This is a genomic window from Hallella mizrahii (assembly GCF_009695775.1).
GTDB classification, from domain to species: Bacteria; Bacteroidota; Bacteroidia; order Bacteroidales; family Bacteroidaceae; genus Prevotella; species Prevotella mizrahii.
In genome coordinates this window covers 57,672-115,342 of record NZ_VUNG01000003.1, presented here as the reverse complement: position 1 = coordinate 115,342, position 57,671 = coordinate 57,672, and the positions used below count along the sequence as shown (strand labels likewise).

Below are 57,671 nucleotides of genomic sequence, written 5' to 3'. Positions count from 1 at the left end.
CGTCATCAGCCACCCATAAGGGCAAGGAGGTCATATACTCCCAGTTGAAGAGATGACCGAGATAGACGGCAATGCTCTGATTGTTGTCCAAACACTGCCAGAAACTTTCCGGTGCGGAAATATGCATGCGTCGCTTGAGTTCTTCCTTGCTGATGGTCATCATCTTGATGGTTTCCATCAGATAGTCGCAGAACTGACGGTAGAAAGCCTGCTCGATCTGCCGCAATTCCCGCTCGCTTTTCTCGGGAAAACTTTCGCGGAGATTCTTCCAAATCACTCGGTGCCGGTAATGCACCAACCGCCCCGCAAGGAGATAGAGCAGGTCGGAGAACACATACAGCACGCAGAAAGGCAGCAGCGACAGCAGATACCACAGTCCCGCCACGATGAGGTAAGCAATATAGCTAAAGAACTTTTTCATGGGTGCAGTCTGTCATGAACCATACGATACATATACTGATAGATGATCGCCTTGAGCTCACGCTCCATCTGTGCCTGTTGGGGCACGCGACCGACAAGGTTGTGCTGCATCAGCAGGTCGGTGAGCTTATACATGCCCACGACTTTGTTGCCGTCGAACTGCATGGTATAGCCGTGCTTGACATACTGATAGATGCCGTTGAGATAGTTGACGGCATAGGTGTCATCGTCGGGCGTGGTGAGCAGGTTGCAGCCAAAGCTGAGGAAGGGTTTGTCATAGCCCAAGGCACCGAGCACCGTCGGCAGGATGTCGATCTGCTGGGCTATGGCATTGCGCATACCGGGCTTGACGAGCTTGGCCGTTGGATCATAGACAATGATCGGTGAGCAGAAACCGCCAATGTCGGTCTGGTATTGCGCGTGGTCGCTGAGATTGGTATGGTCACTGGTCAGCACAAAGATGGTATTCTTGAACCACGGCTGCTTCTCGGCCTCACGGAAGAACTTGCCGATAGCCATGTCGGTATAGCGGATGCACTTGTGGATGACAATGCCCTCCTCGGGATACACCTTTTTATATTTGTCGGGAATGACATAAGGCGTATGCGAGCTCACCGTGAAGCAAGCCGACATAAAGGGCTGCTTCATCGTTCCGAGCTTGGCACACCAGTATTGCAGGAAAGGCTCGTCCCAAATGCCCCAGTGACCGTCGTACTGCTTGTCACCGCCAAAACGGCTGTCCTGGTCGAAGTCCTGACGGCCATAGTATTGCTGGAAGCCCACCTTCTTAGAGAAAGCCAGGAAACCCATCGAACCACGGTTGGCACCATGGAAGAAAGAAGTGGTGTAGCCCTCCTTGTCCAACAATCCTGCCATGCTCGTGTAGCTGTTCATTGATGACGGCGTGAGCACAAAGGGCTCCTTGAACATAGGTATGCCGCAGAGCACGGAAGGCATGCCATCGATGCTCTTGCGACCGTTGCAGAAAGAGTAATACCACACGGCGCTCTTCTCGATGAGCTTGTCGACATTGGGCGTGTAGCCCTTGTACTTACCGCCAAAATACATCTTGTTGAGTCCGCCGATATACTCCCGGCCAAAGCTCTCAACAATGAGCACTACCACATTCTTGCGCTTCATGGTGTCCGGGGCATTGACGGTTTGAAGATTGTGAATCGGCGTGAAGACCTTGCCGGCCTCATCGAGACTGGAATAATAATTGGGCACTTCAAACACGTTTTTGTTGATGGTGCGGATAAGAGAGAAAGGCGTATTGAGCACCAAAGCACATTCGGTAGGACGGTCTACGTACTCGTTGGCATTGTTGATGGTGATCGGACGGGTGCCTGAAGCCCATCCTCCACGACAAGCCCCCACGGTCATATAGCCCGTGAAGACCAACAGCACGGTGTAGACACCCGTATAGGTCAACCGCTGCTTCACGGTGAGCAGCTGCCTGGCATCGGTTCGCGGCATGACATAGAGCTTCCAAGCAAGCCATACCACCACGACAGCCAACAAAAGCAGATACCAATGACCCAACAGCTCGCCCCAAAAGACATCTCCCAAATTGGTTTCGTTGCGGAACTCATGGAAGACACTCGTCGTGGTGCGGCGCAGGGTATAGGGAAAATAAACCGAGTCGCACAGATTGATAACCAGTGCTATCGTGTTCACCACGATGAACAGCCACTTGCACACGCGGTGATAGACAGGTGTCTCTTTCAACCATAAAGGGAAGAGCATCATCAGAATATAGAGCGAATTGGTGTAGGCTATGGCAGACTTGTCAAAAGGCAGGGAACCTGCAAACAGGCTACACAAATGGCTGAACGTCAGATTTTCTGAAAAATAGCTGTAGTTTTCCAACAGAAACTCCACACGGGCGATGAAGTACATGCCCAAGGCAATGAGCAGATTGAGCAGTAAGGCTACAAACGGACCTATCCATCTGCATGATCTTGTCTTTGAATTGTAAACTCTTACCATTTGACTTATATCTTATACTTTAATCTTTTGTCTGCAACTTAAAACTTATTCCCATTTCTTATCGGTCTCATGCAGAGACGCACTGCCGTGCTGTCTTCTCCCTGGGAAATCGCGTGATCAGCTCTGCATGTCGTGGAGTTTATGATAATAGCCATCCTTTTCCATGAGTTCATCATGGGTACCGCTTTCTACGATCTGCCCCTCATGGATGACATAGATCATGTCGGCGTTCTTGATGGTGGACAGACGGTGGGCAATGGCAACAGTGGTTCGGGTCTTCATCAGTTTGAAAAGCGCATCCTGCACAAGACGCTCGCTCTCGGTGTCGAGAGCGGAAGTGGCCTCATCAAGAATGAGGATGGGAGGATTTTTCAATATGGCACGGGCTATGCTGATACGCTGCCGCTGACCACCGGACAGACGTCCGCCACGGTCACCGATGTTGGTATCAAAGCCATGCTCCGACTCCATGATGAAGTCATAGGCGTTGGCGATCTTCGCCGCACGGATGACATCTTCCTTACTGGCGTTGTCTACACCGAAGGTGATGTTATTATAGAAGGTGTCATTAAACAGAATGGCTTCCTGGTTGACATTGCCGATGAGCTCACGAAGATCGTGGATGCCGAGATCCTTGACATTGATGCCGTCGATAAGCACTTCGCCTTCCTGTACATCGTAATAGCGCGGAATGAGGTCGACCAGCGTTGACTTTCCGCCACCGCTCTGCCCCACGAGGGCAATGGTCTTGCCTTTTGGAATGGTCAGATTGATGTGGCGGAGCACCCAGTGTTGGTTTCCGTTATCATCGTGATTGTAGGCAAACCCTACGTTTCTGAACTCAATATCGTGCTCAAAGCTATGAATGTGTACCGGATGCTTGCTTTCCTTGATCTCTACCTCTGCCTTCAGAATCTTGTCGACCCGCTCCATGGAAGCCAGACCTTTGGGAATGTTATATCCGGCCTTGGAAAACTCTTTCAGCGGATTGATAATGGAGTAGAGCATCACCAGGTAATAGATGAACTTGGGGCCGCTGAGCGTATGGTTGTTGAGAACAAGGATGCCACCGACCCAAAGCACGATGATGATCATCACCGTGCCGAGAAACTCGCTCATCGGGTGGGCAAGCTGCTGTCGGATGTTCACGCGCATGATGTCGTCGCGGTAGCTGCTGTTGATGCGGTCAAAGCGTTGGTTCATCTTTTCTTCCGCACAGAAGGCTTTAATAATGCGCAATCCGCCCAGTGTCTCCTCGACCTGGCTCATGGTGTCGCTCCACAGTCCCTGTGCCGTCATGCTGCGCGCCTTGAGCTTACGGCCGACAAAGCCCATGAACCAGCCAAAGATCGGAACAAAGACAATGGTGAACAACGTGAGCTGCCACGATACGACAAGCAGTGCCGTGAAATAGGCAATGATCAAGATAGGATTTTTGAACAGCATATCCAGACTGGCCATGATGCTGTTCTCGATCTCCTGCACGTCACCACTCATGCGGGCGATGATGTCACCCTTACGCTCCTCTGAGAAGAAACCAAGGTGGAGGGAAGTGATCTTACGGTAAAGCTGGTTGCGGATATCCCGCACCACACCCGTACGGATGGGAATGACGGTGGCTGAGGAAAGGAAATAGGCCCCTGTCTTCAACGCCGTCATGAACGCAAGCAGCAAGCCGATGGCCAGCAACGTATTGGCAGAACCATACTCAGCAATGAAGCGCTCTATATAATAATAGGCGTTGTTGGTGAGCATGTTGGTGAGCTCACCAACCGAGTGCACACTGTCCCAGCCGATAAGGCTCGTGACCTGCTTGACATCCGATGTCTTGAACAGGATTTGCAAGATGGGGATGAGCGTCATAAACGAGAAGATGTTCAATATCGCGGAAAGGATATTGAACACGATGCTCAGCACCAGAAACTTTTTGTAAGGCGGCACAAAGCGCCGCAATACTTGCAGAAATTCTTTCATAAACAGTTTTTTGCTTGTTTGTCCCTGCCTTGCTTACAAGACCGAAAGCCTTGACACTTGCTCCGACAGTCCTTTACTGGCTGATGACTTCTCCCATGAGTGTGGCTGACGATGAGCCTGTGATGCGCACCATAACGCGCTCGCCGGGATGATGAGTGCCGCGTGCGATGACGACAGCCTTGTTTTGCGGTGTGCGGCCCATGAGCTGATCGTGGGAACGCTTGGCATAGCGCTCGAGGAGCACCTCGAAGGTCTTACCCTCGTCGAGCTTGTTGCGCTCGGCCGAAATCTCGGTTTGCAAGCGGATGAGTTCGTTGAGACGGCGAATCTTCTCTTCCTCGGGCACGTTGTCGGGCAGGTGCTTGGCAGCATAGGTGCCGGGACGCTCACTGTACTTGAACATGAAGGCGGCATCATAGCCCACTTCACGCACAAGACTCATCGTCTGCTGGAAATCTTCCTCGCTCTCGTCGTGATAGCCAACAAAGATGTCGGTCGTCAGACCACAGTCAGGAATGATACGGCGAATGGCAGCCACCTTGTCGAGATACTGCTGCCGTGTGTACTTGCGGTTCATCAAGCGCAGTACCTTATCGCTGCCGCTCTGTGCCGGAAAATGGATATGGTTACAGAGGTTGGGCTCGTCGGCGATGGCATGCAGAATATCCTCGGTCATGTCCTCAGGATTGGACGTGGTGAAGCGCACACGCATGTCGGGTACGCTCTCGGCGACGCGCCGCAGAAGTTCGGCAAAGGAGCAAACGTGGAGCTCGGTGCCGTCGGCCTCGTTGATGATGATGCCGTTGTCGGGTCGCTGCCCGTTGGGCAGCAGCCCATAGCTGTTGACGTTTTGTCCCAAAAGGGTGACCTCCTTGAATCCTTTGTCGTGGAGGTCACGCACTTCGCGCAAGATACTCTCCACGTCGCGCGAACGCTCACGGCCACGGGTATAGGGTACGATACAATAGTGGCAGAAGTTGTTGCAACCGCGCATGATGCTGACAAAACCACTCACATGGGCAGGCCCCACACGCAAGGGCATGACGTCGCGATAGGTCTCAGTGGTGGACAACTGTACATCCACGGCTGGCTGACCGACCTCTACGGCTGCCACCATCTCGGGCAAATGGAGATAGCTGTCAGGACCACACACGAGATTGGCATGATGGTTCTCTATCAAGTCGTTCTTCACGCGCTCGGCCATACAGCCCAACACGCCGAGGATCGGCTTGGGATACCGGGCTTCGGGATTGTCGTGGGCGTGGCGACGCTGCTGGGCGAAAAGAGTGTCGAGACGATGATAGATCTTGTTCTCGGCGTTCTCACGCACTGAGCAGGTATTGAGAAACACCGCGTCGGCATCTTCTTCATTGTCAGTGGGTTCGTAACCCGCCATCTGCATGACGGAGGCAACGACTTCGGAGTCGGCTACATTCATCTGGCAGCCATAGGTCTCGATATAGAGTTTCTTGCTCATTCTGTATATGCGTATGTTATAAGACTGCAAAGTTACGAATAATTCCGCTGATATACAAAACTTTAGTTGTTCTTAAGCGAGCTTTATCAAGAAATGTCAGCGAAAAGATGTACCTTTATGTAAAGACATTGCTTTCGTTGAAAAGCAGAAATAATCTCAAGAGGATAACATTCCCTACACCAAATGGTCTTGATAACAATTGACGCGCCATACATAATAATAAGGAGTTCCTGACGTTTTAATAAGGCTATGTCAAAGAAAGAACGTTTCGACAGTTATTCCCATATCCTTAAGTACATCGGCCTCTTTGGTGGTGTGCAGGCATTAAGTATTGGCGTAGCATTGGTACGCAACAAGTTGGTGGCCCTCCTTCTCGGCCCTGGCGGTATGGGACTTGTCTCGCTGTTCAATTCTACCGTGAGCTTGGTTGCCGACCTCTCCAGCTTTGGTATCGGGCTCAGTGCCGTACAGAGCATTTCCAGGGCTTACGATCAGGGCGACACAGAGCGCATATCGCGGTCGGTCAACGTTGTGCGCTATTGGAGTGCCGTGCTGGCATTGATAGGCACCGCTCTCTGTATTGTGCTCAGTCCGTTTCTCAGTTGGTTCACCTTCTCATGGAATGGGCACACCCTCCACTTCATCTGTCTCTCTCCCATCGTAGGACTCACCATCATCACCGCTTGCGAGACGGCCATCATCAAAGCCGTCCGCGAATTGCGTCACTTGGCTTGGGTGACCTTCTACAACATTTTGGGCGCGCTCGTCGTCTCCGTGCCCATCTATTATTTCTGGGGAATGAAAGGCATCGTGCCCTCGTTAGTGCTCATGGCCTTTATACAGTTTCTGCTTACCATCCGTGTGTCTTACCATCTCTATCCCCTTCGCCTGCATTTCTCCAAAGCTCTCTTCCACGACGGACTGGGGATGATCCGGCTCGGAACAGCTTTTGTCGTCGCCGGACTGTTCACGTCCGGTACCGACTTCTTCATCCGCAGTTATCTCAACAACGTCGCCGGACTGGATATCGTAGGCCTCTACAATGCTGGCATCATGATGACGCTGACTTATGTGGGCATGGTTTTCTCTGCCATGGATACCGACTATTTCCCCCGGCTGTCGGGCATCAAAGACTTAGGAGTGACCTTCAACACCACCGTCAACCGCCAGATTGAGATGATCTTCCTGATGGTCTCCCCCCTCCTCGTTGCCTTTATCATCTTTCTGCCCATCATTCTGCCACTCCTCTATAGTGGGAAGTTTATGCCAGTACTCGGCATGGCGCAGGTCGTGGTCCTGGCGATGTATTTCCGCGCCGTGGAAGTCCCGATAGAATATATCACCCTTGCTCGTGGCGACTCGCTGTCCTATCTGCTCATCCAAGCCGTCTATGCCGTTCTCTTTGTCGGTCTCGTCATCGTGGGCTATAGCTATTTCGGACTGGTCGGTGCCGGTATTGGCGTCACGCTGACCACCTTTGTCTATCTTGCCTTCATCCTCCCCTTCTCCAAGTCAAGGTATGGCTTCCATCTCTCTCCCAGCGTCATCGGGTATGTCGCGGCCCAGTTGCCAATCGGTCTTCTGGCTTACACCGTTACATTTGTCGACCGTCCGATTGTCTACTGGCCGTCGGGCATTGCTCTCTGCGCGGTCAGCACACTCATCAGCCTGCATTTCGTCCGCAAGAAAACCCACCTATGGGAGAAGGTGGCTGGAAAATTTAAAGTGATGATCAAGCTTTGGTAATCATCAGAAAACAGCAACGGCCCATCCTCAGAAAGGATGGGCCGTTGATTAGTTACTGTTGTTTACTTACTATCACGTCAGAACGTCACGCCGACATTGAGGTTGAAGCAACCCGTGCGGGTGTCCTCGAAATCGTAGTGGCCAATGTTTGCCAAACCGATATCATAGCTCACGCCGAGGTAGAGCATTTGGAAACTCACGCCACACCCCAGGCGCAGTCCACCATCGAAACGCTTGAAGCTCGCCTGGTCGTCACTGAAACTGGAGTAAGCCTCGCGGTGGCCATAGTCCTTGATCTTGCCGCCTACACCTACCGCCAGATAGCCGCCGGCAAACGGTTCCACCGAGATGTCGGGCGTAGCCAAGTATTTATATTTCAGCAACAGCGGCAGTTCGAGGTATTCCAGCCGGTAGGTGAACTTATTGCCGTCGTAGTTGCCTTTACCGCCTTTTTCCACGTAGGAGAGTCCGGTTTCAAAGAACAGTGGAGCAGCACTGGTGAGCTGTGTGCCGACCACGGCACCCACGTCCAGTCCCGTGCGCGCGTCGCTACCGTCAAGCACGGCGGCGTCAGAGTTGACCGTGGCTACCGCCATGCCCAAGCGAAAGCCGAAGTAGACATTGTTGCCATAGCCGTAGACTGTGCGGCCATTGTTGTAACGTCCATGCTGGCGGTAGTACTCAGCACGCTTACTGGGCGGTATAGGACGCCCGTCGGGATAATATTGTGCTGCGGCAGGCAGCGTCAGCAACACGGCAAAAGCCAGAAACAGAATCTTTTTCATCTTTTCCATATTACAATACGATTGATACAGACCACCCCGTAAGAGGTCTATGTAATAAACATCACAAAGTTAGTCTGTTTCTGATAATGCCCCTACGGGGAAAAACCTATTTGTCGATAGGCTTTTCCCTCTTTTTTCTCTCTTTGGCAACCTTATTTCTTGAAGCCCAGCTTCTCGCAGAGCTCCTTCATACCCTCTGACGCACCTTTCTGAATGTGCGTGAACTTACCATTAGGCGCATTGAAGACCGGATCAGGATCGATCAGATAGACCGGACATCCCTGTGGCGCATACTGCACGAGTCCGGCAGCGGGATATACATTGAGCGACGTGCCGATGATGACAAAGATGTCGGCTTTCATCGCCTCGCGCGCTGCCGGTTCAAGCATCGGCACGCTTTCGCCAAAGAAAACGATGAACGGACGGAGCAGCGAACCGTCACCGGCTTTGGTGCCGGGCTCCACGTCGCTATGCTCGGGCGTGAGTTGCTGGATATAGCGTTCGTCGTAGGGATCGATACTCGAGCACACTTTGGTCAACTCGCCGTGCAGGTGGATGACATGCGTGGAGCCTGCCTTCTCATGAAGATTGTCCACGTTTTGTGTCAAGACGCTGACATCGTAGTCCCTCTCCAGGGCCGCGATGAGCCGGTGTCCCTCGTTGGGCTCAGCCTGCCAAAGCTTCCGGCGCAGCATGTTATAGAAGTTTGTCACCAATGTGGGATCAGCCTCCCACCCTTCGTGCGAGGCTACCTGCTCCACCGGATAGTTCTCCCACAGTCCGTCATTACCACGGAATGTCTTAAAACCACTCTCTACCGACATACCGGCACCAGTAAGGAAAACAATTTTCTTCTTCATCTTCTTATTGCCTTTAGAACTGTTATTATACCACAAAAATAATATTTTTTTCGCAATATGCCGCTTGTTCACAATTAAAAATAGTATCTTTGCATATTATTTATAATTAGCTTCAAACAACAGAAATGGACAAAACAAGTTACGCGCTGGGTATGAGCATTGGTCATCAGCTCCAGCAGATGAACGCAACCGAACTGAATATCGACGATTTTTCAAAGGCTATCCGTGACATCTTTGCGGGCAAGGCTGCCATGAGCGACATGGACGCTCAGGCTGCCGTTCAGGCTTTCTTCCAGCAGAAAGAAGAGGAGCAGGCCAAGGCCGCACAGGCTGAGGGTGAGAAGTTCCTTAAGGAAAACGCTAAAAAGCCAGGCGTGGTTACCCTGCCCAGCGGACTGCAATATGAAGTGCTGCGCGAGGGCGACGGCAAAAAGCCTAAGGCTACCGACCAGGTGGAGTGCCACTACGAGGGTACGCTCATCAACGGTCAGGTCTTTGACAGCAGCTATCGTCGTGGCGAGACAGCTACTTTCCCCCTCAACCAGGTCATCAAGGGCTGGACAGAAGGCTTGCAGCTCATGCAGGAGGGTGCCAAGTACCGCTTCTATATCCCTTACACGCTCGGCTACGGAGCCAACGGTGCCGGTCAGGCCATTCCGCCTTATGCAACACTGATCTTCGACGTGGAACTCATCAAAGTGAAATAACAAAAGATACAGAATAAATCATTAACCAATGAAAAGTTTGAAAGTATTGGCTGCTTTAGCCATCGCCGCTGCCACATTCTCAGCCTGCGGCAATTCCACTCCCAAAGCCAACCTCAAGACTGATGTCGACTCGCTGAGCTACGCCATCGGTCTCGCACAGTCGCAGTACGTGCGCCAGGCCATCCAGCAGGGTCAGGTTATCGACACAACCTACATGGACGAGTTTGTGAAAGGTATCAACGAAGGTGCCAACGCCGGCGACGACAAGAAGCGCGCCGCATATATCATGGGTCTGCAGATCGGCCAGCAGATCGCCACACAGCTGGTCAAGGGTGTCAACCACGAAGTCTATGGCAACGACACCACCAAGACCATCTCTCTTAAAAACCTCCTTGCCGGCTTCGTCACAGGCGCCACTGGCAAGAAAGGCCTCATGACTCCGGAGATGGCCAACCAGGTTGCTCAGACCAAAATGGAGATCATCAAGAGCAAGACCATGATGAAGGAATACGGTGCCAACAAGGTCGCCGGTGAGAAATTCCTCGCTGCCAACAAGAAAAAACCGGGAGTTGTCACTTTGCCCTCCGGCCTGCAGTACAAGGTCATCAAGGAAGGACACGGCGCTATCCCGACAGACACTACTACCGTAAAGGTCAACTACGAGGGCCGCACCATCGACGGTAAGGTCTTCGAAAGCTCCTACACCAACGGCCAAGGCCCTGTCACCATCCAGCCCAAGCAGTTCATCCCCGGCTGGACACAGGCTCTGACCCATATGCCCGAAGGTTCTGTATGGGAGGTCTACATTCCGCAGAGCTTAGCCTACGGTGCACGCGAGGCCGGACAGATCAAGCCTTTCTCTACCCTTATCTTCAAGATTGAGCTGATCAAGGTAGGCGGCAAGTAATCAGCCTGCCGTTCCAGTCACGACAAAAATATCACCCCCCTCCAGGCTGCGCTCCCCAAGGAGACAGTCAGAAGGGGGATTTTTAAACCATAACTCAACAATGAAAAAGATTCTAACCATAGCCACGCTGATCGTCTCAGCACTTGCCATCCTCCCCGCTCAGGCCGGCAACAACAAGAAAAACAAAAACAAGGACAAGAAGGCAGCCGCCTGTACAGAAGCCTGCTGCGCTCCCGTGAAGCTCACTTCCACCTCCGACTCCGTCAGCTACGCCGCCGGATATGCGGCCACACGCGGTCTGATGCCCTATCTGCAGCAGCGCTTGCATGTCGACACAGCCTATATCAACGAGTTTGTACGCGGTTTCCGTGAGGCTGTCTCCAAAGCCAAAGATCCAGCCTACGTCGCTTACCAGGCAGGAACAACCATCGCACAGCAAGCCACAGAAAGCATTCTCCCAGGCATGGGACGCGAGTTCAAGGACACCAAAGACTCTCTGCAAAGCAAACTCTTCTACGATGGCTTCCTCGCTGCCGTCAAGGGCGACACCACTATATATAAGGAGGCTACAGCCGCTAAATATTTCGAACAGAAAGCCGAAGCTGTCCGCAACGCCAAAAACGCTGCATGGAAAGCCGATAACGAGAAATGGCTCACCGACAACGCTGCCAAGCCGGGTGTAGTAACTTTGCCCGACGGACTGCAGTATAAAGTGCTCAAGGCCGGCAACGGTCCCAAACCGACAGCAGACCAGACCGTAGAAGTGAAATACGAGGGCAAAACCATCGACGGCAATGTCTTCGACGCTACCGAGAAGCACGGCGGAAAAGGCACCGACAGCTTCCGTTGCGACCAGGTCATCAAAGGCTGGACAGAGGCACTGACCCAAATGCCCGTGGGTAGCAAATGGGAAGTGTATATCCCGCAGAACCTCGCCTATGGCGAAAGAGAAGCCGGACAGATCAAACCCTACTCCACACTGATCTTCACCATCGAACTGGTAGGTATCGAGCAGCCCAAGGCCAATGACACGAAAGCCGACAGCACGAAAAAAAGCACTACAGCCAAGAGCGCACCTGCTAAAAAGACCGGCAAGAAAGGACGGAAATAATATGCCGTTTTTATCCAAACGGCTATAACAGAGAGGATAACGAACAGCTAAAAAGATTAATATCCTTTACTAAATGCACGAATATTGCAAAATATTCGTGCATTTTGTTGTCTATCTCGTTTTATTTACCTACTTTTGCTTATTGGAAACAAGTTATACATTATATAATTACCTATGCAGATGGACAAAATCGACAACTTGGATAAGAAAATCCTTTCTATCCTCTCAAAGAATGCACGTATTCCTTTCAAGGACGTTGCAGCCGAATGCGGTGTCTCGCGTGCCGCCATTCACCAGCGTGTACAGCGCCTTATCGACAACGGTGTGATCCTCGGAAGCGGATTCGACATCAATCCCAAGAGCCTGGGATACAGCACCTGCACCTACGTGGGACTGAATCTGGAGCGCGGATCGATGTACAAAGACGTTGTCAAGCGGCTCGTCAACATCCCCGAAATCGTGGAGTGCCACTTCACCACAGGCCCCTATACCATGCTCATCAAAGCCTATGCGCGCGACAATGAGGAGCTAATGGATCTGCTCAACAACAAGTTGCAGACCATCCCCGGCGTTGTCTCCACCGAGACGCTCATCTCTCTCGAGCAGAGCATCAAGCGGGAAATGCCGGTCAACCATGACTAATTAGCAACAAACGTTTCTGATTTGCCAATGAGCATAGCCTACGCAGAAGAGACTATGCCATGGCGAGATTAGGTCGAATGAAATTCAAAAGCTTTTCTCTGGCGCAAAACCTCAACGAGGTCTACGCCTCCTTCCCCGAAGCGCAACAGAAGCCGCTCATCGGTCTGACGACCAATTTCAATGACGGCGACGCTACGATTCGGGACAAATATTATATGCAGGTGGTCAAAGCCGGCGGCACGCCGGTACTCATTCCACCCGTCGACGACAACGACACTCTCGTCAACACACTCGAGCATCTCGACGGACTGCTGCTCACCGGTGGCGCTGACTTCAACCCGCTGTGGTGCGGTGAGGAACCGGCACCACAACTCCACCATATCAACGCACAGCGCGACCGCGCCGAACTCATGCTCACCCGCCTGGCCTACAACCGTCAGATACCTATGCTCGGCATTTGCCGTGGCATACAGACGCTGGCGATGGCACTCGGGGGAAAGGTACGTCAGGACATCGCCCTGACCAATACCGACCGCATGAACAGTCCCGTGAAGCACTCACAGGACGCTGACCGCCAGGAGCCGACACACTCGGTAGACCTCGTCGAGGGTTCTGTCCTCGCCAGTCTCTACGGTTGCCAGCACATCTACGTCAACTCGTTCCACCACCAGGCAGTAGGAGAGCCGGGCGAGAAGTTCCGCGTGACCGCAAAAGCCCCCGATGGTGTCATCGAAGCCATTGAGAGCACTGAGTTTAAAGGCATCATGGGCGTGCAGTGGCATCCCGAATGGCTCGGCGAGGAAGGACTGCCCGTCTTCCAATGGCTCGTCAGAGAGGCTGAGCTGTTCCACAAAGCCAAAGAGCTCCACAATCGCATCCTGACGCTCGACACCCATTGCGACACACCGATGTTCTTCCCGCAAGGCGTACGCTTCGACCAACGCGACCCACGCATTCTCTACGATCTGCACAAAATGACCGACGGACGGCAGGATGCCGTCATCATGGCGGCTTACCTGCCCCAGCCAAAACTCGGACAGCAATTCTCGCAGACTGTCGACATCGCCGGCATTCTCAAACACAACCCCGACCTGCAGGGCATCAGCAGCCAACTCTCGCCGATGGCCTACGCCGACCTGATCTTCGACAAACTCGAGCGCATCGTCGACGAGCAAAGCCAGTATATCAGCGTGGCCCGCACACCCGCTGACCTCTATGAGGACAAGCGACAAGGACGCAAGAGCATTATGTTTGGCATCGAAAACGGACTGGCTCTCAACCACGATGTCGCCAACGTGCGCCACTTCGCGCAGCGCGGTGTGGTATACATCACGCTCTGCCACAACGGCGACAACGACATCTGTGACTCGGCCCGCGGCTGCAACACCCACAACGGCGTGTCGCAGTTTGGCGAGAAAGTCATTCAGGCTATGAACGACGAAGGCATCATGGTAGACCTCAGCCACGCTGCTGAGAAGTCGTTCTACGACGCCCTTGACATCAGCCGCACGCCGATCGTTTGCTCCCACAGCAATTCACGCGCACTCTGCGACGTGCCCCGCAACCTCACCGACGACCAGTTGCGCGCCCTCGCCCGCAAAGGCGGTGTAGCCCACATCACGCTCTACCATGGCTTCCTGCGCAAGGACGGCGAGGCCACCGTGCTCGATGCTATCGAGCATCTCGAGCACGCTATCGACATCATGGGCATTGATCACGTGGGCATTGGCACCGATTTCGACGGCGACGGCACCGTACGCGGATGCGCCGACGCATCGGAACTGATCAACTTCACCATGCAGCTGCTCCGCCGCAAATACAGCGAGCGTGATCTCGTGAAGATTTGGGGAGGCAACTGGCTGCGCGTCATGGCGCAGGTGCAGGCCGTCCGCAACCAATAAAACATGTTTGTAGAATCGTAAACAACGATGACCCGAAAAAATAGATCCATCCTTATCGTGACAAGTTGCTTATGTGTGGTCGCTGCCCTGGCAGTGGCCTTTTGGCCGGCAAAGACGGCATCGGTCGACGACACCGAGGATACAGAAGAAACAGAAAAGGTAGCCCCCGTAGGACCCGCCTTCAACGCTGACTCAGCCTACGCCTATACTCAGGCACAATGCAACTTCGGACCCCGCGACATGAACTCCAAGGGCCACGACGCCTGCGGCGAGTGGATCGTAGCACAGTTTGGGCGGCTCGGCTGCAAGGTGACACGACAGAAAGCCGATCTCAAAGGCTACGACGGCACCATCCTCCACAGCATGAACATCATGGCCAGCTACAATCCAGCAGCAACCACGCGCATCATGCTCTGCGCTCACTGGGATTCGCGTCCCTGGGCCGACAATGATCCCGACTCCGCCAATTGGCACAAACCTATCTTGGCCGCCAACGACGCTGCCAGCGGCGTGGCGGTGATGCTGGAACTGGCAAGACTGCTCGCCCAAAAAGGCGTTGCTGCCCAACTGCCGCAAAACCTTGGCGTAGACTTCGTGTGCTTCGATGCCGAAGACTGGGGCACGCCACAGTGGAGCGACAAACAAGATGACGGAAGCTCGTGGGCACTCGGCGCGCAATATTTCTCCGCCAACCTGCCGCAAGGCTACGCTCCACGATACGCCATCCTGCTGGATATGGTCGGCGGACAGGGCGCGCAGTTCTATCAGGAAGGTATGTCGAAACAGTATGCGCCCGAAATCGTGAAGAAAGTGTGGCGCGCTGCCCGCCAGGCCGGATTTGGCAGTTTCTTCCCGAAAAGCGACGGTGGCATGATCACCGACGACCATATACCCGTCAACCAAACGGCAAAGATTCCGTGTATCGACATCATCCCCTATTACCCCAACTGTCAGCAGAGTTCCTTCGGACCAACGTGGCATACGCTTGCCGACGACATGGAGCATATCGACAAAAACACGCTGAAGGCTGTCGGGCAAACGCTCGTGCAGGTGATCTTCAGCGAGAAATAAAAAAGAATATTGTTGGATAAACTGACAATTTTCCGCCCGCGTGGCTGCGTTTTTTTCAACGAAGCTGTCTCTCGGCCCTAATTTCGCGATTTTCAGGCAGTTTTTCGTAAGTATGTTATAATCAGCGAGTTATGATTACTACGACATGATAACTACTTTAAAAAGGTACTTTTGCGGTAGCATTTCTATATGTAATGCCCGTAAAAGTACCTTTTTCTTGTTGTCATCTCAGTTGTTTCACCCGGTCATCTCACTTGTTTCTCATGGTCATCTCAGTTGTTTCTCTTGGTAAAACAACTGTTTTCTATCTCACCAATCTCAAATTTGAGCTTCACCCCCTCCTTTTTTCCCTATTTCTCCACAAAAATTTCTCTAGAATGCACGCCTAAACAGCACGTGTTTTGTCAAAAAGTTGGTAAGCAAAGGCGGTCAAAAACACACTCCCTAAAAAACAAGATGAAAGGCAAAAAAAAAGCGCCACCAAAAGGTGCGCTTTTTTTTGTATTGCGACGATAATTGTTTACATTATTTGTTCACGGCATTCTCGAATTCAGATCCTGCGTTGAACTTAACGACCTTTTTGGCAGCGATCTGGATCTTCTCACCTGATGCGGGGTTGACACCCTGGCGAGCAGGACGCTCCTTGACGGCGAATGTACCGAAGCCAACCAACTGTACCTTGTCACCAGCGACCAGCGCTTCCTTTACGGCAGCGATTGTAGCATCCAAAGCTTTTTTTGCACTCTCAGCGTTCAGGCCTGCGCCCTCTGCAACCTTTCTTACTAATTCTGACTTGTTCATAATTTTATTCTATTTGGTGATTATTTAGTCTGAGTGAAACAAACACGCTGACAAATATAGGGCATTCCTTTCACAAAACAAACAAAAAAATAAAAAAAATGAGATGGAGGTTGAAAAAAAGCCCTTATTCGCTGTGTTTATAGCTATATCAGAGACTTTTTTCGTAATTTTGCAGCAGTTTTCATGCATTTCCATATAACAACAACGAAATCACCGTATCATGTTCAGAATACCAACAGTTACAAAGAATCTGCTTATCATCAACGTCCTGGCATTCCTTGCCATGAAGCTGCTTCTGCCTGTCACTGGCGTTGACCTCAATGACCTCTTTGGCTTGCACTTCTTCATGGCCTCCAATTTCCAGGTCTACCAGCTCGTCACCTACATGTTCATGCATGGCGGATGGGAGCATATCATCCTCAACATGTTCATGCTATGGATGTTCGGTGCCGTCGTCGAGCAGGTGTGGGGTGGAAAGAAGTTTCTTTTTTATTACATTTTCTGTGGCGTCGGTGCCGGTGTGATGCAAGAGATCGCACAGTTTTTCTGGGTCTATTTCATGCTCGACGGACAGCAGGCTCTCAGTCTGGGAGACTCGATAGGGGTCATGCATCAACTGTCCACACAGCTCAACGGGCTGACCACCGTGGGTGCCTCGGGCGGCATCTATGCACTGCTGCTCGCCTTCGGCATGATGTTTCCCGACGAGAAGATGTTTATCATCCCTATTCCCATTCCCATCAAGGCCAAGTGGATGGTTCTCGGTTCCATAGCCATCGAGTTCTTCTCCGCACTGTCCATGCCCGGCAGCAACGTGGCTCATCTGGCCCATCTCGGCGGCATGATCTTCGGATATTTCCTCATCCGCTATTGGAGAAATCATCCCGGACAGTCTTACCGACCCGGCAACACGCAGTTTTTCTCCAATCTCAAAGCCAAATGGGACGCACGCTCGCAGCAGCACAGCCACAATGAGCACAGCGGAAACCCCGACTGGGACTACAACGCCAACAAGAGAGCCAACCAGGAAGAGGTGGACCGCATCCTCGACAAGATACGCAAGAGCGGGTACGACAGCCTCTCTCACGAAGAAAAGCAAAAGCTCTTCGACCAAAGCAAGAAGTGATGAGGAAGATCAAACAGGTCACGCTTCAGATCATTGCAGGGGGCAACATAGCCACCATCATCATATTGCTGATGACAGGATATTCGGGATGGCTGCGTCCCGAGACCTTCCCCATGCTCAGCAACATAGGCTTGCTGTTGCCTGTGCTCATCGTCATCAATCTCGGCTTTCTGGTCTTTTGGGTGCTCATCAAGTCGCGCGGCATGCTCATCCCCATCGTCGGTTTTCTGATCAGCTATGTTCCCGTCAGACAATACTGCCCGGTCAACATCCCTCAGAGTGCGCCGGCCGGCAGCTTCAAAGTGCTGTCATACAACGTCTGGCAGTTCGGCGATGCCAGTCATCCCAACCCGATTCTAGAGTATATCAAAGCGCAGAAGGCCGACATCGTGTGCCTGCAAGAGGCCAACATCAACGCCCTCGGCGGACAATATGTCGACTCAGTGATGCAGAGCGACTATCCCTTTCGCGATACCATCATGCACGGCGGCGATGTCGTGGCAATGTTCAGCAAGTTTCCCATCCATGGCAAGGAGCGCATACAGTTTGAGTCCAAGGGCAACGTGAGCGCGGCTTTTCGCGTGCAGATACAAGGGCGCACCGTCATCGTTATCAACAACCATTTGGAGAGTACCGGCCTCAGTCCCGAAGAGAAAAGTGACTTCAAACTCATGGTCAAGGGCGACCTGTCCTCCGACACGGCACGCCATGTCTCGAAAATGCTCATCAAGCAACTCGGAACAGCCACGAAGAAACGCGCACCGCAAGCCGAGGCCGTGGCACGCTATATCGCTTATCACCGCGGCACACCGATCATCGTCTGCGGCGACTTCAACGACAGCCCCGTGTCATACGTCCACCGCACCATCGCCAAAGGCCTTACCGACTGCTATGTCGCCACCGGCAACGGACCCGGCATCAGCTATCATGTCAACGGATTTTTCGTGCGCATCGACAACATCCTCTGTTCCGACGACTTCACGCCCTACGATTGCCATATCGACCGCTCCATCAAGGCTTCGGACCATTATCCTATCGCTTGTTGGCTGAAAATGAGCAACAAACACTAAAAACATTCGCTAAAATTTTCTAAAGCGTGAAAAAATAACTATCTTTGCACATCTTATATGCGAAAACAATCGCAGAACACGCTCGACGAAAAAACAAAAAGAGAAAAATAAAATAATAAACTAACAAAATGCAAAACAAAGGAATTGTCATTGCAACCGGCGTCCTCCTGACGCTCGTCTGCATCTTCTACTTGTCATTCCCTATCGCCACGCATTACTACGACGAGCAGGCTGCCAAGTTGAAGGATCCCATCGCCCAGCAGGACTACAAGGATTCTGTGAAGTATTTGGGCGTCTACAGCTACCAAAAATGTCTTGAGACTCAGATCGGTCTCGGTCTGGACTTGAAAGGCGGTATGAACGTTATCCTCGAGGTCAGCGTGCCTGATGTCGTTGAAAACCTTGCCGACCACAAAACCGACATGGCTTTTGTCAAGTCCATGAAAGACGCACGTGCCGAGCAGGAGCGTACGCAGGGCGACTTCGTCAGCCTCTTTATCGACGCTTATCATAAAAATGCCCCCGGACATCACCTCGCTGAGGTCTTCGCTACACAGGAACTCCAGGGCAAGGTCTCACCGACCAGCTCCGATGCTGACGTGGAGAAGGTCATCCGCGAAGAGGTAAACTCTGCCATCGACAACTCCTTCAATGTCGTCAGAACACGTATCGACCAGTTCGGTGTCGTACAGCCCAACATCCAGAAAGTACAGGGTGCTGAAGGGCGTATCATGGTTGAGATGCCAGGTATCCGCGAGCCCGAGCGTATGCGCAAACTCTTGCAGGGTAGCGCCAACCTGGAGTTCTGGGAGACCTACAACGCACAGGAGATCGCTCCTTACCTCCAGCAGCTCGACAGCCGCCTGGCCAATGGTGGCAACGAGAGCGACACTGCCAAGGCTGAAAAGAGCGACAACACCAAGAAAGCCGTGGCCAAGAAACCCGCTACCACACAGGCTAAGCCTAAGTTCAAACTCAACAACGCCAAGAAGACCAGCGTACAGACCACTCCCGACGCTCAGCTCGCCGAGGCTAAGAAGCTCCATCCACTGCTCGCCATGCTGCAGACTACCAACCAGGGTCTGAGCGTCGTCGGCTATGCAAGCGTTCGCGATACCGCTGCCATCAACCGCATCATCTACGGTGCTGTGGCCAAGCAGGTACTCCCCACCGACTTGAAACTGCTCTGGAGTGCTAAGCCTGCTGACGTAGGCGCCAAGAATATCTTCGAGCTCCACGCCCTGAAGGTCACAACGACCAATGGACGCGCTCCACTGGAAGGTGATGTCGTGACCGACGCTTCCGATCAGTTCAACAACATCACCGGTCAGCCTGAGGTCAGTATGACCATGAACTCTGACGGTGCACGCCGCTGGGCTGAGCTCACCAAAGCTAATGTGGGCAAGGCTATCGCCATCGTGCTCGATGGCGTCGTCTATTCTGCTCCTCGTGTCAACGGTGAGATCGACGGCGGACAGAGCTCTATCTCTGGTAACTTCACCATTGAGGATACTAAAGACCTGGCCAACACGTTGAAGTCAGGACGTATGCCTGCTCCTGCTCACATCGTGCAGGAAGAGGTCGTCGGTCCTACTTTGGGTGCACAGTCCATCCAGCAGGGTCTCATCTCCTTCGTCATTGCCTTCGTGCTGCTGATTGTCTTTATGCTGGCAATGTATAACATCATTCCCGGAAGCATCGCTGTTGGTGCTCTGCTCATCAACGTATTCTTCACACTGGGAATCCTCACCTCGTTCCAGGCAGCCTTGACAATGTCCGGTATCGCCGGTATGGTATTGTCACTCGGTACCGCAGTCGACGCCAATGTGCTGATCTATGAGCGTATCAAGGAAGAGCTGCGTGCCGGAAAGGGCATGAAGCAGGCCGTCAACGCCGGATACAGCAACGCCTTCTCCGCTATCTTCGACTCCAACCTTACTTCATTGATCACCGGTGTGATCCTCCTCCTTGTGGGTACAGGTCCTATCCGCGGCTTCGCAACAACTTGGATCATCGGTATCTGCTGCTCGTTCTTCAGTGCCGTGTACTTGACACGTCTGCTCTATGACTACAAGCTCAACCACGACAAGTGGATGCACTTGAAGTTCGACACCAAAGTCTCCAAGAACCTCATGCAGGGCACGAACTACAAGTTCATGCATATGTTTAAGGCCAGCTTCTCTGTTTACGCAGTGTTCATCATCATCAGCATCATCAGCTTCGCAGTACGCGGACTGAGCCTGGGCATTGACTTCACGGGTGGCCGCAACTATGTCGTCACACTCGACAAGTCTGTTCCTGTAGAGGATGTGCGCAACGTACTGAACAACGCTTTCGTCAACACCAGCGGTCCTAACGCCGGCAAGCCTGCTACGACAAACGTCATCGCTATCGGCACCGACGGCAAGACGATCCGTGTATCCACCAACTGGAACATCGACAGCAACAAGCCTACCGAGGACGACAAGGCTGAGACGATCCTCTACAACGCCTTGAAGAAGGGCGGCTTCGTCAGCCAGGCTAACGTCAACGCCTTCAAGAATCCTGATATCCGCCAGGGCGGCTCTATCATCAGTTCTTCTAAGGTCGGTCCGTCAGTCGCTAAGGACATCACGCGCAACGCCTTCATCAGTGTGGGTCTCGCCCTGTTCTTCATCTTCCTCTACATCTTGCTGCGCTTCCGCAACCTCGGCTTCTCCGTGGGTTCTATCGCCGCTCTTGCCATCGATACGACAATGGTTATCGGCCTCTACTCACTGTGCTACGGTTGGATTGGCTTCTCACTGGAAATCGACCAGACGTTTATCGGTGCCATCCTGACGGTGATCGGTTATGATATCAACGACTCTGTGGTGGTCTTCGACCGTATCCGTGAGAACCTGCGCAAGCATCCGAAGGGCAACAAGTACGATCTCTTCAACCTGAGTATCAACGAGACCTTGGCTCGTACCATCAACACCTCGGCCAGTACGCTCATCGTGCTGCTCGCCATCTTCATCCTTGGTGGTGAGTCCACACGCAGCTTCTCGTTCGCTATGATCATCGGTGTGTTTGTCGGTACGCTGAGCTCTATCTTCCTCGCATCGCCGATCGCTTACCTCATCCTCGGTAAGAAGGGCGAGAAAGACGCGAAAGAGGCTCTCGCCGAAGTACAGGCACAAGCATAACATCACAGGCACATGGCAAAGCCTTGAAGGCTTTGCCTCGTCCTGCCAACCATAAAAAATCCCCGCCAGGCAGTAGCTTGGCGGGGATTTTTTTTATTTTGTCAGTCGTTTATTGCTATTTCGTCAGTCGTTCATTGTTATTTTTCCATTCACTCTTTACAGGTCTTCCTGCATTCGTTGGTAGTATTGTTGTACGATGTCAAGCATGTCGGGCTCCAGATAAGAGCAGGCCTGCTCATAGAGCGTGTCGGGCACTTCATAGAAGGCCTCAGCGATGGATCCGGTAATCGCGGCCTTGGTGTCGGTGTCGCCACGCGTCATGACAGCATTGCGGATGGCTCCTTCAAAGCTGTTGCTGTCGAGGAAGCAACGGATCGCCCAAGGCACGGTCTCTTGACATGAGGAGTCGAAATGTCCCTCGGCACCAATCTTCATGATGTCGCTGAGCGGCGGCAGCACATAGCCAAAGTTATGCTTTACGGCACTCTCTATCTCTTCCTTGGTGATACGGCAGGTACGCAGCCAATAGATGAGCGTAGCCACGCACTGAGCGCCCCGTATGGCCTCCTTATGCAAATGGCTGCACTGTGCGCTTTTCTTGGCCTCGTCCATCACCTCGTGGTAATCGTCAAAGAGCCAGCCCACGGGACTCACACGCATGGCAGCACCGTTGCCCCATGAGTTATGGGGCTTGGGCTCGTCACTTCTCAGCCATTCGGCAAACATATTGCCGTATCCGCCTTTGGGATTGGGATAGCGGCGCCCCCAGTCGTGCAGGGCTTCGCTGTAGCTACGATGGTTGAGAATAGCGTCGGCCACGGCAACCGTCATGATCGAGTCGTCGGTATAGTCGCAGCAGGGCTTATCGAGAAACAGTTCAAAATTGTCTGTGGGTATCTCGTCAAATTCAAACCGCGACCCCACAATGTCACCAATGATTGCTCCCAGCATAGTCGTGTGTTTTAGTTATATAGTGGCAAAGATAACATAAAAAGCCAAAACAAGCAAAGAAACCCTTTGAATATTTCGGTTATCTGTTTGGATTCTCACACTTTTTACTTAAATTTGTGACAAAAATGAAATGATGGAATCTGAGCAAGACAAAGAAGCGCGGAAGACTGAGTTTGCTGTATTTGGTATAGAGAACTTGGCGGAGCGATTAAGGATGAGCGGCAGAGACATTGTAGCCGAACTCAACAAGACGGATGGGATAGAGCATTTTCTGTATCCCAGCTACGAGGCTTTGCACACGCAAGGCAAAGAATATATCGTCGACGAATTGCTCACTTATATCCGTCGTCATAACCCCAATTTTGGAAAGGAGGGAGGATTATGATCGTTTATCACGGCTCTACTGATGTCATCTCCAATCCTTTAGCGCATATAGGCCGCAACCATTTAGACTTTGGAAAAGGATTCTATGTCACAAACTTGCAACAGCAAGCGGTCTCCTGGGCAATGCGACCTGCCAACGATGGGAAAAAGAAATACCTCAATATTTACGATTTCAATTTAGATCAGGCCTTGCTTAGCGGTAAGTCCATTCTTACTTTCCAACAATACAATCGTGCCTGGCTGGACTTTGTCGTTTCCAATCGCAAAGGAGGAACAGAGTGGCAGAAATACGACATTATACAAGGAGGAATCGCTAATGACAGGGTCTTCAATACCGTAGAGCTCTATGCTGCTGACTTGATAACGGCGGAAGAAGCCTTGAAAAGACTCAGCTATCACCGGCCCAACAATCAGATTTGCATCACCAGCCAATCCGTCATTGACCAGTATCTCACCTATAAAGAATCCACAGAAATCAGTTCATTATGATCAAAGACAATCCCTATATCAACAAAACCATCCTGGAGATGAAGTTCGCACGTATCATCTCTTTACTTGCCCAGCGGCTGAACGTACCGGAAAGCAAGGCCCTGCGCATCTTTTACGAGACGCATGTCTACCAATATATGTGCGATTTGGAATATCATCTCCACAATATGAGCGATGCCTATTGTGTGGATGAGATCATGTTGGAACTTGAAAACGCATAAAACGAAAAAGTACTCTCACTGGGAATCGAACCCAGATCAAAGGTTTAGGAAACCTACGTTCTATCCATTGAACTATGAGAGCGACACGGTCCTATACACCTTTTATATATAGGGCTCTACCTTAACTATATATAGAACCACACCTTATTATATATAGTGCTCTGTTTCTGCACCGTCATCCGCTCATTGGGTGACTGGTGTATAAGACATTTGCAAAGATACGGGATTTCTTTCAGACCACCAAACGTTTGTGACGTCTTGTCGCTGTTTGGTGGTCTAAAAGCAGTCTCTTATTTTGTGCTGTTGAATTTCTCCTGCTGCTGACGGATCAGTTCAGCGTCTTCGAAATAGTCGATGCGCATGGCGCGGCGTACCTCGTCCATTGTTTTTGCAGCCACCTCACGGGCATCGTCAGAACCCTTCTTCAGGATGTCGAAGATAGCAGGGATGTCTTTCTCCAGCTCCATGCGGCGCTGACGGATCGGGTCGAGAATGCGGTTGAGTACATTGTTGAGCAGTTTCTTGCACTTCATGTCACCGATGCCGCCAGCCGTATAGGCAGCCTTCAGCTCATCAAGGTTCTTGAACTCTGGCCAGAAGTCGGCGAAGTCCTGATCTGTAGAGAAGGCATCGAGATAAGTGAAGACGGCATTGCCCTCCACATGACCGGGATCAGAGACATTGAGGTGGGTAGGATCGGTGTACATGCCCTTGACTTTCTTCCACACTGTGTCGGCGTCGTCGGAGAGATAGATACAGTTGCCGAGGCTCTTGCTCATCTTTTCCTTACCATCTGTACCGGGTAGACGGCGTGCGGTAGCGTTCTCAGGCAGCATGATCTGCGGCTCTACGAGCACGGGCGCATAGATCTGGTTGAAGCGGTTGACCAGTTCACGGGTGAGCTCCAACATTGGTTCCTGATCTTCGCCGGCCGGTACGGTGGTAGCCTTAAAGGCAGCAATGTCGGCAGCTTGTGAGACAGGATAGCAGAAGAAGCCAAGCGGGATGTTGGTATCGAAGTTGCGCATCTTGATCTCTGTCTTCACCGTTGGGTTGCGCTGCACGCGGCTCACGGTGACAATGTTCATCAGATAAGTGGTGAGCTCGGCGAGTTCAGGGATACGGCTCTGGATATAGAGCGTGCACTTCTTCGGATCGAGTCCCACAGAGAGATAGTCGAGAGCCACCTCTACGATGTTTTGCCGGATCTTCTCCGGGTTGTCGGCATTGTCGGTGAGTGCCTGCACGTCAGCCATAAAGACAAACATGCGGTCATAATCTCCTTCGTTTTGCAGCTGCACGCGACGGCGCAGGCTGCCCACATAGTGTCCCAGGTGGAGTTTGCCCGTTGGGCGGTCACCTGTCAGAATAATTTTTCCCATGTATGTAGTATTGTATGCTTACGTTATTGTTGTTGATTATTGATGCAAAGATAACAAAAAAGCTTCAGAAAGGTGCAGGGCTTTCACGTTTTTCACTTCCCCAAGCCCTTGAAAGTAGCATAGGGATGTTCAAAATCGAGGTAATAGAACAGATGCTGTCTTTGCTGCTCTTTAGGCGGTATGGTCATGTAGTCGCCATATTTGTTGCTCAGATAGTGGTCGTAGTCCTCTACCCCTTTGACAGTAGCATCCTCAAAATCATAGTCCGTGGGCTTGCCGAGGACTTCCTTTCTCATAGTGCCTTTGGAGCCATCGTCGTAGTCAGCCACGAGGTTGCAGGAGGCGAAAGGATATTGCCTCAGCAACTGTCTTATCTTGGCTTGGACGCCACCGAGCGTATAGAGCTTTCGGCAGAGCAACGGCACCCACGAGTTGGGACCATGTCCATGCTTATAAGGATCGCGGAAGAGAAGATACAGCACCCGCTTGTAGTATTCATAGCGTGCGAAGTGCAGCATGCGCCGGCACCATCCATTGGGCACGCCGTCGATGGGGAACACATCGATATAGATGCCACCCACGTAATCCATGTGCTTACGCTCAATGAGCGTTGTGGAGGCATCCTGAATCTTGGCGAAGGGCAGCGGATAGGAGCTGTCGTCTTCAGCGCAAATCATCTCCAGCGGTTCAGGGAGCCATTCCCGGCAGTGTGCAATCAGCCGGTCGTAGTCCTCGCGTGGCATCGCTATGTCGATGTCATCATCCCAAGGGATGAAGCCGTGGTGTCTCACGGCTCCAATCATCGTTCCCGCCCAAATATAATAGGTCAGTCCATGGGTCTGGCAGGTCTTGTCTACCAGTTCCAGCACCTTCAGGATACGCTTGTGCAATATCTTTATGTCATAGTTTGCCATTGTCTTCCTTAGCCTTGTCAAAGTCTTCTATGGTGTCGAGCTCGGTGGAATAGATGTCTGTGGTGTCGACCATGCGGAAAGCATGTCCCTGCGGTATGAGCCGTTCAAAGGCTTTTTCATAGAACACATTGCTGAGCCCTTCATCGACAATCATCTTGCGGAGTTCCCGAAACAGCGCTGTCGAGTACTCAGCAGAGAACTTCTCCACGCCCACCGACTCACCGTAGGCCTCAGCGGGGTTGCAGGTTTTGTTGATGGCCACGATGGTATGGTCGTTGTCCACAACCACCTTCATCTCCTCCTCGCCCAATGGATGCCGGTTGACGGAGAGCGCGGCGCCAGGCTGCGAGAGCATCACTGTGATGAGCTTGCTGTCGTAGAGCAGGTCGCTGTCGAGAAGCAGAAACTCACGCCCGTCGACCTCCGGCCGTGCGAGCCAAAGCGAATAGATATTGTTCGTGGTGGCGTAGTCCTTATTGTCGATGAATCTGAAAGCAGCGTCACCGCGTGCTATCTGTTCCTGATAATGGTCACGGATAAACCCTTCAATCATCTCACCTTTATAGCCCGTAACGACCACAAACATCCTGATGCCGTTTTCCATCAAGGCATCGAGCGACCTTTGTAGCAGGCTTTTCCCGCCCACTTCCAGCAGGCACTTCGGGCATCTGTCGGTGAGCGGTCTGAGGCGTGTGGCCATGCCGGCGGCTAAAATGACGGCAATCATAGCTGTTTGGCGATTTTAAGGATGGTGTCGCATACGGTGCGGTTCTGCTCTTTTCTTCCGAGCGTGATGCGCATGTGCTCGTTGATGTCGGGCTCGTTCATAAACTTCACCTTATAGCTTTCCTGGGCGAAAGCCTCCTGCAGACGTTCCTTGAGCACGATAGGATACTTGATGAGCACAAAGTTGGCTCCACTCTTGTAGACCTTGAAACCAGGCAGCGCGCCGAGCTCGGTCTCGTACATCGTGCGGGCCTCCTGCATCACCTGTGCTATTTGGCGGTAGTGCGCATCGCTCTTCAGTGCGGCAATGGCGAGTTCCTCTGACAGTCGGTCGTATCCCAGATACATATTGGCATATTTGCAGAAGCGCTCCATCTCCTTGCCCTTGCCCACAAAACCGAAGCCCATGCGCAGTCCGGGCAGGCCGTAGAACTTGGAGAGTGTGCGGCAGATGACAATATTATCGTGCTTTTCTGTCAGCGATTTGATATAGGACGAGTCAGTAGAGACAAAGGCTGCGTAAGCCTCATCGACCAGAATGACCGTATCCTCGGGCACCATCTCCACGAGGCGCTCCATCTCTTCGGCGGTCAGCGTGTTGCCCGTAGGATTGTTGGGCGATGCCACCAGGAGGATCTTAGGCTGATAACACTCTACCATTTCCTTGAGTCCGTCGAAGTCATACTTGAAGGTGTTGCCCTCCTCATAGACCGGATACTGGATTGTAGTGCCACAGACCTCAGATGCGATATTCTTGTAGTACCACCACGAGAACTTAGGAATGAGCATCGTCTTTGAGCCTCCTTCAGTAAGGAAAAAGTGCACAGCCTTCTTCAGCAGGTCTTCAGCGCCATATCCCAGTACGATTTGCTTCTCATCTATGTCATAAAGATGAGATAGAAATTCCGAGAAGATACTTTTCTTACCTTCGTCATAGATACGTGTGTAGAAGCAGAACTTCTTCAAATCAAAGTTCTTAAAGGTTTCCTTTACTGCGTCAGAAGGTTCAAAGTTAAACTCGTTTCTATCGAGATAATTCATACTATTGTTCATCTCTACTTGATTATATGATTTCTACAAATGATAATTATGCAAAATTACAAAATCTTTTTGACTTGCATTGTCGGTTGTATGACTTTCTTTTAAAAAAGGTACGATGCTATGGCACAAGCAACAAAGGCGATTCCGCACATTTGTCGGGTAAACTGACAAAAAACGGGCGCTGAGAATCGATCCTTTGCGAACAACATGCCTCTTGCTCCGATTTTCGCGAAAATAGCGCGGTTCTGTAATCATCTGATTAACAAAGACTTCCGAAAAACGAACATTTTCCGAGATTGTCAGAAAGCCTTTTTGATGAAAAATTCTCTAGAGAATTTTTGCTCAGAGTGCCTTTCTGACCTTGTCAAATCACCGTTTTCATCGCATGAAAGTACCGTTTTCTACCTTACATCTCACTGAAATGACGTTTTCACGACGGTTTTCCGTGTCTTCGAGCACCGCTTTTGCTTTTCAGCAGTCTTCTTCGCTCTCTGGAATGCAACAGAAAGTTGAAGGTATTTTGTCACAAAAAATAATATTTCACTTCCACTCCGTGAGTCGGCCTGCCGGCTGTTGGGTAACTCAGTCGGCATCTCCGTCTACCCAGGAAATATCTCTGCCCATCTCACTATTTATACTCGAGCATTTGGCAGTCTCACTGAAAATGTCTAATTTTGCAAGCATAATAATTTCTCGTTCTTGTTGGTAGTCAAATGCAAATGGAAGCGGAGCAGTCGTTCAGCTTCTTTGCAGGTATGCTTGTTTCAGACAACATAGAGAAAGTGCATCATCTTAGCTACAAAAAAGTGTCAAATATCTTCTTCTACAGTTTCGCTATAGGTCTATTCTTCTATTTGTCCAAAGCCATCCCCGTCATACACCAATATAAGGGAACTCTACCCTATCAGTACATATTACTGTTTATAAAGCTGCCCTTAGCCATCTGCTGTATACTTTTACCCTACTACTTTACGCAATTATCCCATTCTGGCATTTTGCACAAAGTAGGCAAATGTTCATTAGAACTATATTTGGTGCACATGGCCTTTTTGCCATACTTAAGTCAAGGCTTAAAAGGAATGTTATGGTTCACCCTTCTTACAGCACTGTTTACCATCATCTTTTATCTTCTCGACACCCGTGTCATACCTAAGTTGGTCCCTATCTCTGATCATTCTGCCAGCTGAGGATAAGAATGATCGCGGTACATAGAAATACCCAAGCAAAGAAAAGGTAAGGCCATATCAAAATAACTTATATCATACCTTGACTGGAAAAGCTCTGTCCATGTATGCGTAGTAAACATATTATATATGAACGTGACAGCTACTAACCCGAAAAGCACTATTGCAATATTGCGCTCCATCTTATAGTAACTGTTTTTCCATGTCAGTGATAAGTAGATAAGCAGACAGGCGATAATTACGACGACCATCAAACTACCTTGCCGTGTCTGTAACACAAAAGGATTGTATTGGAAAAAGAAAAGCATGCGTCCATTCCAAAAAACAAATGGCAGAAAAGTCACAACAAAGGTGACGAACACAACGACAGGCATCATCACTTTGATGTATGCTGGCTGCCGGAGATAGCTGTATAAAAAGTATACGGCAAAAGGTATTGCGGCAGACAATCGTGTACTTAGCATCAAACCAATTACCATACTTATTGGAAGCCAATGCTGTAGCAAGTATATTCTATGATAATAAATATAGTTGATGATAGCAGCTACCAACAGAAAATTACTCAAAAGATCACTCCTTACCATCACTTCATAGACAAAAGCCGGTGAGGAGAATAGTAGGGCTATCAGTTGAAGCAACTTTGCGGATGCAACATACCGATACACTGACGCAATATATAGAAAGAGACAGAAAAAAATGGATAGCCCCACATTACCCAACAAATAAAAAGGTATGTGAAAGCATTGCCAGAAAGGAAAGGGAGAACCATAGCCGCCTAAATGCGTACGGGCTGCATAAGGATAAATCCCATGAAAGAGGTTATTAAGAAAGTTGTGGATAGCTGACCATCTGTCTACTTGCAACTTATATGGATCGATGCTGCTTTGAGCGATCAATAGGATGGCACCTGCTATCACAGTAATGCACATGATCGTCTTCCTTGACGGATTGCGCCATTTCTTAAGGAAAACGATAAGTGCCATTACACCAACCATATAAACAGCAGTAGCCACTATCCCCATACCAACAGATATTCTACTGATATACTTCAATACAAATAGACTGTTGATCGCTAAATAAAGAAGCCACAGTGGCCAGCAACCTGTTATTTTGGAAAAAACTAATTGACGATAGCTATTTTGCATACTACTCCTTTCTGACCTTCGCTCGTTGCGACTTCCACCATATAGACGCCGCTGGCCACACGCTTGCCATCTCGGTTGATGCCATACCATTTATATTCTCCATTGCTGGCAGTGCCCTCGTTGACCAGCACGCCGTTGCTCGTGACGATCTTCACGCTGGCTCCATTCTCCAGTCCGGTGATGGTGATGGCACCGGTATAATCAGGCTTCACGGGATTGGGGTAAGCCCAGACGTTGTCTTTGGTCATGCCATTGCTGGAATCGCTGATGTTGCCAGTGTAAGAGCATAATCCCTGATCCGTGCCGATGAAGAGTTCGCCCGTAGCGTCGTTGATCGCCAAAGAGAGAATATTGTCAGACAGCAGCTGGCTGTTGGCTTTGGTGAAGTGAGCCAATGTCGTGATGTTGTCAGCAGCAATCAGATATAAGCCATTGCCGTTGGTACCGAACCACTTACGATTGTTCTTGTCCACCAATATAGCTCTGATGTCCACACCAGAGAGCAAATAGTCGGCGAAGTTAGTACCATCGTTGCGTGGTACCTTCACCTGATTGAGAATAGGATGAGCGGCAGTGATTTGATCAGGTTCCAACATAAACGGTCCTATGTTGGTGCCTATCCATATATTATTATCATCATCCTCTGTAATACAGTGGAAATAGCTGATGTTCAATGATGTTCCATCCTCATTAACAAAAGATCTATACGAGGTGAGAGTATTGTTACGTATATTATAATTGTAGAAACTCGGAGTCAAATAGCTGTCATTAATAAACCATAGCAATCCTCTTCTATCAAAAAAAGGATGACTTAAAAGAGCAAGCCCCTTTAAAGGAGCTTGAAAATATGAAGTCCATTTATTATCCGAATTGAGCTCTAAAATGTTTTGCTCATTGTTTAAGCAATTGATAACCCATAGATTATTATCGTTATCATATTGTAAAGCCTGAACTGAAACATAGTTTTTGTTATTGCCGAATGTGGATACTAAAGGACTATTATCATAAGTGTAGAGGTGCACAAACTTACCATTTCTAAATTCATATAATCCAGTTCTTGCTCCAGCAAATACATGATTAGGATCTTTTGGATCTATTTCAAGGCAACCTACATCTACATAAGCCACTCCAGTCTCTTGGCTTATATCGTCTTGATAGGCCATCCACTCTTTTCCATCATAAACTTGTATACAACCTTTCAAGTTCCTATCTTCCTCTACTCTATAGGCATCATTGCAGCTGTACAGTTTCCCGCCATACATCTTCAAAAATCCAAAGTAATTGTATTTCGGTCCACCGGGTTGCAGTGTCTTGACGAGAGCCTTGAGATCTTCCGATACCGTGCCGGGCTTAGCCGTGTATTCCCCCACGCGCGTCCAGTTGGCTTGGTCGAGGAGATTGTCGGACAGCCTGCCGCGGTAGAGTCCACGGGCAGCACTGGCGGCATAGAGATACCCGTCCTTGACATAGGCGTAGTTGACCGAGAAGCCCAGTCTGTAGGTGTTGGTGACCTCAGCATCGGCCACGTTGAGTGCCACGATGCCGAAGGCTGTAGAGAGATACGCCATGCTGCCGTTGACATCCACGCCGTTGACCGTCTTGGTGTCTGTGGTGGAATAGTTCTGATAGTCGGCTATGTTCACCACCTCACCGTTGGGCGCAAGCAAGTCGATGTTATAGTCGTCGTAGACGATAACCAGCCTTTTAGCCTTCTGCGACCATCCGATGTGAGTGATGCCACAGTCGCTGAGTCCCAAAGTTTTGTCGTATGTTGTCAGGCTTTGGTCGCTTCGGTCGTAGCGATAAAGGCCTCCCGAGGCCAGCACATAGATGGTCTTTCCCTCGCCCTCCACGATTTCGGTAGGGTCGTAGTAGCTCAGATAGGCTTTCCACTGAGCATGGAGCAGGAGTGGAAAGAACAGGATGAAAAGAAGCAGGCGATACTTGCTCATGGTGGAATCGATTGAAGGGCGTTAAAGACAGACTCTATAGAAGCTATAGAGACTATAGAAGCTATAGAAACTATAGCCTCTATCTCTTCTATAAAAAACTATTATAGCATCTCGCTTTTCAGATGCACGGCGAGCTGCTCGACGGCTTTAGCGCGATGCGAGATGGTGTTTTTGATCTCCTCGCCCAGCTCGGCGAAGCTCTTGTCATAGCCGTCGGGGATGAAGAGCGGGTCATAGCCAAAGCCCTCGGTGCCGTGTTTCTCGGTAGCGATGCGTCCGCGCACCTCACCCTCGAACTGATATTCGCGGCTGCACACCGGGTTGTCGCCCTCCATGGTGATCAGCGAGATGACCGTGCGGAAGCGCGCTTGGCGGTTGTCCTTACCGTCGAGCTCTCGCAGGAGTTTCGCCATGTTGGCCTCACTGTCGTGGTCTGTGCCTTCGGCATAGCGGGCAGAGTGCACGCCCGGCGCACCGCCGAGAGCCTCCACTTCCAGTCCCGTGTCGTCGGCGAAGCAGTTGAGATGATAGTGGTCAAAGATATACTCAGCCTTCTGATGGGCATTTTCCTCAAGTGTGTTGCCAGTCTCGGGAATGTCCTCATGGCATCCAATGTCACTGAGAGAGACGATCTCAAAGTCAGGACCGAGGATTTCACGTATCTCGCGCAGCTTATGCTGGTTGTTGGTAGCAAAAACGATTTTCATGCTTTATCTGTTTGGTTGTTATCCGTCTGGCCATTTTCGGCAGGCGGAATGTCGAAAAGATTCTGTTTATTCTTGAGTTTCTTAGGCACATTGACCTTGATTCTGTCGAAGCCCTCACCATACACACCGATGACCGAGCTCTGGCTGACGAAAGCCTGCGGGTCGATCATCTTGATGAGTCGGAAGATGGCGACGCTCTCGTTTTTCTTGGCAAGGATACAGAGCACCTTCATGTCCTGCCCCGTGTACCATCCGTGTCCGTCGAGGATCGTCACGCCGTGCTCCATCTGCGTGCCGATGGCGTTGGCGATCTCCTGATATTTCTTTGAGAAGATCATGAACTGTACACTCTGCCGCTGGATGTTCATCACATGATCGAGCATGAAGTTCTCCACCACCATGGTACAGAAACCAAACACCACCTTGTGGGCGCGGTCGAGAAAGTCGCCGAATTGCGGGAAGAAGAAGCAGGAGCCGATGATACAGAAGTCCACTGCCATGAGCACCTGGCCCAGCGACACGTCGCGATATTTATTGACGCAGGCGGCAATGATGTCTGTTCCGCCCGTCGACCCGTTATTGAGGAAGACGATTGCCAAGGCCGATCCTGTGAAGCAGCAACCGATGAGCAGCGACATGAAATCCTGTCCCGGTCCGAGAATCTTGACATAGTGCCCCGCAGCATCCATCGGCATGAGCACCTGTGCGAACTTCAAGAGGAAGTACAGCGTGAAGATAGCATAGATCGTCTTCATCAGAAACTTCCATCCAAGAATCTTCAGCGCCACGACAAGCAGGGCGAGGTTGATGATCATGTAGGTGTTCTCAATCTTAAACCCCGTAGCGTAGTAGATGATAGCCGACATACCAGTCACGCCGCCCGTGACGATCTCGTAGGGCAGGAGAAAGATGGTGAAGGCGGCAGCATACAAGACGAGGCCAAGGGTTATGCCTACATAATCCTTAGCCTCGTTGTATATGATACGATGATCAATGGTCATAGACTATTTGATAACGATATTGATAATCTTCTTGGGCACGACGATGACCTTGACGATCTGCTTGCCATCGAGATACTTCTTGCTGCGCTCGTCGTCGAGGGTAGCCTGCTGGATATCGTCTTTAGAGGCATCGGCGGGGAACATCTTCTGATAGCGTGCCTTGCCGTTGAAGCTGACCGTCATCTGCAACTCATTGTCCTGCAGGTAAGCCTCGTTCCATTTGGGCCACTGTGCGTCGCATACCGAACCCTTCTCGCCCAGCTGATGCCACAGTTCCTCAGCGATATGGGGAGCGAAGGGAGCGATGAGGATGACCACGTCGCGAAGCATTTCACGGTTGTGACACTTCTGCTGACCGAGCTCGCTAACACAGATCATGAAGGCAGAGATGCTCGTGTTGTAGGAGAAAGCCTCGATGTCGCCGGTCACCTTCTTGATGAGCTTGTGCACACTCTTCAAGCTGTCCTTCGAAGGCTCGGCGTCGTCGATGAGCCATTTGTCGGTGCGGTTCTCCCAGAACAGGCTCCAAAGCTTCTTCAGGAAACGGAAGCAGCCGTCGATGCCATTGGTGTCCCAAGGCTTGCTGGCCTCAACCGGACCGAGGAACATCTCGTAGAGACGGAGCGTATCGGCACCGTAGTCACGCACAATGTCGTCGGGGTTTACCACATTATACATTGACTTGGACATCTTCTCAATGGCCCAGCCGCAGACATATTTACCGTCTTCAAGGATGAACTCGGCATTTTTGTACTCAGGGCTCCACTGCTTGAAGGCCTCTATGTCGAGGATATCGTTCTTCACGAGGTTGACCCATACGTGGATCGGGGTTACTTCCTTGTAGTTCTTGCGCAGGTTGTAGCTGACGAACACCGGTTTGTCGGCGGTGCTAAGCTCGCCCACACGATAGACAAAGTTGCTTCGTCCCTGGATCATGCCTTGGTTGATGAGCTTCTGGAACGGCTCTTCCTCACAGCTCACGCCGTAGTCATGGAGGAACTTATTCCAGAAACGGCTGTAGATCAAGTGGCCGGTGGCGTGCTCCGTGCCGCCCACATAGAGGTCGACATGGCGCCAGTATTCGTCAGCCTTCTTCGAGACGAGCTCCTCATCGTTGTGGGGATCCATGTAGCGGAGGTAGTAAGCGCTGCTGCCGGCAAAGCCCGGCATGGTGTAGAGGTCAAGCGGGAAGACAGTCTTCTGGTCGATCTTGGCATTCTCCACCACCTGTTTGTTTACGGTATCCCATGCCCATTTCTTAGCACGGCCCAAAGGTGGCTCACCGCTCTCGGTAGGTTTATACTCTGAGATCTCGGGCAACTCGATAGGCAGGCACTCTTCGGGCACCATGCGAGGGATGCCATTGTCGTAATAGACAGGGAAAGGCTCACCCCAATAGCGCTGGCGAGAGAAGATGGCGTCACGCAGACGGTAGTTGACCTTCACGCGTCCGATACCCTTCTCGGTGACGAATTTCTTCGTAGCGGCAATGGCTTCCTTCACGGTCAGACCGTTGAGCGAGAAGCCGTCGAGGCCCTGCTTGCCCTGTTGCGGCGAGTTGGTGACGATGCCCTCCTTGGCGTCGAAGCTCTCCTCCGACACGTCGGCACCCTCGATGAGCGGGATGATGGGCAAATTGAAGTGCTTGGCGAAGGCATAGTCGCGGCTGTCGTGAGCCGGCACGGCCATGATGGCACCCGTACCATATCCGGCAAGCACATACTCCGAGACCCAGATAGGAATGGCATCGCCCGTAAGCGGGTTGATGGCGTAAGAGCCTGTAAACACACCCGTGACCTTGCGGTCGGACATACGCTCCAGCTCGGTGCGCTTCTTGACATAGTCGATATATTTGTCCACCTCGGCTTTCTGCTCCTCAGTAGTCACCTGGCTGACATAGTCAGACTCGGGGGCGAGTACCATAAACGTCACGCCGAACATGGTGTCGGCACGGGTGGTGAAGATCGTGAACTTCACGTCGGAGTCCTTCACCCGGAACTCTACCTCAGTACCTTCCGAGCGTCCGATCCAGTTTTTCTGCGTTTCCTTGATAGAGTCGCTCCACTGGATGGTATCAAGACCGTCGAGCAAACGCTGGGCGTAAGCGGAGACACGCAGGCACCACTGGCTCATCTTCTTCTGCACCACGGGGAAGCCACCGCGCACGCTGACGCCCTCTACTACCTCGTCGTTGGCCAGTACGGTGCCCAGTCCGGCGCACCAGTTGACCATGGTCTCACCCTTGTAGGCGATACGGTAGTTCATCAGTGCGTCGCTCTTCTGCTTGTCGTCCATGGCATTCCACTCTTCAGCGGTGAAGCTGACGGTGTCGTCGCCCTGCGCCACGTTGAGTCCTTCCGTACCCTGCTTCTCGAGATGCGCGATAAGCTTGTCGATGGGCTGTGCCTTTTTCAGGTCGTTGTCGTAGTAAGAGTTGAACATCTTCTCGAAAGCCCACTGTGTCCAGTGATAGTAATGCGGATCGCAGGTGCGCACCTCACGGTCCCAGTCAAAGCAGAAGCCGATCTTGTCGAGCTGCTCGCGGTAGCGGTTGATGTTCTGCTCGGTGGTGATGGCTGGGTGCTGACCGGTTTTGATGGCATACTGCTCGGCGGGCAGTCCGTAAGCGTCATATCCCATAGGATTGAGAACATTGAAGCCGTTGAGCCGCTTATAGCGGGCGTAGATGTCGCTGGCAATGTATCCCAACGGATGACCTACATGCAGTCCCGCGCCGGAAGGGTAAGGGAACATGTTGAGCACGTAGTATTTCGGACGGTTAGGGTCCTCTGTGACTTTGTAGGTCTGATGGTCGACCCACTCTTTCTGCCACTTTTTCTCAATCTCTCTGAAATTGTAGTCCATGTGTATATTATATCTTGTTTATTGTTTCTTTGGCTTACACCTTATTATAAATAGGGCATACTACATGCAAAGTTACACAAATCAATCCACAAAACAAAATCAAAGGTGCAAAATGTGAGGCAGGAGCAAGAAATGAGAAAAACCGCAGGTTGTCTATGACAAAATAGGATACTGATAAACAACCACTTATCCTTTGGTATAGATTTTATCTATGATGCGATAGACGTTGTCTGTTGCCATCATCAAGGAATATCCATAACTTTGCATCAGAAAACAAGAAAACACTTCACAACATCACAAACAAAAGAGTTTTTTCTCACAACAACACAACACAAAATAAATAAAAAACAAGAGATTATGGAAACGATCATCAATCAGCACGCACCCGAGTTCACCGTTCAGGCCTTCCAAAACGGCAGTTTCAAAACCGTCAGCAACAAGGACATCGAAGGCAAGTGGGCTCTGTTCTTCTTCTATCCTGCCGACTTCACCTTTGTATGCCCTACCGAGCTGGAGGACCTTCAGAGCAAATACGATGAGCTCAAGGCCATGGGCGTAGAAGTCTTCTCGGTGAGCACCGACAGCCATTTCGTCCACAAGGCATGGCACGACACCTCTGACCGCATTGCCAAATTGCAGTATGCCATGCTCGCTGACCCGCTCGCTGTGCTCTCCCGTGGCTTCGGCGTATACAAGGAGGATGAGGGCGTGGCTTACCGTGGCACCTTCCTCGTCAACCCAGAAGGACTGATCAAACTGGCTGAGATTCAGGACAACAGCATCGGCCGCAACGCCGACGAACTCGTCCGCAAGGTGCAGGCCGCACAGTATGTAGCTTCGCACAACGGTGAGGTTTGCCCCGCCAAGTGGCACGAGGGTGCTGAGACGCTCAAGCCCAGCATCGACCTCGTAGGCAAGCTCTAAGGAGCACCACTGCTTTTTAGCAAAACATTACGACTGCACGAAGTGCACAACTCTCTAATTCCTACAATTTCAACTTATGCTCGATCTTAATGTTATCACTCAAGTGAAAAGCGTACTGGCTCATCTCAGTGCTCATTTCACATTTGTCGTAGAGCGCGACGACAGCGATGCCGACGCCACTCATTTCAGTCAATTTGTAGAGGATGTGGCTTCGTGCAGTTCACATATCACTGTAGAATACCGCAGCGGCAAGGCGTTTCGCTTCTACATTCTTCGCGACGGCCAGGAAACGGGCATCGCGTTCCGGGGCATCCCCAACGGACATGAGTTCACCTCGCTGTTGCTGGCACTGCTCAACGCTGACGGACAGGGGCGCAATCTGCCCGACGACCGTCTGCGCCAACGCATCGCGTCGCTGCGAGGCAACATCCGACTGACAACCTACGTATCGCTGACGTGTACCAACTGTCCCGACGTGGTGCAAGCTCTCAACGTCATGGCACTGCTCAATCCGAATGTCTCTCACGAGATGGTCGACGGGGCACTTGCGCAGCAGGAAGTCAACGAGCTCAACATCCAGGCGGTGCCCGCAGTGTATGTCAACGGTGATTTGCTACATGTGGGTCGCGGTGAGCTCGGCACACTGCTCGACGAACTGGAGGACCATCTCGGCACCGACAGCAGCGCAGCACACGAGGCTGTGGAGCGTCGCTACGATATTGTGGTACTCGGCGGTGGTCCGGCAGGAGCAGCCGCAGCCATCTATGCTGCCCGAAAAGGGCAGAGAGTCGCCGTCGTGGCCCAGCGCATTGGCGGTCAGGTCAACGACACGACGGGCATCGAGAACATCATCTCTGTGCCAAAGACTACCGGCGCGCAGTTGGCCGCCGACCTCTCCAAACACTTGGAGGCTTATCCCATAGACACATACACCAACCGCAGGATCACACGTGTGGACTTTTCAGAAAAGGACAAACGGGTAGAGGTGAGAGGAGGAGAATCATTCATCGCCCCGCGTGTGATCATTGCCACGGGTGCCGGATGGCGCCGTTTGGGACTGACAGGTGAGGACAAACTCATTGGTCACGGCATTCATTTCTGCCCTCACTGCGACGGGCCTTTCTACAAAGGCAAGCACGTGGCAGTCATCGGCGGCGGAAACAGTGGCGTGGAAGCGGCCATCGACCTGGCCGGAATCTGCGATCATGTGACTGTGCTGGAGTTTGGCTCTCAGATGCGCGCCGACAAGGTGTTGCAGCAAAAGCTGCGCGCACTGCACAATGTCGACATCCATTTCCGCAGTCAGACCGTCGGCCTCTCGGAGCAGAACGGACGCCTCAACGGCATCGACGTGCGTGATCTCGACAAGGACGAGATGCGGCACATCAGTCTCGACGGCGTATTTGTGCAGATAGGCCTACAGCCCAACAGCGACATCTTTAAAGGTCATGTCAATCTCACCCCGCGCGGTGAGATCATCATCGACGACCGCAACCGCACGTCGGCGGCAGGCGTATATGCGGCAGGCGACGTGTCGACCGTGCCATTCAAGCAGATCATGATTGCCATGGGCGAAGGAGCCAAGGCTGCCCTCGCCGCCTTTGAGGACAGCCTCTATCAGAATTAAAGGGGACACCCCCCTACAACGAGGACTGCCTCTATCAGAAAGTGTAGTTTTTAGTTCGGTTTTATAACGCAGAAGGACGGAGTCGCCTGACCGTGATTCCGTCCTTTTTTCCTGCCACATAGACAAAAGGACCATTGCCGTCGTGCATGAGTTTGTCGACAAAGAGCGGCTCGTGGCTCAGAAACAAAGAGCAAAAGAAGGTGTCACCCACGCTGAGCTTGGTGTTCTGAGCCTCCACGACGCGGAAGCGTCCGCCGCCAAGATGCTCTATCCGACAAAGGCGGTTGGGCAGCCAGCTGAGCTCCAGCAGGTCGCCGACAGCGAGATCCTCACACGAGACTTTGTCGCAGAGGGTGATGTCGCTCTGCACATCGGCATGCTCATTATCGACTTTGAAGGCCTCGTAGTCGCGGTAGCCCAGAAAGCGCGCAAGTACGTCAAGGGTGTAGGAGCGTGGCGAGGAAGCACTGTCGATATATCCCCACAAGCGCTTCAAGGTAGAAGGGCTGACCATTTCCTCGGTTTTGAAAAAGATCTGCTGGCTGAGCTTGTCGAAATCCTTGGGCGAGTCATAGTGCTGGCCCGTGACTTCTTCGATGCGTTGGATGAGTATTTTTTCTTTCATATTAGGGCTGTGTTGTTGTTTCGTAAGCTTGTTTTCTATTCCGCCCCATGGTCCTTCATGCACAGACTTGCTATTCCACAGACCGATGGAGCTATACAAAAATACAAATATTGCCCGAAATAAACCCTATATTTCCTATTTTTTTTATTTCTGATAATGCATTATCAGACAGCCATCGACTTTTATTAACATCAAAGCTTATTACAAAACTTGTTCATCTCGGACTTGCAATCTAGAGAAACCATCAAGAGAGGATGAAGAAAAAAATGGGGAAAAACACTCAGATTTGAAGCCTCTCACTATCATCTCACTGATTTCACCTTGTCATCTCACTGATTTTACCTTGTCATCTCACTGATTTTACCATGAGAAATCAGTGAGATGACAGCATGAAAAAGGTACTTTGACAGAGATTTCCATCATTTTTTCAATGCCAAAATTGCACTAAGAATTCATCAAAAACCGTCTATGAGTGTAGTTCGTTAATTATCAGACAGTTACAAAAATATTCCAAAATTCGCGTTTTTCTGGGCAAAGTATGGTTTGCTTCAGAAAATCGCCTGTATGAGGGCGGAAAATTGTCAGTTTATCCAACAAAAAATTGCTTTCAAACTTCGACGAACTTTCTTGGTCGTGTAGTGTGCAAGGCATCGAACATAGCTGGCTTCAAATCACTCTACCTTTTCGACAAGTTGGTATCTCTCGTATTTCTTATCGAGTACCACCAGCTTCATGGGCTGTATGGAATAAGCCAGTGAAGTGTCATTAACAGCAATATGCCATACCCAAATAAGGCACTTATCGCTGCTGCGCTTGATACGTCGGAGCGAGATATTGGTAAGATGGTTGGTGACGGGCAGTACTTTCGCTACGACAAAATGCTTGCTGAAGTCAATCTTTGTCGGCTCACCGCCCTTACCCATAAAGGCGGCCTCACCAAAATATTGCTCCAACTCTGCCTGGCTGCGGATGATCAGCAGGTCAGCGGGTTGCTTGGCATCGTTGCGAAAGAAATAGTTGCGGGCTTCACTATAGTTGACGGCACGGTTGCCGGTAGCACAGGACGCCGTGAACAAGCCTGAGGCAAGGAGAAGCATCAATGGACAGTGTCTCATGTCATTTCTGCTGCAAGAGCAGGTGTTTGGCAAATTCCCACACTACAATGCCCGCCGTGACGCTGACATTCAAACTGTGCTTGGTGCCGAACTGTGGTATTTCCAGACAGCCGTCGCTCATGTCCACCACACTTTGCAACACGCCTTTGACTTCATTGCCAAAGACGACAGCATAGCGCTGAGCTACGCCTTTCTCACGCTGTGTGGCCAGGGATTCTCTGAGATGCTGTAGCTTGGTACTGCCCTCCACCTGCTCGATGCTGTAGACAAAATAGCCCTCACGCTGGAGTTCGGCCACGGCATCCTCAGTGTTTTTGAAGTATTTCCAGTCGACACTATCCTCTCCGCCGAGTGCCGTCTTATGGATCTCGGCATTAGGCGGACAGGCGGTGATGCCGCAAAGATAGACGGCTTCCACACGAAAGGCGTCGCACGAGCGGAAGACAGAACCTACATTATAGAGCGACCGCACGTTGTCGAGCACAACCACCAGCGGCAGCTTCTTGGCTTCCTTAAACTCTTCCACCGTGAGGCGGTGCATCTCTATGGTTCTGAGCTTATGCATTTTCCTTCATGTTATACGCCAGCGCATACGCCTTGATCTGCTTCACCATAGCCAACAGACCATTGGAGCGGGTGGGAGAAAGATGATCGCGCAGACCGATCTTGTCGATGAAATAAAGGTCGGCGTCGAGAATCTCTTTCGGCGTGTGGCCGCTGATCACCTGAATGAGCAGGGCGATGATGCCCTTGACGATGAGCGCATCGCTGTCAGCGGTGAACACCAGCTTGCCGTCGACAAAGTCGCATTGCAGCCACACACGGCTCTGGCAACCGTCGATGAGGTTTTGCTCAGTCTTGTATTTCTCATCGAGCGGCTTGAGCTCATTGCCCAGGTCGATGAGCATCTGATATTTATCCATCCAGTCGTCGAAGTCGCTGAACTCCTCCACGACTTCGTCCTGCAGTTCATTAATCGTCTTCATATTCTACTTTCTCCAACTTAAAGAATTTATCGTTTGGTCTGACCTTTCCCTTCACGGGGATGGAGACCAGCCATCCCTGCTCGGCCCGTCTGACAGGCTTGAGGTCGTAGCGGATCTCGGTACAGTCAAGATACATCGCGCCGGTGGTGTTGCCGGTGATGAGCAACTTGTCGCCTACTTCAAAGGGAGCAGCCTCAACGGCAATCTCCGCCACGTTGAGTTTCGAGAAATATTTCGTCACCTTGCCCACGAGACGCTTGCGCTCCGTGGCGAGCGAGCCGTAGTGCTTGTTCCACTCGCCCATCGTCTGTCCTTGGTAATAGCCGTCCCAGAATCCGCGGTTGAAGACAGTGGCGAGCCGCTCGTCCCATGCGTCCTTCTTCTCTTCGGTAAACGTGCCGTCGAGCACCGCTTTCAGAGCCTCTTTATAGCAGGTCACCACGGTATAGACATATTCTGGTCCACGCGCACGTCCCTCGATTTTGAAGACACGCACACCGGCCTTCATCATCTTGTCGAGGAAGCGGATGGTCTTCAGATCCTTGGGACTCATCACGTATTTGTTGTCGATCTCAAGCTGATTGCCCGTCTCGGCATCGGTGACGATATAAGAGCGACGGCAGATCTGCACGCACTGGCCACGGTTGGCGGAGCGGTCGGCAGCGGCCAGACTCATGTAGCACTTGCCCGAGACAGCCATGCACAAGGCACCATGGCAGAACATCTCTATGCGCACCGGCTTGCCGGCAGGGCCGCAGATCTGTTGCCGCTCTATCTCATCGTGGATGTGGCTCACCTGCTTCATGTTCAGCTCTCGGGCGAGCACGCTGACGTCGGCAAACTGAGCATAGAACTTCAGTGCCTCCACATTGCTGATGTTGAGCTGAGTGGAGAGGTGCACCTCCATGCCTACTTGGCGGCAATAGACCATCACGGCGACATCGGAGGCGATGACAGCCGAAATGCCGGCCTCACGGGCTGCGTCGATGATGGTGTGCATCGTGGCCATGTCCTCGTCATAGATGATGGTGTTGACGGTGAGATAGGTCTTCACGCCATGCTCGTTGCAGATGCGCGCGATGTCGTGAAGATCGCTGATGTCGAAATGATTGGCACTGTGCGACCGCATGTTCAGCTGTCCGATACCAAAGTATACGGAGTCGGCGCCGGCCTGCAAAGCCGCAGCGAGTGACTCACGTGAGCCCACGGGGGCCATGATCTCAAAATCCTCTATTTTAGCATTCATAGTGCAAAGGTAATCAAATAATTGCTTATCTTTGCACTTGAAATGAAGAAAATAGTCTTTGGCCTGCTTGGCCTCGTGATGATCATCAGCTGCGGACGACCTCAAAAACGTCAGCCGGTGAAGAGTGAGTTCAGAAATGATGTGGTCATCAAGACCACACCGGTTCTCGACCAGGGGCGCAGCCCGCTCTGCTGGGCCTATGCCATGCTGGCTACCATCGAGTCGGAGCATCTCATGCAAGGCGACTCGGTGCACCTCTCGGTGGACTATATGGCCAGAATGCTGCTCAAGGACGAGGCCACCAACTACTATTTCAACCGCAACGACGGCAAGGTGACGATGCGAGGCATGGCGTCGATGGTCTTTGATCTCATGGCAATGTATGGTATGTTGCCCTACGACAGCTATTATAATAATGTGTCGGTCGACTATCCCGTCGTTGCCCGCACAGTGCAGCAGATTGCGCGGGCAAGCTCTTCGCTCAGCATGCTCAACGAGCGGATAGACAAAACACTCGATGAGCAGATCGGTTACTTGCCCGGTACCATCATGATGTTGGGTGCCCGGTACACGCCCATGGAGTTTGCCCACAGCGTATGTCGACCCGAGGAATACTTGTCGCTGACGAGTTTCTCCCATCATCCTTTCGGCAAGCCGTTTATCTTGGAGGTGCCCGACAATCAGATGCGCGACTACTTTCTCAATGTGCCTGTCGACACGCTCATGCATACCATCGTCCATGCTCTCAAGCAGGGGCATCCCGTCTGCTGGGAAGGCGACATCAGCGAGCCGGGCTTTGACTTTAAGCGAGGCGTCGCCGTGCTGCAAAACGACAAGGCTGACTATGACCAGCTCGACCGGCAGCGCGCCTTTGAAACCTTCCGCACCACCGACGACCACTGCATGGAACTATGCGGACTCGCCCACGACCGCCGGGGCCATCGCTTTTTTATTGCAAAGAACTCATGGGGACCGAACAACCGATTCGGCGGATTCATGTATCTGAGCTATCAGTATGTGAAACTTAAAACCATTGCCGTGTATCTCAGTAAAGACACCATGCAATATTGAAGTGCATTAAAATATATTTTTGTCAATAAATTTGGTATACAATCACGACTTAGCACTATATGCCAAATAGTGCTACAGAGGGGAAAACTACCAACCTGATGTTTACATTTAAAATCATTTGTACTCGACAAGATTACATTTTTTCGTCATTTTACCAAAATAATGATTACATTATTTGCTTTATTCCCAATAATTTACTAACTTTGGGGTCAACGTAGAGCCTACGCACTGCGCCTAACAATAAGAACAATCATCAATAATAATATAATAACCTTAATTGCGAACTATGAGCTATCTAAAATTTGAAAAAGCCCTGATGACCAATTTACAGGAGAGCCTGCCCAAGGAAATCCTGCGAACCAATCGCTCAGGAGCCTACTCATGCTCATCAATAGTAGACTGCAACACGCGCAAATACCACGGTCTGTTTGTGATTCCCGTGCCGGAACTCGACGACGAAAACCATGTGTTGCTCTCTTCGCTCGACTGTAGTGTCATACAGCATGGGGCCGCTTTCAACCTGGGTCTGCACAAATACCAGGGCAACAACTACAGCCCGATGGGTCACAAGTATATCCAATCGTTTGATTGCGACAAAGTACCCACCACCACCTACCGTGTCGGTGGCGTGATCCTCAGGAAAGAAGTAGTCTTTCAACACCATGAAAACCGACTTCTCATCCGCTATACCCTCGACGACGCACACTCGGCCACTACACTACAATTCCGTCCCTTCCTCGCCTTCCGCAGCGTCAGACAGTTCACACATGAGAACAGTGTGGCCAACAAAGACTATACAGAGGTGGAAAACGGCATCAGAACCTGCATGTATCCGGGCTATCCCGACCTCTACATGCAGTTCTCGCGTAAGGTGAAGTTTGTCTTCCAACCCGACTGGTACCGCGGCATCGAGTATCCCAAAGAGCAAGAGCGAGGCTACGCCAGCAACGAGGATCTCTATGTGCCCGGTTACTTCGAAGTGCCCATACGCAAGGGCGAGAGCATCGTCTTTGCCGCCTCCACCACGGAAAACAAAGTGCGCACACTGAAACCGCTCTTCCAGCAAGAGCTCGACGAGAGAGCCCCACGCGACAATTTCTTCCACTGCCTGATCAACGCCGCACACCAGTTCCACGTCGAAGACAAAAACGGCGAGAAATATATCCTGGCCGGATACCCGTGGTTCAAAGCACGCGCGCGCGACACGTTCATCGCTTTGCCTGGTCTGACGCTGAGCATCGAGGAGACAGAGTTTTTCGAAGCCGTGATGAAAACAGCTGAGAAAGGTCTCCGCGAATTCATGGAGGAGAAACCACTCACCGTCAAACTCTATGAGCTCAATCAGCCCGACGTGCCCTTGTGGGCCATCTGGTGCATCCAGCAATACGCCAAAGAAGAGGGTGAAGAGCGGTGCGCTAAAAAATACGGACAGCTCGTCTGGGACATTCTCTCATATATCTCTGACGGCAAACATCCCAACCTGCTCGTTGCCGACAACGGCCTCGTGAAAACCGACGGCTCGGAGCGTGCTGTCACCTGGATGAACTCTACGGCCAACGGACGCCCCGTGGTGCCGCGAACAGGATATATCGTGGAGTTCAACGCACTGTGGTACAACGCACTCTGCTTCGGTGCCAAACTCGCACAAGAAGCTCACCACGACGACATCGCCGACATTCTGAACCAAAAAGCCGGCAAGGCCAAAGACGCTTTCCTCGCTACCTTCGTCAACAAGTTCGGCTATCTCTTCGATTATGTCGACGGCGACAAACAAGACTGGAGCGTCAGACCCAACATGATCTTCCCCGCTGCCTTTGACTATTCTCCACTCTCGCAGGAACAGAAAAAAAATATCATCGACATCTGCACCAAGGAACTGCTCACGCCAAAAGGACTCCGCTCGCTGTCGCCAAAGAGCAGCGGATACAACCCCATGTATGTAGGACCACAGGCACAGCGCGACTACGCCTATCATCAGGGAACGGCATGGCCGTGGCTCTTCGGATTCTATGTCGAAGCCTGCCTGAAACTCTATAAACGCACTCGTCTGAGCTTCATCGAACGACAGATGGTCGGATACGAGGACGAGATGTTCTGTCACTGCGTCGGTACGCTTCCCGAGCTCTTCGACGGCAACCCGCCCTTCCACGGCCGGGGCGCCATCTCCTTCGCCGCCAACGTGGCCGAGATACTCAGAGCACTGGAACAACTGGAAAAATATAAATATTAATAATAGGAGGAACCAATATGAAAGTCTTAATGTTTGGATGGGAGTATCCTCCTCATGTCTATGGCGGTCTGGCAACTGCCAATTTCGGTATCTCGGAAGGACTGCACGCTCAGGGCGATGTCGACATCACGCTCTGCCTGCCTAAGCCCTGGGGCGACGAGGATCACACCTTCGCACATATCGTGGCCATGAACTGCGTGCCTATTGCCTGGCGAGATGTCAACTACGACTACGTCAAGCAACGCATCGGAAATCTGATGAGCCCAGAGGAATACTATCACTTCCGCGACCATATCTATGCCGACTTCAATTATATGAACGTCAACGACCTCGGATGCATGGACTTCGCAGGAGGCTATCCCGCCAATCTCCACGACGAGATCAACAACTACTCGATCATCGCCGGCGTGGTGGCACGATCGGAACAGTTCGACATCATCCACGCTCACGACTGGCTGACCTATCCTGCCGGCATCTTTGCCAAGCAGGTCAGCGGAAAGCCACTGTGCATCCATGTACACGCTACTGACTATGACCGATCGCGCGGACATGTCAACCCCACTGTCTACGGCATAGAAAAAGACGGCATGGATCACGCCGACTGCATCATGTGCGTCAGTGACCTCACACGCAATACCGTCATCAACCAATACCATCAGGATCCACGCAAAGTATTCACCGTGCACAATGCCGTATACCCCCTTTCACCCGAGAACGAGATGATTCCGCGACCCGACCACACCGACCGCGACAAGATCGTCACCTTCCTCGGACGTATCACCATGCAGAAAGGACCAGAGTATTTCGTCGAGGCCGCCAACATGGTACTCCACCGCACACGCCACGTACGCTTCTGTATGGCAGGATCCGGCGACATGATGGACCAGATGATCTACCTGGCCGCTGAGCGGGGAATCGCCGACCGCTTCCACTTCCCCGGATTCATGCGCGGCAAGCAGGTCTATGAATGCCTGAAAGACTCTGATGTCTATGTCATGCCTTCGGTCAGCGAGCCTTTCGGCATCTCACCGCTCGAAGCCATGCAGTGCGGAACGCCGACGATCATCTCCAAACAGAGTGGATGCGCCGAAATCCTGCACAACTGCATCAAAGTCGACTATTGGGACATCCACGCTTTGGCTGACTCCATCTACAGCATCTGCCACAACCCAAGCCTCTTCCACTATCTGCAAGAGGAAGGAAAACGAGAAGTGGCACAGATCACGTGGGAGAAAGTGGGACGATGGATCAGGGAACTATATATAAGGACGCTGGGCTGGTAACAGAGCATCGACACCCTTACCACTCCCAACCCCGCCAGCCTTACCTCTCACAGCCCCAACAACAACTCCTCACAGCCCCAACAACAACCCTCCCAAAAGGCGGAAAGAAGTGAAATGCTGCAAGAGTAAGAACAAGGGATGGCCACAACACTTAAAGGGAAAGACAGCAACACTTAATTAATAGGTGGGCTTGGTTCTGTAAGACGGTGCTCAGCACCGTCCTCCTCCGCAATCCATCATCAACATTGATATCATTCAACACTCAACATCCAACACTGAACATTATGAAAACCATTTGTCTATATTTCGAAATACATCAGATCGTACATCTGAAACGCTACCGCTTCTTCGACATCGGTACCGATCATTACTATTACGACGACTATGAGAACGAGCGCTCCATCAACCACATCGCCGAATGCTCATACATGCCTGCCCTGAACACACTGCAAAAGATGATCCAGGACAGCAATGGATACTTCAAATGCGCGTTCTCCATCTCCGGCGTCGGCATGGAACAGTTGGAAGTGCACGCACCGCAAGTGCTCGACAAACTCCAGGAACTCAATAAAACGGGATGCGTGGAGTTTCTCGCCGAACCGTATTCCCACGGCCTGTCATCACTCAAGGACAGTGAATGCTTCGCTGCCGACGTGCGCAAGCAATGCAAAAAGATGGTCGACTATTTCGGCCATAAACCTACCGTGCTGCGCAACTCCTCGCTCATCTACAGCGACGACATCGGACTGCAGGCTGCACAGCTCGGATTCAAAGGGATGCTTACCGAGGGAGCCAAACACGTGCTCGGATGGAAATCACCACACTATGTCTACAACTGCGCCATGGCTCCTGAACTGAAACTCCTGCTCCGGGATGTCACCATGAGCGATGACATCAGTCTCAGATTCAACAACAGCGACTGGGAGGGATACCCACTCTTTGCCGACCAGTATATCGACCGCATCGCAAAAGCTCCACAGGAAGAGCAGGTCTTCAACATCTTCATGGAGCTCTCTGCACTTGGTATCGCACAACCACTGTCGTCAAATATCCTTGACTTCATGGCCGCTCTTCCCAAATTCGCCAAAGGGGCAGGCATCACTTTCTCCACACCCACCGAAATCTGCAACACGCACAACAGTGTAGGAAACCTCGACGTGCCCGACACTCTCTCATGGACCGACGAGGAGCGCGACGTCAGCTCATGGCTCGGAAACCCCATGCAGCGAGAGGCTTTCGACAAACTCTACAGCGTGGCAGAGCGCGTGCGCATCGCCGACGACCCACGTATCAACCAAGACTGGGACTATCTGCAGGCCAGCAACAACTTCCGCTTCATGACCACAAAGCCCAGCAGCGTGGGACTCGACCGAGGCATCTACTCCAGCCCCTTTGACGCCTTCACCAACTACATGAATATCCTCGGTGACTTCATCAACCGAGTCAACAGCCTCTATCCGCCTGAAATCGACAACGATCAGCTCAACTCCCTGCTCACGACCATCAAGAACGAGGGAGACGAGATTGCAATGAAAGACAAAGAAATCGCAAGACTCCAGGCTAAACTCGAAAAACTTGAGGCCGCCAACGAGAAACTGCGCGAAAACGAGGAAAAGCCCAAGACAAAACCGACACACAACACACGCAAGAACGCAAGCAAGAAAGAGACTGCGAAAAAGGAAACGGAAAACGCAGCAAAAACTACAACTCCCGATACAAAAGAGAAAAAATAACAATTACTCCTTCCTTTTACAGCACTTTAGCACAAACGTCCGGAAAACGGCATGATTCCTAAATGGAAAAAATGCTCCGGAAAGATAGTATCAGCACAAAAGAGGCGACGCATCTTCGCAATGCATCGCCTCTTTTATGCTCCTACGTATAATTCTCTTATAATATTTACTTGTGTGCGCACACAAATGTTTGACATAGGTCAAGAAAAGGACATCTTACTCATAAAATCATCATAAAGTGTTGTTCGTACATAAAAAACTTTCTACCTTTGCAGCGTCAAAAGGAAACAAGTTCGTGAGAACTATAATCCAAGTAGACTGAACATATTTGTTCAATAGGTTTAAGGTTAGTAGATTGTTTCATATAGGTTTTTAGTTTTTAGGTTTAAGATTATTTTTTTTAGGTTTTCATTAGGTTATTAAGTCAGTTAAGGTAAAATTAAGATTGTTATTTAGGTTAGCACAAATCCTCACCTCCCAATGGGAGAGGTGAGGATTTGTTTTTTATTCAGCAAAGTGCTGAGCGGTACGGGCACAACAGCGTTCTCCACTCTGCCACACATAAAAAACTAATATTTTGTTTTCTCGAAATATATTGGTATCTTTGCACTAAAGATAGAATCACGATGATGGATGCACTCACCTACCTTGAAAGCCAATGCCGGCTCAGACGTAATGTGCTGACCGGAGAAACACTCTATGCTCCTACCGACATGGCCGAATACAAGCCACTGTCAGTGGAAGCACAGAACACGCTGCTGCTGATGGCCAACAGCCAAGGCGTAGATCTCACCGAACAGCAACTGCAACAATACATCCACTCGACCATCATCGAACAATGGAATCCCGCTAAAAGCTGGATGGAAAGCCTCGAACCATGGGACGGAAATGACTATGTGGGTGAATTGGCACAGCGCATCATCACCTCAAATCCTGACTGGCCGCATCGCTTCCATAAGTGGATGCTGCAGATGGTCGCACGATGGATGGGACTGACCGTGCCGCAAAACGATGTCATCGTGCCCGTCATCGTCGGACAATTCGGCTATGGCAAGACGACATTCTGCAACCTTATCCTGCCGCCATGCCTCAGACGATACTACACCGATCAAGTGCGTGTGCGCCAAATGGCCGATGTCCACGAGCTCGTCACCACCCATCTGCTCATAGCCCTCGATGAGTTCTACCAGGAAAACACCGACCAGTTGCCTGCCGTACGCTATCTCTTCTCGCGCAGCACACCCGTGCAGCGATGGCCCTACGGCACAACACGGGAACCACGGAAAAACTACGCTGCCTTCATCGCCACGACAGGCAATCTCCATCCGATGACCGACGCTGCCGGTGCCGCACATCTCTTTTGTGTGGAGATCACCCACGCCATCGACACAAAAACGCCCATCGACTATGACCAACTCTATGCTCAGCTCGCTGAGGAACTGGAAAACGGCGAGAACTATACACTCAACGACGAGGAGCGCGAAGCCATGGCTGTGCAAAACTCTCCCTTCCAGGAAGCCGATAACCTCGTAAAGATGGTCTCAATGCTCTATGCCGCACCACCAAAGGGGAAAAAAGTAAAAGCCACTTATATCGACACGATCATCGACCGGCTGATGAAGGAATATCCCTACTGGACACCGGGAGACCACGTCAATCAGGACGTAGGCTTCGCCTTGCAGGACGCTGGATTCACACGCACACGCATTCACGGACGCTCTGCCTATAAAGTCGTGGAGAAAGATCCAAGAAAGATCGACGAGAATTTCGACAACGAACCACAGAGGAAAGAAGAAGAGAACTTCGACAACAACCCGCTCGCACGAGCACTGCTCGCCGGACTGGGCGGACTGAAAAAGCCATGATGGCGGTGTTCTGCCTGCTTAAGACAGAAATACACCTCATCGTCATGCCGCACATACCCTATGGCAATGCAATGTCAAGTGCACATTATTATAATAAGGTGTCCACCACCTTAATAAGACACCCATCGTTACATTTGCCCGCACTCCTTATTATATATAGGGACATCAACAAGACATTTCATCGTTAGCAAATCATTCTTATGAAAAAAATATTTCTCTTTCTGCTGTCCTGTCTGCTGACAGTAGCCATACATGCTCAAGGTTATTACACGAAATACTATGCCGACAAAACCTTCGTCAAAGAGGCACAGAACTGGATGAACAGTGGTGCCTGGCGCGAGGGATTCACGGCTGCAAGCCCGCACGCCACAGTAAACGCCGCTGAGTTCTATACGCAATATCAAAAGAATCCAGAACAGTGGAAGGCTCTCTTCAGCTGGTTGGCAAAGACAGACTTGCTCGCCCTGCCCAAAGGACGCACGCCAATTCCCGGCTCTACGCTTGTCGCCAGTGTGGAAGACGACGTCAACCGGGAACTCAGTCTCCAACGGTCGGAGAGTCATCACCACCATATCGACTTCCAATATGTCGTGAAAGGCACGGAGCGCTTCGGGCTCATCGACCACTTCACCAGCAAGATCAACGTGCCCTACCGACCCGATGTCGTGCACTACGACTATGATCCACAGCGTGCCCGCTTCTTCGACAGCGACCCACAGCACTTCTTTCTCTTCTTCCCCAGCGACTGGCATATCGCTAAAGTGAAGACTGACAGCGGCGACCAGCACATCCGAGTCGTCGTCGTAAAGGTCGAATATCGTTAAGCCGCCGAAAAGGATAATTAATGATGAGCTTGCACAAATCGTGCAGGCCACGATAAGTCTGAATAAAAAATATATGTCTACAAAAGATACGGCACTCACGCCGATGATGAAGCAGTTCTTCTCGCTCAAGGCCAAACATCCCGATGCCTTGTTGCTCTTCCGCTGTGGTGACTTCTACGAGACCTATGGCGACGATGCCATCGTGGCCTCGCAAATTCTCGGCATCACCCTCACCAAACGCAACAATGGAGGCAACACCGGCGACACGCCGATGGCCGGTTTCCCTCACCATGCTCTCGACACCTATCTGCCGAAGCTCATTCGTGCCGGAAAACGCGTGGCGATATGCGATCAACTCGAAGATCCAAAAAAGAAACGTGCCGCCATCAAGGGTAAAAAAGGACTCTCCGAAATGGACAAAATGGTGAAGCGAGGCATCACCGAACTCGTCACGCCGGGCATCGCCATGAGCGATAATGTGCTCAACTACAAAGAAAACAACTTCCTCGCTGCCGTACATTTCGGTAAAACAGCTTGTGGACTGAGCCTGCTCGACATCTCCACGGGTGAGTTTCTCACTGGTGAGGGCACCTACGACTACGTTGAAAAGCTCCTGGGAAACTTCTCACCAAAGGAAGTACTCTATGACCGCACACGCAAGAAAGACTTTGAGCAGTTCTTCGGTACGAAATACTGTGTCTTTGAGATGGACGACTGGGTGTTTACTGAACAAAACGCCCGCCAGAAACTCTTAAAGCATTTCGGCACCAAATCGCTGAAAGGCTTCGGCGTAGAGCATCTCAAGGCAGGTATCGTAGCCTCCGGTGCGATCATGCAATACCTGGAACTTACCCAGCATACAAGCATCAACCACATCACATCCTTGAAGCGCCTCGAGGAGGAAAAATACGTAAGACTCGATAAGTTCACCATCCGCTCACTGGAACTCTTACAGCCGATGCAGGAAGACGGACTGTCGCTGCTCGACGTCATCGACCGCACGACCACGCCAATGGGTGGACGTATGCTGCGACGGTGGATGGTTTTCCCGCTGAAAGAGGTTCCGCGTATCAACGAGCGACTCGACATCGTGGAGTATTTCTTCAAGCATCCCGACTTCCGGCAACTCATCGATGAGCAACTCCACCGCGTCGGCGACCTGGAACGTATCATCTCCAAGGTGGCAGTAGGACGTGTATCACCACGGGAAGTCGTACAGCTGAAGAATGCATTGATGGCTGTGCAACCCATCAAAGGGGCTTGCCAGACGGCTGACAACGACTGTCTCAGACGACTCGGTGAGCAACTCAACCTATGCGAAAGTCTGCGCGACCGCATCGAAAAGGAAATAACACCCGATCCACCACAGCTCGTCAGCAAAGGAGGAGTCATCGCTGACGGATACAGCCCCGAACTCGATGAACTGAGAAACATCTCACGCGGAGGCAAAGACTACCTGCTGGAGATACAGCAACGCGAGACAGAGAAAACAGGAATATCCTCGCTGAAAGTGGGATTCAACAATGTTTTCGGCTATTATCTTGAAGTACGCAACACCTTTAAAGATAAAGTGCCAGAAGGATGGATACGCAAACAGACACTCGCACAAGCCGAGCGCTACATCACTCCAGAGCTGAAAGAATACGAGGAAAAGATATTGGGTGCCGATGAGAAAATACTGGAATTGGAGGCCCGCCTCTTCTCTGAACTCATCGTAGCCATGCAGGAGTTCATCCCGCAGATACAGATCAACGCCAACATTCTGGCGCATATCGACTGTCTGCTCTCCTTTGCCAAGGTATCGGAAGACAACTGCTATGTGCGCCCCGTCGTGGACGACACAGATGTGCTCGACATCCACCAGGGCCGCCATCCCGTCATTGAGACACAAATGCCACTTGGCGAGCGCTATGTGCCCAACGATGTCTATCTCGACACAGAGAAACAACAGATCATGATGATTACCGGTCCTAACATGGCCGGTAAGTCTGCTCTGCTGCGCCAAACGGCACTGATTGTGCTCATGGGACAGATAGGATGCTTCGTTCCGGCTGAGAGCGCAAGAATAGGAGTCGTAGACAAGATCTTCACACGTGTGGGAGCCAGTGACAATCTCTCATTGGGAGAGTCTACATTCATGGTGGAGATGACCGAAGCGGCAGATATTCTGAACAATGTGTCAACCCATTCTCTCGTGCTCTTCGACGAACTCGGACGCGGCACGTCCACCTACGACGGCATCTCCATCGCCTGGGCCATCGTGGAGTATCTTCATGAAAATGAACATGCCCACGCCCGTACGCTCTTCGCCACGCACTACCATGAGCTCAACGAAATGGAGAAGCACTTCCCAAGAATCAAAAACTACAACGTCTCGGTCAAGGAGGTTGACGGTAAGGTGATCTTCCTGCGTAAACTCGTTCCAGGTGGTTCGGAGCACTCCTTCGGTATTCATGTAGCTGAGATCGCCGGTATGCCGCGCTCTATCGTCAAGCGCGCCAACACCGTCTTGAAGCAACTTGAGGCGGAGGGATCGGAAGTGGGAGCAGCAGGAAAACCTAAGATGGAAAACATTGCAGACAAGAAAGACGGTGTGCAACTCAATATCTTCCAACTCGACGACCCTGTTCTCTCTCAAGTGCGTGACGAGATTCTCGGTCTTGACATCAATAACCTCACACCTGTGGAAGCACTCAACAAACTCAATGAAATCAAGAAGATAGTGACGGGGAAAAGCAAGTAAGGGGAAGCCTCACCCCCAAAAATAAGCGGCACATACTACCCCCCAGCCTCACCCCCTTACCCCTCTCCAAGGGGAGAGGGGAGTGAAATGCCAGATAAACAAACGCTCTAATACGATTAACGTGGGACAGCCTGCTTCCACGGCGGTCCGTCCCTATACCACTCCCCCCCTATCACCCGCAGAGCATTTTACTCCCCTCTCCTTTGGAGAGGGGGTTGGGGGTGAGGCTGAGAGGGGTTGGGGGTGAGGCTGCAAGGGGGCAAGGCCGCCCCTACATTGTTTTATTGTGTACTCACTTGAGTATTCTGTCTACTTTCTCAACGATGTCAAGGGGCTGAATGCCCGTCAGACAAGCATAGTCTCCGCGCCGGCATACCTTATTGCCATAGATGGAGCAAGGGCGGCACGGCAGATCTATCTGCACGGCATTGTCCTCACTTTGTCCCCAACCCATAAATCCGGCATAGGGATGCGTGGCTCCCCACACGCTCACCACAGGCGTAGCGACGAGTGAAGCCAGATGCATGTTGGCACTGTCCATGCTGATCATCACGTCAAGATGACTCATCAACACCAGTTCCTTCATCATGCCACCCAATGCAGCAGAGGCGTTCACACAGTTGGCGTGACGGCTCACAAGGTCGTCAAGCTGCTGTTTCTCAATGGTACCACCGCCAAAAAGAAAGATGCGACAAGAAGGATGGCGGCGCGTCAGTTCCGTCATTACCTTCTCCATCTGCGACAATGAATAGGCTTTTCCACGATGTGCAGCAAAAGGAGCAATGCCGATCCACTGCTGAAACGGCTTTTTGATGTTGTAGCCCTCAGGCAATTGTGACAGTCCGGCCTGCTCAGGCGTCAACAGCGAGGTAAACTCCAAATGGACAGGATAGCCCAACTGCTCAAACACCTTGGCGTAATTGTCAAAAGCGGAGGGAATGGGCTCAAACACCTTATTATTATAGGATACCAGCTGACGACGTTGCATGCGATGCTTATCAAGATGCGCAACACGATAACGGTCAAAGTTGAAACGCATCCGCAAGTAATCCGAACGAATGACATTGTGAAGATCTGCTATCGCCGTGAAGTTCTTTGCAGTCAGACGCCGGTAAAGTGCATTAAGCCCCTTCAACCCATGATACTCATTGGTCAGGTCTGCCTCCATGAATCCCACGTTCGGTGCCATGTTTTCAAACAGCGGACGAGCAAAGGGCTTGGAAAGCATGGTAATGCGCACTTCGGGATACTGCCTTGCCAAAGAATAGACCACAGGCACCGTCATGGCGACATCTCCTAAAGCAGAAAAGCGGATGATCAGTATATGTTCGGTTTTCATATTAATTAGGGCTAAGGTATCCTTACTTTTCTTTTCCGTATATTTTACTTCTTACTGTAAAGAACGGGGTTGGTGCTCGGATCGTTGTACATTTTCATCTGGCGATACACTTTCATGTATTTCCGTCCTTCCTGAATATCCTCCAGCAATTGGTCGATGGCCAGCGAAAGATCCTTCTGCTGCTCCAAAAGCACATTGAGTTTAGCCTGGCAGCGCGCTTTGTGTTCTTCCGTAGCATCGTTGCGCTGTGTCTGCTCCCGCATGTGATAGATCTTCAGTGCGAGGATACTCAAGCGGTCCACAGCCCAGGCCGGGCTCTCTGTGTTGAGCCGCGCATCAGGAAGCGGAGTGACATCGGAATACTTCTGTCGGAAATAGGAGTCGATCTGCTCCACCAAGTCCGTGCGGTCCTGGTTGGAGCGATCAATGCGCCGTTTGATGCTCAACGCCTCTATAGGATCGATATGCGGGTCACGGATGATATCTTCCAAATGCCACTGGACAGTATCTATCCAGCACTTCAGATAAAGCCGGTTGTCAATGGATTCGCGCTCATAAGGATTGTTGATCGGCGTATCCACATTGTCCATGACATGATAATCATCAATGGCTTTGTTGAAAATCTCGTTGCACTGTTGAGTAAAAGACATATATTGTTCAGAATTGATTGATGCGTTCATGCAAAGTTACCAACTAATTTTGAGATATACAACGAAAAGGAGGAAAAAGAAGAAGAAAAAAACTATATTTTATGCACAAATAATAGGTTAATGTGCACGAAAATAGCATTTTATCGATAAAATATTTGTGTAATCGGTAAAAAATTTGTTCCTTTGCACCCAGTTTAATAGTGAAAATACAAAATTAATCATTTAAAACGTTACAATTATGTCAGAAATTGAATCAAAGGTTAAGGCTATCATCGTAGACAAACTGGGTGTTGACGAGGCTGAAGTAAAGCCAGAAGCAAGCTTCACCAACGATCTGGGCGCTGATTCTCTCGATACCGTAGAGCTCATCATGGAGTTCGAGAAGGAGTTCGGCATTTCTATTCCCGACGACAAGGCTGAGACCATTCAGACTGTAGGCGACGCCATCAAGTACATTGAGGACAACGCTAAGTAATTACGTCTGAAGCGTTTCTCCGTTTAGCGTTTAATGTAGTTCACCATTTACATTTCTTTCAGACTGCCAGTTGGCAACTGACTCAGACACATTAAACGCTAAACTCTTTTAATCAAAAACATAATCCAATGGAATTGAAAAGAGTAGTTGTAACAGGTTTAGGCGCCGTCACGCCAGTAGGTAACTCCGTCGACGAGATGTGGAGCAACCTGCTTGCCG

Annotated in this window: 48 protein-coding genes and 1 tRNA gene (2 of these 49 cut by a window edge); 24 read left to right on the top strand and 25 right to left on the bottom strand. The window is 51.1% G+C overall.

From position 1 onward, the window contains the following. The 4 genes from FYJ73_RS02400 to miaB form a co-directional block, all read right to left on the bottom strand. Nucleotides 1-421, bottom strand: the 5' portion of a protein-coding gene (locus FYJ73_RS02400; protein WP_154533123.1) for a lysophospholipid acyltransferase family protein. Its footprint begins 554 nt before the window's first position; the window shows 421 of its 975 coding nt (coding positions 1-421); it begins with the start codon at nucleotides 419-421; its stop codon lies beyond the left edge, outside the window. After that, entirely contained in the window at nucleotides 418-2,409 is a 1,992-nt protein-coding gene (locus tag FYJ73_RS02395) for an LTA synthase family protein (RefSeq protein ID WP_154533122.1), read from the bottom strand. Before FYJ73_RS02395 ends, FYJ73_RS02400 begins: the two co-directional genes overlap by 4 nt. 117 nt (nucleotides 2,410-2,526) lie before the next feature. Continuing rightward, nucleotides 2,527-4,383 carry an ABC transporter ATP-binding protein gene (locus tag FYJ73_RS02390; protein ID WP_154533121.1) on the bottom strand — a complete coding sequence of 619 codons (1,857 nt, stop codon included), beginning with the start codon at nucleotides 4,381-4,383 and terminating at the stop codon, nucleotides 2,527-2,529. Nucleotides 4,384-4,456: 73 nt separating this feature from the next. Then, on the bottom strand, nucleotides 4,457-5,860 hold the full coding sequence (gene miaB, locus FYJ73_RS02385; protein WP_154533119.1) for a tRNA (N6-isopentenyl adenosine(37)-C2)-methylthiotransferase MiaB: 1,404 nt from the start codon (nucleotides 5,858-5,860) through the stop codon (nucleotides 4,457-4,459). Nucleotides 5,861-6,109: 249 nt separating this feature from the next. On the opposite strand from miaB, the gene FYJ73_RS02380 reads away from it, so the two are divergent. Continuing rightward, nucleotides 6,110-7,606, top strand: a complete 1,497-nt coding sequence (locus tag FYJ73_RS02380; protein WP_154533117.1) for an oligosaccharide flippase family protein — start codon at nucleotides 6,110-6,112, stop codon at nucleotides 7,604-7,606. A 77-nt stretch (nucleotides 7,607-7,683) separates the two neighbouring features. Here the strand turns inward: FYJ73_RS02380 and FYJ73_RS02375 are convergent, their stop codons facing one another. Together FYJ73_RS02375 and FYJ73_RS02370 are read right to left on the bottom strand one after the other, a co-directional pair. Beyond that, entirely contained in the window at nucleotides 7,684-8,391 is a 708-nt protein-coding gene (locus FYJ73_RS02375; RefSeq protein ID WP_154533167.1) for an outer membrane beta-barrel protein, read from the bottom strand. Between the two features lie 152 nt (nucleotides 8,392-8,543). Next, on the bottom strand, nucleotides 8,544-9,251 hold the full coding sequence (locus FYJ73_RS02370; RefSeq protein WP_154533116.1) for an SIR2 family NAD-dependent protein deacylase: 708 nt from the start codon (nucleotides 9,249-9,251) through the stop codon (nucleotides 8,544-8,546). Between the two features lie 125 nt (nucleotides 9,252-9,376). On the opposite strand from FYJ73_RS02370, the gene FYJ73_RS02365 reads away from it, so the two are divergent. The 6 genes from FYJ73_RS02365 (at nucleotide 9,377) to FYJ73_RS02340 (ending at nucleotide 15,590) form a co-directional block, all read left to right on the top strand. Beyond that, nucleotides 9,377-9,958 (top strand): BamJ family beta-barrel-assembly machinery protein, encoded by a 582-nt coding sequence (locus tag FYJ73_RS02365; RefSeq protein ID WP_154533114.1) that lies wholly within the window; start codon nucleotides 9,377-9,379, stop codon nucleotides 9,956-9,958. 28 nt (nucleotides 9,959-9,986) lie between these two features. Next, nucleotides 9,987-10,865: a BamJ family beta-barrel-assembly machinery protein gene (locus tag FYJ73_RS02360; RefSeq protein WP_154533112.1), complete on the top strand. Its 879-nt coding sequence runs from the start codon at nucleotides 9,987-9,989 to the stop codon at nucleotides 10,863-10,865. Between the two features lie 100 nt (nucleotides 10,866-10,965). Further along, a complete protein-coding gene (locus FYJ73_RS02355) occupies nucleotides 10,966-11,976 on the top strand; it encodes a BamJ family beta-barrel-assembly machinery protein (protein ID WP_154533111.1) in 1,011 nt (336 codons plus the stop codon). A 180-nt stretch (nucleotides 11,977-12,156) separates the two neighbouring features. Continuing rightward, nucleotides 12,157-12,618, top strand: a complete 462-nt coding sequence (locus FYJ73_RS02350) for an Lrp/AsnC family transcriptional regulator (protein WP_154533109.1) — start codon at nucleotides 12,157-12,159, stop codon at nucleotides 12,616-12,618. Nucleotides 12,619-12,695: 77 nt separating this feature from the next. Continuing rightward, nucleotides 12,696-14,519 (top strand): membrane dipeptidase, encoded by a 1,824-nt coding sequence (locus FYJ73_RS02345; RefSeq protein ID WP_154533108.1) that lies wholly within the window; start codon nucleotides 12,696-12,698, stop codon nucleotides 14,517-14,519. A 27-nt stretch (nucleotides 14,520-14,546) separates the two neighbouring features. Then, nucleotides 14,547-15,590 carry a M28 family peptidase gene (locus tag FYJ73_RS02340; RefSeq protein ID WP_154533106.1) on the top strand — a complete coding sequence of 348 codons (1,044 nt, stop codon included), beginning with the start codon at nucleotides 14,547-14,549 and terminating at the stop codon, nucleotides 15,588-15,590. A gap of 525 nt (nucleotides 15,591-16,115) precedes the next feature. Here FYJ73_RS02340 and FYJ73_RS02335 read toward each other — a convergent pair. Continuing rightward, a complete protein-coding gene (locus FYJ73_RS02335; RefSeq protein ID WP_154533104.1) occupies nucleotides 16,116-16,391 on the bottom strand; it encodes an HU family DNA-binding protein in 276 nt (91 codons plus the stop codon). Nucleotides 16,392-16,611: 220 nt separating this feature from the next. Here FYJ73_RS02335 and FYJ73_RS02330 point away from each other — a divergent pair, with 220 nt between their 5' ends. The 3 genes from FYJ73_RS02330 to secDF all read left to right on the top strand — a co-directional run bounded on the left by FYJ73_RS02330 (nucleotide 16,612) and on the right by secDF (nucleotide 21,754). Beyond that, entirely contained in the window at nucleotides 16,612-17,517 is a 906-nt protein-coding gene (locus FYJ73_RS02330) for a rhomboid family intramembrane serine protease (RefSeq protein WP_154533102.1), read from the top strand. After that, complete coding sequence (locus tag FYJ73_RS02325) at nucleotides 17,514-18,587, top strand: endonuclease/exonuclease/phosphatase family protein (RefSeq protein ID WP_336509566.1); 1,074 nt, start codon at nucleotides 17,514-17,516, stop codon at nucleotides 18,585-18,587. The genes FYJ73_RS02330 and FYJ73_RS02325 overlap by 4 nt, the downstream gene beginning before the upstream one ends. A 128-nt stretch (nucleotides 18,588-18,715) precedes the next feature. Further along, nucleotides 18,716-21,754 (top strand): protein translocase subunit SecDF, encoded by a 3,039-nt coding sequence (secDF, locus tag FYJ73_RS02320; protein ID WP_154533099.1) that lies wholly within the window; start codon nucleotides 18,716-18,718, stop codon nucleotides 21,752-21,754. A gap of 156 nt (nucleotides 21,755-21,910) precedes the next feature. On the opposite strand, the gene FYJ73_RS02315 is transcribed toward secDF, so the two are convergent. Beyond that, nucleotides 21,911-22,705 (bottom strand): ADP-ribosylglycohydrolase family protein, encoded by a 795-nt coding sequence (locus tag FYJ73_RS02315; RefSeq protein ID WP_154533098.1) that lies wholly within the window; start codon nucleotides 22,703-22,705, stop codon nucleotides 21,911-21,913. 130 nt (nucleotides 22,706-22,835) lie between these two features. On the opposite strand from FYJ73_RS02315, the gene FYJ73_RS02310 reads away from it, so the two are divergent. From FYJ73_RS02310 to FYJ73_RS02300, 3 genes are read left to right on the top strand one after another with little or no spacing between them, the layout of a single operon-like run. Continuing rightward, a complete protein-coding gene (locus tag FYJ73_RS02310; protein WP_154533096.1) occupies nucleotides 22,836-23,090 on the top strand; it encodes a DUF3791 domain-containing protein in 255 nt (84 codons plus the stop codon). After that, nucleotides 23,087-23,578, top strand: coding sequence for a DUF3990 domain-containing protein (locus FYJ73_RS02305; protein ID WP_154533095.1), 492 nt, complete (start codon nucleotides 23,087-23,089; stop codon nucleotides 23,576-23,578). Before FYJ73_RS02310 ends, FYJ73_RS02305 begins: the two co-directional genes overlap by 4 nt. Beyond that, the gene (locus tag FYJ73_RS02300) at nucleotides 23,575-23,799 is read left to right on the top strand and encodes a DUF3791 domain-containing protein (protein ID WP_154533094.1); all 225 of its coding nucleotides are present in this window, start codon (nucleotides 23,575-23,577) and stop codon (nucleotides 23,797-23,799) included. The genes FYJ73_RS02305 and FYJ73_RS02300 overlap by 4 nt, the downstream gene beginning before the upstream one ends. Nucleotides 23,800-23,809: 10 nt before the next feature. Here FYJ73_RS02300 and FYJ73_RS02295 read toward each other — a convergent pair. The 10 genes from FYJ73_RS02295 to leuS form a co-directional block, all read right to left on the bottom strand. Next, nucleotides 23,810-23,881, bottom strand: a tRNA-Arg gene (locus tag FYJ73_RS02295). Nucleotides 23,882-24,089: 208 nt separating this feature from the next. Further along, complete coding sequence (gene trpS / locus FYJ73_RS02290) at nucleotides 24,090-25,181, bottom strand: tryptophan--tRNA ligase (protein WP_154533093.1); 1,092 nt, start codon at nucleotides 25,179-25,181, stop codon at nucleotides 24,090-24,092. Between the two features lie 92 nt (nucleotides 25,182-25,273). After that, nucleotides 25,274-26,095: a LicD family protein gene (locus FYJ73_RS02285; protein ID WP_154533092.1), complete on the bottom strand. Its 822-nt coding sequence runs from the start codon at nucleotides 26,093-26,095 to the stop codon at nucleotides 25,274-25,276. Next, a complete protein-coding gene (locus tag FYJ73_RS02280) occupies nucleotides 26,082-26,822 on the bottom strand; it encodes a phosphocholine cytidylyltransferase family protein (RefSeq protein ID WP_154533091.1) in 741 nt (246 codons plus the stop codon). Before FYJ73_RS02280 ends, FYJ73_RS02285 begins: the two co-directional genes overlap by 14 nt. Then, entirely contained in the window at nucleotides 26,819-27,862 is a 1,044-nt protein-coding gene (locus FYJ73_RS02275) for a pyridoxal phosphate-dependent aminotransferase (RefSeq protein ID WP_154533090.1), read from the bottom strand. The genes FYJ73_RS02280 and FYJ73_RS02275 overlap by 4 nt, the downstream gene beginning before the upstream one ends. 1,171 nt (nucleotides 27,863-29,033) lie before the next feature. Further along, nucleotides 29,034-30,191: a hypothetical protein gene (locus tag FYJ73_RS02270; RefSeq protein WP_154533089.1), complete on the bottom strand. Its 1,158-nt coding sequence runs from the start codon at nucleotides 30,189-30,191 to the stop codon at nucleotides 29,034-29,036. Beyond that, nucleotides 30,167-32,143, bottom strand: a complete 1,977-nt coding sequence (gene porZ, locus FYJ73_RS02265; RefSeq protein WP_154533088.1) for a type IX secretion system anionic LPS delivery protein PorZ — start codon at nucleotides 32,141-32,143, stop codon at nucleotides 30,167-30,169. Before porZ ends, FYJ73_RS02270 begins: the two co-directional genes overlap by 25 nt. Nucleotides 32,144-32,244: 101 nt before the next feature. Further along, nucleotides 32,245-32,850, bottom strand: coding sequence for a non-canonical purine NTP diphosphatase (locus tag FYJ73_RS02260; RefSeq protein ID WP_154533087.1), 606 nt, complete (start codon nucleotides 32,848-32,850; stop codon nucleotides 32,245-32,247). After that, the gene (locus FYJ73_RS02255) at nucleotides 32,847-33,851 is read right to left on the bottom strand and encodes a YitT family protein (protein WP_154533086.1); all 1,005 of its coding nucleotides are present in this window, start codon (nucleotides 33,849-33,851) and stop codon (nucleotides 32,847-32,849) included. Before FYJ73_RS02255 ends, FYJ73_RS02260 begins: the two co-directional genes overlap by 4 nt. 3 nt (nucleotides 33,852-33,854) lie before the next feature. After that, nucleotides 33,855-36,716, bottom strand: a complete 2,862-nt coding sequence (gene leuS, locus FYJ73_RS02250; protein WP_154533085.1) for a leucine--tRNA ligase — start codon at nucleotides 36,714-36,716, stop codon at nucleotides 33,855-33,857. 357 nt (nucleotides 36,717-37,073) lie between these two features. Between leuS and ahpC the strand changes: the two genes are divergently transcribed. Beyond that, the gene (gene ahpC / locus FYJ73_RS02245) at nucleotides 37,074-37,640 is read left to right on the top strand and encodes an alkyl hydroperoxide reductase subunit C (RefSeq protein ID WP_154533084.1); all 567 of its coding nucleotides are present in this window, start codon (nucleotides 37,074-37,076) and stop codon (nucleotides 37,638-37,640) included. A 76-nt stretch (nucleotides 37,641-37,716) separates the two neighbouring features. After that, on the top strand, nucleotides 37,717-39,267 hold the full coding sequence (gene ahpF, locus FYJ73_RS02240) for an alkyl hydroperoxide reductase subunit F (RefSeq protein ID WP_154533083.1): 1,551 nt from the start codon (nucleotides 37,717-37,719) through the stop codon (nucleotides 39,265-39,267). A 61-nt stretch (nucleotides 39,268-39,328) separates the two neighbouring features. On the opposite strand, the gene FYJ73_RS02235 is transcribed toward ahpF, so the two are convergent. The 5 genes from FYJ73_RS02235 to FYJ73_RS02215 all read right to left on the bottom strand — a co-directional run bounded on the left by FYJ73_RS02235 (nucleotide 39,329) and on the right by FYJ73_RS02215 (nucleotide 43,239). Next, nucleotides 39,329-39,892, bottom strand: coding sequence for a hypothetical protein (locus FYJ73_RS02235; protein WP_154533082.1), 564 nt, complete (start codon nucleotides 39,890-39,892; stop codon nucleotides 39,329-39,331). Nucleotides 39,893-40,563: 671 nt separating this feature from the next. Further along, nucleotides 40,564-41,007, bottom strand: a complete 444-nt coding sequence (locus FYJ73_RS02230) for a hypothetical protein (RefSeq protein ID WP_154533081.1) — start codon at nucleotides 41,005-41,007, stop codon at nucleotides 40,564-40,566. 1 nt (nucleotide 41,008) lies between these two features. After that, complete coding sequence (locus FYJ73_RS02225) at nucleotides 41,009-41,572, bottom strand: RNA methyltransferase (protein ID WP_154533080.1); 564 nt, start codon at nucleotides 41,570-41,572, stop codon at nucleotides 41,009-41,011. Beyond that, nucleotides 41,565-41,993, bottom strand: a complete 429-nt coding sequence (locus FYJ73_RS02220; RefSeq protein ID WP_154533079.1) for a SufE family protein — start codon at nucleotides 41,991-41,993, stop codon at nucleotides 41,565-41,567. The genes FYJ73_RS02225 and FYJ73_RS02220 overlap by 8 nt, the downstream gene beginning before the upstream one ends. Beyond that, nucleotides 41,980-43,239, bottom strand: a complete 1,260-nt coding sequence (locus FYJ73_RS02215) for a peptidase U32 family protein (RefSeq protein ID WP_154533078.1) — start codon at nucleotides 43,237-43,239, stop codon at nucleotides 41,980-41,982. Before FYJ73_RS02215 ends, FYJ73_RS02220 begins: the two co-directional genes overlap by 14 nt. A gap of 42 nt (nucleotides 43,240-43,281) precedes the next feature. Here FYJ73_RS02215 and FYJ73_RS02210 point away from each other — a divergent pair, with 42 nt between their 5' ends. The 7 genes from FYJ73_RS02210 to mutS all read left to right on the top strand — a co-directional run bounded on the left by FYJ73_RS02210 (nucleotide 43,282) and on the right by mutS (nucleotide 54,988). Next, a complete protein-coding gene (locus FYJ73_RS02210) occupies nucleotides 43,282-44,310 on the top strand; it encodes a C1 family peptidase (protein WP_154533077.1) in 1,029 nt (342 codons plus the stop codon). A 286-nt stretch (nucleotides 44,311-44,596) separates the two neighbouring features. Continuing rightward, nucleotides 44,597-46,540: a glycogen debranching enzyme N-terminal domain-containing protein gene (locus FYJ73_RS02205; protein ID WP_154533076.1), complete on the top strand. Its 1,944-nt coding sequence runs from the start codon at nucleotides 44,597-44,599 to the stop codon at nucleotides 46,538-46,540. 17 nt (nucleotides 46,541-46,557) lie between these two features. After that, nucleotides 46,558-47,823 carry a glycosyltransferase family 4 protein gene (locus FYJ73_RS02200; protein ID WP_154533075.1) on the top strand — a complete coding sequence of 422 codons (1,266 nt, stop codon included), beginning with the start codon at nucleotides 46,558-46,560 and terminating at the stop codon, nucleotides 47,821-47,823. 284 nt (nucleotides 47,824-48,107) lie between these two features. Next, nucleotides 48,108-49,556: an alpha-amylase gene (locus tag FYJ73_RS02195; RefSeq protein WP_154533074.1), complete on the top strand. Its 1,449-nt coding sequence runs from the start codon at nucleotides 48,108-48,110 to the stop codon at nucleotides 49,554-49,556. A gap of 626 nt (nucleotides 49,557-50,182) precedes the next feature. Next, nucleotides 50,183-51,421 (top strand): virulence-associated E family protein, encoded by a 1,239-nt coding sequence (locus FYJ73_RS02190; protein WP_235899186.1) that lies wholly within the window; start codon nucleotides 50,183-50,185, stop codon nucleotides 51,419-51,421. 200 nt (nucleotides 51,422-51,621) lie between these two features. Beyond that, nucleotides 51,622-52,245 (top strand): NanQ anomerase/TabA/YiaL family protein, encoded by a 624-nt coding sequence (locus tag FYJ73_RS02185; RefSeq protein ID WP_154533073.1) that lies wholly within the window; start codon nucleotides 51,622-51,624, stop codon nucleotides 52,243-52,245. A gap of 73 nt (nucleotides 52,246-52,318) precedes the next feature. Continuing rightward, on the top strand, nucleotides 52,319-54,988 hold the full coding sequence (mutS, locus tag FYJ73_RS02180; protein WP_154533072.1) for a DNA mismatch repair protein MutS: 2,670 nt from the start codon (nucleotides 52,319-52,321) through the stop codon (nucleotides 54,986-54,988). Nucleotides 54,989-55,280: 292 nt separating this feature from the next. Here mutS and FYJ73_RS02175 read toward each other — a convergent pair whose 3' ends face one another. Further along, nucleotides 55,281-56,327, bottom strand: a complete 1,047-nt coding sequence (locus tag FYJ73_RS02175) for a glycosyltransferase family 9 protein (protein ID WP_154533071.1) — start codon at nucleotides 56,325-56,327, stop codon at nucleotides 55,281-55,283. 44 nt (nucleotides 56,328-56,371) lie between these two features. Then, entirely contained in the window at nucleotides 56,372-56,977 is a 606-nt protein-coding gene (locus tag FYJ73_RS02170; protein ID WP_154533070.1) for a DUF4254 domain-containing protein, read from the bottom strand. Nucleotides 56,978-57,215: 238 nt separating this feature from the next. Between FYJ73_RS02170 and FYJ73_RS02165 the strand changes: the two genes are divergently transcribed. Together FYJ73_RS02165 and fabF are read left to right on the top strand one after the other, a co-directional pair. Further along, nucleotides 57,216-57,452, top strand: a complete 237-nt coding sequence (locus FYJ73_RS02165; RefSeq protein WP_154533069.1) for an acyl carrier protein — start codon at nucleotides 57,216-57,218, stop codon at nucleotides 57,450-57,452. A 128-nt stretch (nucleotides 57,453-57,580) separates the two neighbouring features. After that, on the top strand, nucleotides 57,581-57,671 hold the 5' portion of the coding sequence (gene fabF, locus FYJ73_RS02160) for a beta-ketoacyl-ACP synthase II (RefSeq protein WP_154533068.1). 1,172 nt of this gene lie beyond the right edge of the window; the window shows 91 of its 1,263 coding nt (coding positions 1-91); its start codon is at nucleotides 57,581-57,583; the stop codon falls past the right edge of the window.

Bases quoted from the DNA above. Each gene is read 5' to 3' on its own strand.
- FYJ73_RS02395 (WP_154533122.1), bottom strand. From the start codon at position 2,409: ATGGTAAGAGTTTACAATTCAAAGACAAGATCATGCAGATGGATAGGT.
- FYJ73_RS02390 (WP_154533121.1), bottom strand. From the start codon at position 4,383: ATGAAAGAATTTCTGCAAGTATTGCGGCGCTTTGTGCCGCCTTACAAA.
- miaB (WP_154533119.1), bottom strand. From the start codon at position 5,860: ATGAGCAAGAAACTCTATATCGAGACCTATGGCTGCCAGATGAATGTA.
- FYJ73_RS02380 (WP_154533117.1), top strand. From the start codon at position 6,110: ATGTCAAAGAAAGAACGTTTCGACAGTTATTCCCATATCCTTAAGTAC.
- FYJ73_RS02375 (WP_154533167.1), bottom strand. From the start codon at position 8,391: ATGAAAAAGATTCTGTTTCTGGCTTTTGCCGTGTTGCTGACGCTGCCT.
- FYJ73_RS02370 (WP_154533116.1), bottom strand. From the start codon at position 9,251: ATGAAGAAGAAAATTGTTTTCCTTACTGGTGCCGGTATGTCGGTAGAG.
- FYJ73_RS02365 (WP_154533114.1), top strand. From the start codon at position 9,377: ATGGACAAAACAAGTTACGCGCTGGGTATGAGCATTGGTCATCAGCTC.
- FYJ73_RS02360 (WP_154533112.1), top strand. From the start codon at position 9,987: ATGAAAAGTTTGAAAGTATTGGCTGCTTTAGCCATCGCCGCTGCCACA.
- FYJ73_RS02355 (WP_154533111.1), top strand. From the start codon at position 10,966: ATGAAAAAGATTCTAACCATAGCCACGCTGATCGTCTCAGCACTTGCC.
- FYJ73_RS02350 (WP_154533109.1), top strand. From the start codon at position 12,157: ATGGACAAAATCGACAACTTGGATAAGAAAATCCTTTCTATCCTCTCA.
- FYJ73_RS02345 (WP_154533108.1), top strand. From the start codon at position 12,696: ATGAAATTCAAAAGCTTTTCTCTGGCGCAAAACCTCAACGAGGTCTAC.
- FYJ73_RS02340 (WP_154533106.1), top strand. From the start codon at position 14,547: ATGACCCGAAAAAATAGATCCATCCTTATCGTGACAAGTTGCTTATGT.
- FYJ73_RS02335 (WP_154533104.1), bottom strand. From the start codon at position 16,391: ATGAACAAGTCAGAATTAGTAAGAAAGGTTGCAGAGGGCGCAGGCCTG.
- FYJ73_RS02330 (WP_154533102.1), top strand. From the start codon at position 16,612: ATGTTCAGAATACCAACAGTTACAAAGAATCTGCTTATCATCAACGTC.
- secDF (WP_154533099.1), top strand. From the start codon at position 18,716: ATGCAAAACAAAGGAATTGTCATTGCAACCGGCGTCCTCCTGACGCTC.
- FYJ73_RS02315 (WP_154533098.1), bottom strand. From the start codon at position 22,705: ATGCTGGGAGCAATCATTGGTGACATTGTGGGGTCGCGGTTTGAATTT.
- FYJ73_RS02310 (WP_154533096.1), top strand. From the start codon at position 22,836: ATGATGGAATCTGAGCAAGACAAAGAAGCGCGGAAGACTGAGTTTGCT.
- FYJ73_RS02305 (WP_154533095.1), top strand. From the start codon at position 23,087: ATGATCGTTTATCACGGCTCTACTGATGTCATCTCCAATCCTTTAGCG.
- FYJ73_RS02300 (WP_154533094.1), top strand. From the start codon at position 23,575: ATGATCAAAGACAATCCCTATATCAACAAAACCATCCTGGAGATGAAG.
- trpS (WP_154533093.1), bottom strand. From the start codon at position 25,181: ATGGGAAAAATTATTCTGACAGGTGACCGCCCAACGGGCAAACTCCAC.
- FYJ73_RS02285 (WP_154533092.1), bottom strand. From the start codon at position 26,095: ATGGCAAACTATGACATAAAGATATTGCACAAGCGTATCCTGAAGGTG.
- FYJ73_RS02280 (WP_154533091.1), bottom strand. From the start codon at position 26,822: ATGATTGCCGTCATTTTAGCCGCCGGCATGGCCACACGCCTCAGACCG.
- FYJ73_RS02275 (WP_154533090.1), bottom strand. From the start codon at position 27,862: ATGAATTATCTCGATAGAAACGAGTTTAACTTTGAACCTTCTGACGCA.
- FYJ73_RS02270 (WP_154533089.1), bottom strand. From the start codon at position 30,191: ATGCAAAATAGCTATCGTCAATTAGTTTTTTCCAAAATAACAGGTTGC.
- porZ (WP_154533088.1), bottom strand. From the start codon at position 32,143: ATGAGCAAGTATCGCCTGCTTCTTTTCATCCTGTTCTTTCCACTCCTG.
- FYJ73_RS02260 (WP_154533087.1), bottom strand. From the start codon at position 32,850: ATGAAAATCGTTTTTGCTACCAACAACCAGCATAAGCTGCGCGAGATA.
- FYJ73_RS02255 (WP_154533086.1), bottom strand. From the start codon at position 33,851: ATGACCATTGATCATCGTATCATATACAACGAGGCTAAGGATTATGTA.
- leuS (WP_154533085.1), bottom strand. From the start codon at position 36,716: ATGGACTACAATTTCAGAGAGATTGAGAAAAAGTGGCAGAAAGAGTGG.
- ahpC (WP_154533084.1), top strand. From the start codon at position 37,074: ATGGAAACGATCATCAATCAGCACGCACCCGAGTTCACCGTTCAGGCC.
- ahpF (WP_154533083.1), top strand. From the start codon at position 37,717: ATGCTCGATCTTAATGTTATCACTCAAGTGAAAAGCGTACTGGCTCAT.
- FYJ73_RS02235 (WP_154533082.1), bottom strand. From the start codon at position 39,892: ATGAAAGAAAAAATACTCATCCAACGCATCGAAGAAGTCACGGGCCAG.
- FYJ73_RS02230 (WP_154533081.1), bottom strand. From the start codon at position 41,007: ATGAGACACTGTCCATTGATGCTTCTCCTTGCCTCAGGCTTGTTCACG.
- FYJ73_RS02225 (WP_154533080.1), bottom strand. From the start codon at position 41,572: ATGCATAAGCTCAGAACCATAGAGATGCACCGCCTCACGGTGGAAGAG.
- FYJ73_RS02220 (WP_154533079.1), bottom strand. From the start codon at position 41,993: ATGAAGACGATTAATGAACTGCAGGACGAAGTCGTGGAGGAGTTCAGC.
- FYJ73_RS02215 (WP_154533078.1), bottom strand. From the start codon at position 43,239: ATGAATGCTAAAATAGAGGATTTTGAGATCATGGCCCCCGTGGGCTCA.
- FYJ73_RS02210 (WP_154533077.1), top strand. From the start codon at position 43,282: ATGAAGAAAATAGTCTTTGGCCTGCTTGGCCTCGTGATGATCATCAGC.
- FYJ73_RS02205 (WP_154533076.1), top strand. From the start codon at position 44,597: ATGAGCTATCTAAAATTTGAAAAAGCCCTGATGACCAATTTACAGGAG.
- FYJ73_RS02200 (WP_154533075.1), top strand. From the start codon at position 46,558: ATGAAAGTCTTAATGTTTGGATGGGAGTATCCTCCTCATGTCTATGGC.
- FYJ73_RS02195 (WP_154533074.1), top strand. From the start codon at position 48,108: ATGAAAACCATTTGTCTATATTTCGAAATACATCAGATCGTACATCTG.
- FYJ73_RS02190 (WP_235899186.1), top strand. From the start codon at position 50,183: ATGATGGATGCACTCACCTACCTTGAAAGCCAATGCCGGCTCAGACGT.
- FYJ73_RS02185 (WP_154533073.1), top strand. From the start codon at position 51,622: ATGAAAAAAATATTTCTCTTTCTGCTGTCCTGTCTGCTGACAGTAGCC.
- mutS (WP_154533072.1), top strand. From the start codon at position 52,319: ATGTCTACAAAAGATACGGCACTCACGCCGATGATGAAGCAGTTCTTC.
- FYJ73_RS02175 (WP_154533071.1), bottom strand. From the start codon at position 56,327: ATGAAAACCGAACATATACTGATCATCCGCTTTTCTGCTTTAGGAGAT.
- FYJ73_RS02170 (WP_154533070.1), bottom strand. From the start codon at position 56,977: ATGTCTTTTACTCAACAGTGCAACGAGATTTTCAACAAAGCCATTGAT.
- FYJ73_RS02165 (WP_154533069.1), top strand. From the start codon at position 57,216: ATGTCAGAAATTGAATCAAAGGTTAAGGCTATCATCGTAGACAAACTG.